The organism is Brevibacterium sp. Mu109, assembly GCF_900169375.1.
Classification (GTDB): domain Bacteria; phylum Actinomycetota; class Actinomycetes; order Actinomycetales; family Brevibacteriaceae; genus Brevibacterium; species Brevibacterium yomogidense_A.
This window is the reverse complement of sequence record NZ_FXZF01000016.1, coordinates 1-57671: the sequence shown is the minus strand read 5'-3', so window position 1 is coordinate 57671 and position 57671 is coordinate 1. Positions and strand designations below refer to the sequence as shown.

Here is a 57671-nt window from a genome sequence, read left to right as displayed (position 1 = left end):
GAGCTTGGCCAAGGTGTCCGTCTGGCTGGCGGTCCCGGTGCCGATCTGGGAACGCAGAGCGTCCGCGGCAGCGGCCGACGGAGCGAGTCCGATCACGGTGCCGCCGCCCTCGCTCCAGGCCTGGGCCAGGGCGCGCATCGCGGTGGTCTTGCCCGATCCGGCCGGGGCGATCGCCAACTGGACCCGGGCCCCACTGGTGGCCATCTGCCGCACCAGGGCGGCCTGTCCGGCGTTGAGGGTGACCCCGTTGGCCGCCGACTCCAACAGCGCCAAGTCGACGCAGGTCTCATCGACCGCGTACCCGTCCCGCCGACCGGCCGCATCAACGAGCCGCTGCTCAGCGGCCAGCACCCGCGCTGACGTGTAGAGGTCGGCCCCGGCCACGGTGTAGACCGACGACCCGTCGGCCCGCCGCAGTTCAGGCGGCTCGACCGGTTCGACCAGCTCATCGTCACCGGCCGGAGCGCGACGGGCCAGACTGATGGAGCGGCCGTCGAGGACCTCGCCAACGAGCAGGTCGACCACGGGGTCGATCTGCTCGGTAGCGATGTCCCCAGGGGCTAGGGCTGCGCGAACCTGGCGTTGGGCTTCGGCGTGGACGTGCCAGATCTGCCACATCGCACGGCGACCTTCCATCGCCGCCGTGATGGTCTCCGCGGTCTCGGCGAACCACGCCGAGTCGGCCGCCTTCTTGGCCGCAGGTTCAGGGTGCAGCGCCTGCCGAATCATCGCTGTGAGCCGCCGCCGGCCCCGGCTCCCGCCACCGAAGACGCCGATGGCTTCGGCGTTCCAGGCCCGGCGTTGTTCGGCCAGCGAGCGTGGTTCGTGCTTGGCCTCGCGGGTCTCCAGCGTGGCCTGCTGCGCCAATTGGATCGTCTCGATCGGTGTCGGTGGGCGGCCGTGGGTGCGCTGGAACTCCGTCGCCAAGACCTGTCGGCGGTCCTCGACCGAGATACGCCGCTTGGAGAAGCGAGTGTTGATCTGTGGGTCGACGCCGAGGATCTCGCGGATCGGGCGCTTGCGGGCATCAGGGTTGGGACGCTCGGCGAACCGCAGACCGAGTTGGTCGCGGGCATGGGCTTCGAGGCGGGTGTTGTAGACCTCCGAGGCGGCGACGACCGCCTTGAACATCAGCCGCCCATCGATCGCCAACCACTTCTTCCCATCCAGGGTCTGGACCTTGTTCGCTACCGCCACATGGGTATGCAGATCCGGGTCACCCGCACGGGAATCCCTGTGGGTGAACGCGGCACCGAGGAGACCCCGGACGTCGACCTGGCGGACCCCGCCGGAGCCTTCGCGGGTGAACAAGGCGCGTCGTTCGATGAACTCCAGCGCATCCTTGACGGCCAGGTTGTGCGCGGTCTCGAGCTTCGCCGCCACGGCTGGGTCGGCCAGCGCCCACAAGACCGAGAAGGACTTCACGGGGGAGAAGGTCAAGTCATACCCCGCTACTGCGGTGGTCTTGGGGCGCGAGTGCTTGGCGATCGTGGCCGCCAGCTCGCGCGCATCGGCCGGGTCACGGCCGTGCTCGGCGCGGAAGAACTCAGCAGCGACCTCGGTTCGAATCTTCGCCCGGACAGCGGCCGGGACCGGCCAGTCACCGGGAAGCCCGTCAGTCTGGTTGACGGCGGCGATCCGTTTGGCGACCTCGATCCGGAACGCACTGACGTCGTTGTCGTAGACCTTGTACGGCGCACCGAGTCGAACAGCATTCTTGTAGTCGGCGTCGGTCGGACGGTCGACACCAGGGCGTCCGATCCGCAGATCGAGCTCCTTGACCCGCTCATTGGCCAGTGGGTGGTGCCCGGCACCGAACAACGCCTGCATGTGGTCCGCGGTCACGACATCACCGGCATCGAGGCCGTCGATCCCGGTCATCCCGGATCCGACCCACATGCCGGGAGTCTCGCCCTTCTCGGTGTAGTAGGACGCCAACCCGGTGTGGCCCTTGTCGGTGGCATCCAGGGCCGCGACTTGGCGGGTCAGGTAGTCATACCCCGACCCTGCAGTCAGCTTGTGGATGCTCATCGTCACACCCAACAAGGGGTAGCCTGGGCGCTCCGGCGATCAAATCCACCCCACCCCGAGCGTCTATCTCATCTATATCAGCGATCCGGGCGTGCAAGAGGTGTGTGGCACTTGCTTGGTCGGATTTTTCGAGGGGGGACGCGGGGCGTCTCGGGTCGCTGGTGGTGGTCGGTTCGGTGGGCTGCGGGTGGGCACGGGGGCGGCTCATGGAAGGGGCGGGTTCGTTCGTGCTGGGTGATCGCTGGGAAACCTCTGGGTGTCCTAGGTGGGGGACAGGTTCACCACCGGCAGACAGTGAGGATGACCGATGAGTCAGCAGACGATCAGGCAGCAGGCGCGGGCAGCGGCACGCGACATGGCCCAACGACGCAGGCGCGAGCGGGCCGAACGTGACCGCAGGCTCGAAGACCTCGCGGTGCTCGTCCTGACCGCCATCGGGGAACGCGATGTCGCGGTCGCGGCGGCAGAGCAGCGCGCCGGGGCGGCGCTGCGAGAGATGATCGAAGTCGAGGGCCTGAACTTGAGCGAGGCCGTGGCATGGTGCGACGAACGGGTCAGCCTGCGCGAGGCCACCCGGCTACGGCGACTGGTCGAGGGCGGTGACCCGGCCAGTAGTGACGCACCGGCAGCGGTCACATCGGGTGATGCGTCAGGGGACGCTGGTGCCGCCCAAGCGCCTCGATGAGGCTGGCCAGGCCGCTCTGGCAGCCGCCCTTGCCGATCCGCTGGTGCTCGCGAGGTATCGGGCCAAGGTCACCACGGTTCCGGGCGATGAGTGCTTGTGGTGGACCGGCGCGGTGGCCGGCCGCTCGACACGAGAGCACACCTCTGGTGGCGGGCACGGGCGATTCTGGTTCGCGCCGGGCCGTGTCGTGATCGCGCACCGGTTCGCGTTCGCGGTCATGCACGGACCCGCTGCTCTCAATGAGGCGCGGCTACTGGGACACCGCTGCGACAACCCGCTGTGTCAGCGGATCGCACCCGGTCACGTGGTGGTGTCCAGCGCTGCTGAGAATCGGCGTGAGTGGGCGATCCGCCGCCAGTTGCCGGACAACCCGTTGGCCGACCCGCGCGGCCCGCGCCGGCGCGCACGGGAACTGCGTGACATGGCCCGCACCGACCCGGAGCTCGTCGCCGTCGAATTGGCGCGGTTGCGTCAGCTCCTCGGTGAGCAACTCACTCTGTGGTGAACCAAGCCTGCGCGCTGGCGACGGCGGGGCAATCGAACATGGTCGGGGTTGCTCGGTCGTGTGCGGTCAGCCGTCGTGTTCGTCGAGCAAGTCGATGTGGTGGGTTCGGTCCGGGTCAGTCACCTCGAACACGACGGCAATCGACTCAGGATTACGGTGAATCGCCAGTGCGCGTCTGGCGGCTGCCGTGGGTGTGTCTGCGTCGATGTCAATAAGCCAGGCGACGGAGTACGTGGTCATGGTCGGATCATCTCCATGGACTGCGCGGCGGCGCTGATGCGCGCGGCGAGTGCGTGTATCTCCTCGGGGGTGCCTTCGATTGCGACTATCTCGTCTTGGGAGAGTGTGAGTACGGGGCGATGGTGCGTCCCTTCGCCGACCCATTCATCACCGGGCGCGAACACCTCCACGCTGGTGTCGGCGGCGTTGAGCCATTCGATGTGGGCGCTCATCGCGGCACCTCGGCGGAAGCGCTGCCGGTCAACCTGCGGAACGCCTCGACGTCGGCCTCCAATGAGTGGAGGCGGCGGCGCTGGTCCTCGGCGTTGCTGGTCTGCTCCTTGACGACCTCAGACAGCCCGTCGAGGAATGCCACGATGCTCGTGACGGTGACAGGGTCGCTTCGTCCGCTGACCGGCGAGTAGTAGGGGATCGGGACCCGGGGGGAGGCTGAGAACGGTGTCCGGTTCATCGCCTGCCTGATCCTGAGTTGGTCTGCTCTGGTGATCACGGTGTGGCCGGTGATGTCGACGTCGTTCTGGTGGCTGCTGGGCATGTGTGCTCCTGTGGGTGGTGGCCGGTGGCGGGCCTGAGTCAAGTCACGGCTGCGCCACCGGGGTCAGTAGTAGTTGATTTCGTCAGGCCGGGGCCGCCGCGCGTGGCGGTTGACCCTGCCGGGCCCATCACTGAGTGGGGTGTCCCCGGGTGCGGGGCGGTCCATGGCGGGCAGCCCCGCACCCGGGGAGGGAGCCGTGTCAGGCGGCAGCGTCGGTGCTCGCGCTGTCGTCCTCGGTGTCGGCTTCGTGGGTATCGTCAAGGCCGATCAAGATTCCTTCGACCTCGCTGGCCTCGTAGCCCCACTCGATGAGGGCTCCGAGCACGCGCGCGTCCCAGTCGTCGGGGTTGCGCCATGTGTGCTTGCTGGTGGAGTCCTCCCATGCGGCGATCACGGCGGCGAGCGTCGTCATGGTCGAGGCCTTCGGTGTGGTGGCCTTCGCGGCGATTCCGGCGACCTCGCCGTGGGAGTCCCAGCGGCTCTTGTCTGCCCCGACACCGAGAAGGTCGCGCAGACGCGGGTGGTTGGCCTCCATTGCCTTGTAGAGGCTGTGTTCCCCTGTCACGACCGCTTCGCAGATCAGTGCCTCGGCACCCTTGGGGGCGGTCTTGCGGGACAGGAACCCGGCCAGCCACTCGCGACGCACGGTCTCCGCACTGGCCCAGGCCTTGTTGTTGGCGATCACACGGCGGCGCTCGGCGCGGCGGGCTTCGACCTGCTCGTCGGTCTCCTCGATGGGTTCGTCGCTGTGGCCGTTGTCGAGGTAGTAGCGAGGTACGACGTATCCGGCCTCTACGACGGCAGCCGGGTCGGTGACGACCCACACTGGCGCGTAGACCTTGACGGGCTCGGCGTAGTCGTCCTCGTCGTCGCTGTCGTCTTCGGACTCGGCATCGGGGTCGCTGCCGTGCTCGTCGTCGCCCTCACTGTCGGTCTGTTCGTCTGAGGGGTAGTGCCATTCCTCGGTGACGATCACGGCAGCGCTCGGCAGGTTCGGCCAGTCCTCGACCGGGACCGGCTCGTCGTCGCTGGTGCGAAGCCGCTCAACGCGCAGCGCCTGACGGGCCTCGGTTGCCTCGTCACCGGAGAGCACTGGCAGGCCTTCGCCGCGCAGCCGCTCGACCTCGGCGTCGAAGAGTGCCTGCTCGGCGGCCTCGTCGCGCAGACGCTGGGCCTCGTGAACCAGAGAGTGACCCCACTGCTTGCGCCGCTCCAGGCGCTCGACGGCCTCGGGGATGTGCTCGAACTCGGCGAAGACTGCCGCGTCCTCCAAGGTGAGGTCGCCGGATTCGAGACGGTTGCGGGTCTGATCGGACTTGGTGACCGCGAGAGCCGCGTTCACGGTCGGGCGCGGCACCGACAGACGCTTGGTGATCTGCGCGGCACTGGCACCGATCAGGGCCAACTGCTCGACGCCTGCGACGATCTCGGCCTCGCGCATCTCGGCGCGGTGGATGTTCTCCACGATCTGGTCACCGATCCGGTCGGCCTCGTCGGGCTGGGGGACAACCCATGCCGGGATGAGTCCGGTCGGGGTGCCGACCTCGACGGCGGTCACGGTGCGGCGCTGACCGCGCAGCAGGACGTACTGGCCGTCGTCGTTGCGGTAGACCGTGACGGGCTCCAAGACCCCTCGCTCCTTGATCGACTTGCGGAACTCCTTGTCGGCCCGCAGGTCGGTGCGCACGTTCGTGCCCAAGACGATCACGCCTGGGTCGAGGTAGACGAATGCCTCGGTGACCTCGCTGGTGGGCGTGTTCTCGGTGGTGGTGATGGTGTTGGTCATCTCGTGTTCTCCTCTGTGATATAGATGAGATTGACGAGATAGATTCTTCCGATTGTCAAAGGGGGCTGCCGAAAATGACCCGGTGCCTGTGGAAAACTTGGGGGGTGTGTCGTGCTGTGGATAACTTCGGGTCGCTGGCGGCTTGGGATCGGCACCACCGCGGTTCGGGCTCGCGGGCGCTTCGGCCCTTCGATGCCCAGCGAGCTCTGGAGTCCGCGTTGGGGGCGCAAGGGGACCGGGCTCAGAACTGGCCCCGCCGGGAGTGCATGCGGATTGGTGTTAGCCGCCCGAGTCGTCCAGCGGAGTCGTCACGAGTGGACCAAACCGGAGTACATGGAGGGAGGCATCACCGATGAGTGCCGACAAGAACAGGCCACCCACAGCCGCCCCGCCCGCTGAGGCCTCGGGTGCGAAGGTTGAACAGCTGGGGGTGTATTGGTCGCGTTCGAACTGGGATCTGGCTCGCTCGGCATATGTGGCCGATCTCGATACTGATCCCGACAGTCCGGCAGTGTTCGCCGGCTGGCTCGTCCGGGTGATTGAACAGCACGTTGCCCGCACGCCCGCAGCGCGAGCAAAGATCGCCGACCAGGTGCCGGAGTCAGGTGGGGTTCGTGGTTCGAGCCGGGGCCACCGCGTGGGTCGGGCGGTAATCGACGCGCTGGAGGGCGCGATCGTCCAGGATCGACTCGATGGCCGTACCGTGTCCCGCTCGGCGTTCGTGATCGAAGCTGTCCACGCCGCTGGCGAGGCTGCCCGGATACGTCTGGGGCGTCCGTTGCCGCCCCCGCCGGCCAAGTTGGGCTACCGGCCTCCCCGGCGTCGGGTCTGAGCAATCTGACCTGCGAACGCCCAGCCAGGTCTATGCTGGCCGGTGGCCCCGACTGGCCAGCCCCCGAGAGCCGGTCGGGGTTTCATTCGGTGCCGGTAGTTCGCGCAGGTTCCTGGGTGTTCGGGTCAGACCTGAATGGGTCCCTGGATTGTTGCTGGCCTGGGGCTGTTTCTGTGCGGTCTGCGTCTGCGTGTGGTGGTCGGTGCGGCGCCCCTGGCAGGGAACGGAGAGTAACCGGCCGCCGGGCGACGCACCTGTGGCCGCGGACTGAAGTGGTCATACAAGCGCCAACTCATGCGACCGCCGCGACGCGGCTCCCATGCTACTGGCCCGGGCGTTCGGGTATCGCTCGTTGCTGACTCGCCGGATCAGGGGGCCGGCCGCGTGCTCAATGCGCGGTTCAGTCGCTCTTGGGTTTCAGGTCGGTGCGGTGGCCGCGTGCGGGGCGCTCGGCTAGCCACTTGGTGATGGTTGTACCCAGAGCGCGCCACGGTCGAGACTCTGCGCCCGCGACGTGGAGATACCGGCGGGCCAGGACTCTGACAAGGCTGCTCGCGGCCTCGCCTGCCACGGCCAGACCACCCAGGAGTCCTCAGGGAGGGGCGACGTCATCGGGGTGCTCAGCGCCGGGCATCGGCCAATGTACGACCCGCCGTGAGTGGGCGGCCTCGGCCGGGCTGATCGCTGCGGCGCGTCGGTCGCCCTTGTCCACTGGAGGTGAGAACCACCATGGCCGTCGACAAGAACACCGCACGCGAGGAGAAACTGCGTGCTCTGCAGGAGCGCCTGACCACGGGTGTCGAACAGCTCGTCACCGGCGAGGATTGGAAGCGAGCCCTCGAGTTCGCTGCGAAGTTCCGGTCTCGCTCATTTTCAAATTCGATTTTGATATACGTTCAACACCTTGAGGCCTACGAGCAGGGCCGTGTGCCGCATCCGACGCCGACTCTCGTCGCCGGTTACCGGCAGTGGCAGGGGCTGGACCGGAACGTGATGAAAGGCCAGAGCGGCTACCAGATCCTCGCGCCAGTGACCGCACGGTTCGCCTCACGTACCCCGGCCGATGCTGACTCGTGGCGACGTCTGAGGCGCGGCGAACGGCCAGACCCAGGTGAAGTGGTCCGGTCCCGGATGGTCGGTGTGACCCCGGCCCACGTGTGGGACGTCTCGCAGACCGATGGGGCGCCGATCCCGCAGGCACCCATGCCACAGCTTCTGCGCGGCCAGGCGCCGCCCGCGCTGCGAGAAGGGCTGGTCGTCGAGATCGAAACGAACGGCTTTGCCGTCGTTGATGTGCCTAGTGCTGATGTCATTGGTGGCGCCAACGGTCGCACCGATTACGCTGCTAATGTTGTCTCAGTCCGTACTGACATGGACGACAGTGCGCAGGTCAAGACGTTAGCCCATGAACTGGGGCATGTGTTGATGCACCATCCGGACAATCCGGATTGGCAACGACATACCGGCATTGGGGAAGTAGAGGCTGAGTCCTTCGCGCTGATGCTGAGCGCTGCGCATGGTATGGATACGAGCGACTACACGTTGCCCTATGTGGCTGGCTGGGCTGACCGGGTGCCGGGCAAGACGGCTACCGAGGTCGTCCAGTCCACTGCTGACCGGGTGTGCAAGGTCGCCTCGCAGGCCCTTGAGCGGCTCGAGACCACCCAAGTCGGCGATGGGCGACTCGCCAGCCCTGATGCTGGTCTGCAGTTGGCCGAGGCGGTCGCTGTCACCGCGCAGGCCGAAAGCCGATTGGGACGGTCCCAGATCCACTCGTCGGCGGTACCGGGAGGAGTAGCGCCCCCGGGCCAGGCCAGAGTTGCGCGCTGACGGCTGAGGTGCGCTCGACCAAGGGGAGTCATCGAGGGAGTTCCGGCGAAGGGGGGCGGGGGTGATGAAGCATCCCGAGGCCGAGGCCGTCGGGGTCGACCGTTGCCGCCGCGACGGCCAAGTTGGGCTACCGGCCTCCCAGGCGCTGTTCGTGAGGAATCTGCTGTCCCCAGGGCGAGGCCGGACGATGCTAGCCAAAGGACCCCGACCGGCAACTCCCGAGAGCTGGTCGGGGTCCTCTGCTGCGTCAGTGGCGTCGTCATGGAACCAGTAAGGCAGCAGGCGGGACACCGCGTCCGGCGCGGCGACCGGAGGAGGATTGATCGAGGCTCGGGAAGCGAACAGTCCCAGCAGGGAGCGGGGCCTCAGGTCGGCCGCGCGGGTGCGGACGATCATGTTCATTTGCCGGTAGAGCGGGCCGAGGTCATGCAGGATCTTGATCCCCGAGCGCAGGAACAAGACCTGTCCCTGCCGGATTCGTTTTGACGGCGGTAGTAGCCACGAGACCAGGACACGCAGGAAGGCCTCGTCGGCATAGATTGTCCACGTGCGTGCCACGGGTGCCGGGTCGTCCCTCAGTCGGAGTTCGGGCCGTGATGTGGCTTTCCCGCACTCGGTGGATCGAGGCGAACCCGCGCGCGGTGAGTGGTTGAGTTGAGCGGGTCCACTCCTGCCGACGGCCGCGCTCGGAATCGCTGATTAGCCAGCAGACCAGCGCGTGGGGGCAATCCTCAGACCTGTGTTAGGTTAGGGTCTCCTACCCTTATCTGAAAGAGGTCACTATGCCTAGCAGGAGTGTGACACGACGGCTGGTGGCAGCATCCGTCAGTGTGCTTTTGTCGCTGTTCTTGGTCGCGTGTGGATCGGAATCTGAAGATGCTCCGCAGGCTGATGATGCAAGTTCTGGGTTCCCGATATCGGTTGAGCATAAGTTTGGTGTGACAGAGATTCCTTCGGCGCCCAAGCGTGTGGTGACGGTGGGGTATAACGACCAAGATGCGGTTCTTGCTCTGGGGGTGAAGCCGGTGGCGAGCGTGTCTTGGTTTGAGGAGAAGGTGGTCTACCCGTGGTCTCAGCAGGCCGCTGACGCTGCTGGTGGTGACGACATTGAGCTCATTACTGCCGAGGAGTTGGAGTCGGGGGGTCCAGAGGCGATCGCAGCGTATAAGCCGGATTTGATTGTCGCTATTTTCTCGTTCTTGACTGAGGATGACTACAAGGAGTATTCAAAGATTGCTCCGACGATCGTGGGGCTGAAGCAGTTCCCCAACGATGGAACGCCGTGGCAGGAACAGACCAAACTTGTTGGTCAAGCTCTGGGTAAGTCTGACGAGGCCGACCGTATCGTGGCAGATGCTGAGGATGCGATCGCCGCGATCGCGGAACGCAATCCGGAGTTCAAGGGTAAGAGCGCGTTTGCTGGTTCCGGGCTGGCGGATGGGCAAGTCGGGCTGTATCCCACGGGTCGGGCGGGCAGTACCTATGAAGGGGGTGCCTACGGGCCGGGCTATCTGTTGCCGGCTTTGGGATTCGAGATTCCGGCAGAGTTCGACAAGCTCAGCGACAAGGTCACCGCACCTTTGCTCAGTTACGAACTCATCAACAAGCTCGATACTGACGTGGGGCTGTGGACCTTCCCTCGCGAGGAGGAAACCGCGGTCGAACTCAACAAGATCCCGACATATAAGGAGTTGAATCTGGTCAAGGAGGGTCGCGATGTCTTCACTGACCAGGCGGTCGGGGTGGCATTGAACTTCTCGACACTGCTGAGTCTGCCCTGGGCAGCCGCACAGTTGGAGCCGCAACTGGTGGCGGCGCTCGATGGGGACCCGTCGACGAGTTCTGATCTACAGTAGGGCTGACCTCGGTGTCGGGACGACGCGAGACCGCACCTCATTCAGCCTTGACGATGTGGACATCTTCGTTCCGCTGGCTACTCGCTGGCCGGTTGGTGTCTTTCCTTGGCACCTCCATTGCCCCGGTAGCGTTGGTGTTCGCGGTCATCGACATCGATTCCTCGGCCACCGCATTGGGGATGGTTCTCGCCGCTCGTACCATCCCGATGACGCTGTTCATCCTGATCGGCGGCGTCATCGCCGACCGGTTCTCCCGTAGCCGAATTTTGGTCATCGCGCACGTCTCCAGTGCGGCGACCCAAGCGGTCGCGGCGTGGCTGCTGGTGTCGGGGAACGCCACGATCGGGAACCTCATGGTGGTCGAGGGGCTGAACGGCATAGCTGTCGCATTTGCTCTGCCTGCCCTGAATTCGGTCGTGCCGATGGTGGTGGATCGTGAGCATCTCCAGCGTGCGAACGCCGTGCTGAGCATGACCCGTCACGGAGCGTTCATCCTCGGGCCGTCGATAGCGGCCGGCATGGTCGTAACGATCGGCGCCGGGTGGGGGCTCGCTCTGGACGCAGGATGCTATGTGCTGGCCGCGGTATGCATGGCAGTCCTTCGACTCAACCGCGCCACCAACAATGACCAGCCACAAGAAACCGGTGTGCTCAGTGAACTGCGTTCAGGGTGGTCCGCGTTCGCTAGCCGTCAATGGGTGTGGGCTGTGGTCGGGGCGTTCACCGTGGTCAACATGGTCGAGGCGTGTGTCATCGTCACCCTCGGCCCAGTCGTTGCCTCCAGGACCTTCGGCGAGGTCGGGTGGGGCATAGCGATGAGCGCCGAGGCAATCGGCTTCCTCGCAGCCTCGGCACTACTAGTGCTGGTCAGTCTGCGTCGTCCGTTGCGGGCTGGGATGATCGCCATGCTCGGCACTGTCCCTGCGATGCTCGTGCTGGGGATCTCACCCGAAGCGTGGATGTTCATTGCCGCGTCAACTCTTGCCGGATTCTCCATGGAAATATTCGGCGTCGGCTGGTTCACTGCACTACACGAGAAGATCCCAGAGCATCTGATGAGCAGGGTCTCGTCCTATGACGCACTCGGCTCGTTCATCGCTGTACCGGTCGGCCAGCTCTTGGCTGGTCCTGCGACGGCGGCATTCGGTGTCGAGCGCACCATCGTCGGTGGCGCCTTGATCAGTTTGGTGGCGATCCTCAGTGCGATCGCGGCTCCTCAGGTCCGATCCCTCACACTCGGACCGTCCGAGGAAGCGGCACCACCATAGGTGTTCCGGCTGCCGGGTCGGCGATCACCATGCTTTCCAGGCCGAAGACGTACTTGACCAGATCGACGGTAACGATGTCTTCGGGTGCGCCCTGGGCGACGATCTGACCATCTTTCATGGCGATCAGGTGGTTGGCGTAGCGGGCGGCTTGGTTGAGATCGTGCAGCACCGCGACGATCGTGTTCCCGCGATGGTGAAGATCGGCGAAGAGATCGAGCAAATCCAGTTGATACGCGACGTCAAGGAATGTCGTCGGTTCGTCGAGCAGGAGCAGCGTGGTCTGCTGAGCAAGGAGCATCGCCACCCAAACACGTTGACGTTGGCCGCCCGACAGTTCGTCGACGTGACGTGTCGCAAGTTCGGCGGTTCCCGTGGCGGCAAGGGCTCCGATGACTGCCTGCTCGTCGTCATCGATCCATTGACGCAAGAAGCCCTGATGAGGGTAGCGACCGCGAGCGACCAAATCGGCCACGGTGATGCCATCAGGGGCGATCGAGGTCTGCGGTAGCAGTCCGAGACGACGGGCGACTTGTTTGGACGGCAGGTTCCAGATGTCCTTACCATCGAGGAGGACTTGGCCCTGTGATGGCTTCAGGAGTCGTGACAGTGCCCTCAGCAGGGTTGACTTTCCGCACGCGTTCGGCCCGACGATCACGGTGAACGACTGGTCCGGGATCTCGACATCGAGGTTTTGGCACACGGTGTTGCCGTCGTAGCCGATGGTCGCATCCAGTACGCGTAGAGGAGCGTCGGCGGTCGCTGATGTATTGGTCATCGTGAGGTCCTTCTTCTTCCTTCGCGGATCAGCAGCCAGATCAGGTAAAGACCACCGATCGTGACGGTGACCACGCCCACTGGCATCACGTGGTCGCCCAGAGCGTGCAGGGCCAGATAGTCGGCGACCACTAGCAGCAGGGCACCCAGGCAGGCGCTTGCGCCGATCGTGACGCTGGCGGTGTTCGTGAGGCGTCGCGCAAGCTGGGGAGCGACCAGTGCGACGAACATGATCGGGCCAGCGGCGGCGGTGGCGGTAGCCGTCAAACCGACCCCGGCGATCATCAGAAGCACCCGAGAACGTTCGACCTTCACGCCCAGAGCCGCAGCGGCATCGTCGCCCAAGTCCAACGCCTTGAGCCTCGCTGCCAGCGGTGCCAGCGCTACGGCGAAAAGCACGATCAACAGAGTTGCGCCGGCCAGTTGTCCGGCCGTGATGCCAGCTAGCGAGCCCGCGCCCCACGCCGCGGCAGATATGGCCACGTGTAGATCAGCGGTCAGGATCAGCCAGGTGTTCAACGAGCCCAGCATCGAGGAGATCGCGATGCCGACGATGATCATCCGAAATCCCTGCACACCACCGCGATAAGCCAGCAGGTACACGGCCGCCGCGACTGCCAAGCCGCCGCCAAAAGCCCCCGTGGCCATCGACACGAAGCCACCGCCGACGGTGATGAGCATCAGCAGCGCCCCGGTGTAGGCACCTGTGGAGAAACCCAGAACATCCGGACTGGCCAGCGGATTTCTGTTCAGGGACTGGAACACTGCGCCGCTGGCACCCAAAGCAGCGCCGAAGACGACCGAGGACCCGACCCGCGGAAGACGCCAGTCCCACACCACCGTGTGAACCAGGCCGTCAGCCCGCCCTAACAGCGCCGTGATCACCTCTGATGGACTCAATGAATAGGCCCCGTTGGCGAGGGCCGCGACAGCCACGACAGCGGTCAACACCACCGATACGGTGCACACTGTCACCGTTCGCAGATCCCAACGCCACGCAACCCGGCCTGCGCGGATCCGCAGCGCCGGGCGGCCGGTGTCCAGTTGCTCAGGAGCCAGGACGTCTGTCACGGCGGTCATAGGCCGCTCACACGTCTACGGTGCACTAACAAAATCAGGACCGGTGCACCCACGAACGCCGTGACGACCCCCACAGGAAGTTCCGCTGGAGCGATCACGATCCGGCCGAGCACATCGGAGGCCAGCAGCAGGCACGGCGCGATCGCCACGGTGTATGCCATGATCCATCGTTGGTCAGGACCGACAAACCAACGTGCCACATGTGGCACCATCAGACCCACGAACCCGATCGGACCCGCCAACGCCGTGGCACCGCCGGCCAGCAGCGTCACGGCCACGACGACCACGATGCGGATCCGGTTGACATTGACGCCCAGCGTCTTGGCCAGGTCATCGCCCAAGGCGATGGCATTGAGCGGATGAGCAACCAGCAGAGCAAGCACCGCGCCCACTGCCAAGAACGGCAGGACCGGAACAATCGTGTCGAAACGCAGTCCCGAGATCGCCCCCGCATTCCAGCTGCGCATGTGTTCGAAGGTGCCAGGATCCATCAGCATCATGGCAGTAGCCGCCCCTGTGAGCACCGCCCCCACCGCCACACCGGCCAACGTCAATTGGATCGGATCGACCGAACGACGTCCGACTGAGCCGATGAGATACACAGCGAAGGTCACCAGCAAGGCACCAAATAGCGCGAACCAGACATACCCGGTCACTGCCCGGACATGGAAGACGCCCATGGCCACGACGACGAAGAACGCCGCACCGGAGTTCACACCCAAGATGCCCGGGTCGGCGAGAGGGTTACGGGTCAATGCTTGGATCAAGGCACCCGCCAGACCAAGCGCGACCCCCACGACCAGGCCTGCCACGGTCCGCGGCACACGAAGGCCGCGCACTAACGCGACCGATTCACCTGACCCAGAACCCGTGATGGCATCCCACACCGTGTGCAATCCGAGCCGGTTCGCGCCCACAGCGATACTTAAGACGATTAGCACCCCCAACACAATGAGAGCAACTAATAGACCGGTTATCTTGGTCGACGTCCCCTGGGCGATGCCGTTGTCGAATGTGCTGTCGCTGGACGAATCCGGTACGACTGAAGAGTCTGCCGGAGGCGCCAACTGGGTCGTGCTAGTCATTCATGATCCCCGCCTCGAGCAGCTTGCGTTGCTGATGTTGGATAAGGCAGTCCTAATTCGCCCACGCGTTAGCCTTATCACGAGTCTTTTCCTACAGGTCCCGTACTAGTTCGATTCATGAACTTGCGCCGGTGTCGGTGTCCGCGTTGGTTAATACATCGCGGACGAATGGCCCGAAGTCTTCGAGTGCGGCGTGGGTCATCAGCCGGTGATGAGGGAATCGGACCTTGTGAACATGAATCTCACCGTCGACGTAGTCGTCCCAGGTGGTGGGGTCCGCAGTGTAGGGTTCCTCATCGTCGCCGGTGGAGTTGATGAACACGATGTCGCCAGCGAACACCGGCGTGTCAGCGGGTACGGAAGAGGCGAGTTGGTCGGAGTGGGCTCTGGCAATCGTGACCAACTTGTCGACCATGAAGCTGTCGGTCGCACGTCCAGAGTCGGCCAGTTGTGTCGCTTCGGGGGCGAACTCGACGACGTTTCGTTCCGCGTCGGTGGTGAGAAGTTCCTGCCCGGGTACCGGTCCGAGATACCACTCTGCGTACTCGCGGTCACGTTCGTCCCCGGCTGCGCGCCAGGTCTCGATGTGGGCGGGCACTGCGTCGACGATGACGACGGCCCCTACGTTGAGTCCTTGACGCTGGAGATGAGATGCGATCGCATGGATCACTGGCCCTCCGTAAGACCAACCGAGCAGGTGAAAGGGGCCCTCCGGGTGCAGGTTTTGGATCTGTGCGGCGTAGCGGTCGATGACCTCGGCGAGGGTTCGATCGGGCTTGTCTCCGGAGAGGACCGGTGACTGGAGACCGTAGATCGTCCGTCCGCCGAGGTGACGGGCAAGTCCGGCGTAGACCCAACTCAGGCCGAACAGGGGGTGCACGCAGAACAGGGGCGGGCGCCCGCCGTCGGCTGTGCCGATGCGCAAGACTGGCGCGAGGGCACGATCTTGGTTCGTTCCCGAAGCCGTTGCGCTACTGAGCGTTTCGGCGAGGGCTTCGGGTGTCTGCGCGGCCATGACATCGGCGAGCCGAAGATGTGTGTCCAACTCCTTGCGCAGCCGCGAGACGAGACGGGTTGCGAGCAGCGAGTGGCCGCCGAGGAGAAAGAAGTTGTCGTCGGCACCGACTGAGGAAAGTCCCAGTACGTCGGCAAAGACTTCGCAGATAGTGCGCTCGAGTGGGGTTTTAGGCTTCCGCCCGGTGGCTGCGGTGATCGGGTCCGGGGCTGGCAAAGCGTCAATGTCAAGTTTGCCGTTGGCATTGAGCGGCAGCCTCGCGACCGGGATCATTGCGGACGGGACCATGTAGTCGGGTAGACGAGTTCGCAGGTCCGTGTTGAGTTCGGCTAGGAGCGTTGCATGCGTTCGGGCGGCAGTCGGATCGTTGCCCACCTCGCCTGTGCTGCGGTGTCCGCTATAGGTGCCAGTAACCGGACCTGGGTCGTCGGGGAATACACACAGATCGATGAGTGAGGGGTCATCTGGTGCCCACGTGATCACCAGGTGACGTCCGGCGCCGGCGAGCGCGGTTCGCAGTCGCGACAGGTCGAGTTCGGGCAGTCCTCCGGCAGTGCCGTGTTCACCTGGGGCCGCTGCCAGGTCGCTGGCGAGCCGTGGATTAGGTATCGCGGTGACACGCGTAGCCTGCTGCTCGGCGGTGAGGAGACCGATCAGGGCGTCGACGTCGTCAATGTCGTGTCCCCACCGTATTGCACCTCTTGCAGCAGGTGCCTGGGTCAGCTCTTCCGTGGCGCAGGTGCGGATGACGACGTCGTAACGGTAACGCGCCAATTCGTTGGGGTCGTCGTAGGTCTTGAGTCGAATGTCCAAGCCGGTGAAGTCGGGTGTGTGGGCCGCTAGTGCGGTGAAGAAGTCGGGGCTGACCAGCAGTTCCTTTTCTAATTCCACGGCGCGTCTGATCGACGGGGCGCGCGTCTGGTGATCGGCAGGTTCGTCTTTGGCGCTCTGGGTCGCTGTATGGAATAGGCGCAGCAAGTCGTGGTTGCGGACGTCGCCGATAACGATCGAGCCTCCAGGCGCCAGCAAGGTGATCGCCCCGTTTAGGACGTCGGTGAGGTAGTCAAGACCGGGAAAGTACTGGATGACTGAGTTGATGATGACGACATCGAAGTGTCCTTTGGGCAGACCTGACAGATCGTCAGCTGGCTGTGCGCGAAGGGTCACCTTGGGTGCGATATCAGGTCGTTCGATTAGGTCTTGAGTCAGACGCTCGATGACGGTGCCCGAAAGGTCGGTTCCCCAGTACTCCTCGCATGCCGGGTCGGCGGCGAGTTCAGAGAGCAGCAGGCCCGTGCCCACCCCGATCTCGGCGATGTGTCGTGGTCCCAGACTGCGGATTCGTTGAAGGATGTCGTCGCGCCAGCGTTGCATCTGGTCGAATGGGATCGGCAAGGTGTCGTAGCTGCTGGTCCAACCGGCATAGTCCGGACCGGTAAGTGCGGTCGGGATTTGTGCATACTCTTCGTCGTAGACGCCTTGCCATTCCTGCACTTGCGTCTGGTGGGTCTCGGCGCGCGCAGCTTCGGGCGCGGACGCTGGGACCACGTAGGCGACCAGTCTCGGGTCCTGGTCACTAGTCACAGTGACTAGTGCGGAAGCTGCAACTTGTGGGTGTGCGTCCAGGATTGCGGTGATTTCCCCAGGCTCAATCCTGTGTCCGCGGATCTTCACCTGGGCGTCCGTGCGGCCGAGGTAGTCAAGGTTGCCGTCGCGGCGTCGTCGGACCACGTCGCCGGTGCGGTACATCCGTTCGCCGATCCCGTCGGGGCACGCAACGAATCGCTGCGCGGTGAGTTCGGGTCGGCGATGATAGCCGCGGGCGAGTCCGACTCCTGCCAGGTAGAGTTCGCCGGCGACCTCGTCGGGCACAGGACGCAGCCATGGGTCGAGTATGAGCGCCCGCGTACCACGGATAGGTCGGCCGATGGTTGGAGTGTCGGCGTCGTGCGTCCCGGCACCAAGTGCGTTGATGGTGTACTCAGTGGGACCGTAGAGGTTGTAGCCGGTGGTCGCCCTATTGGCTCGGAGAGTTTCCCAGACGGTGTGGGGGATGGACTCCCCACCGAGCATGACGAGCGAGGGTATGTGCGTGTCTTCGGAGAGCAGTCCCTCGTCTAGGAGCGCACGCGTATAGGTGGGGGTCACGTTGATGACGTCGATGTCGTTGCGTCGCAGATAGTCCACCAGTTCGGCGGCGTCGCGGCGCAAGTCTTCGTCGCAAATGTGCACCTCATGCCCGGCGGTGAGCCACAAGAGTTCTTCCCAGGACATGTCGAAGGCGAACGACACTGTGTGCGCGATACGCAAGCGTCGCCCTCCTGCTCGCGCGACGGTGGGGCCGAAGATTTCGTCGAGATGGTTGTCCAACATGTTGGTTAGGCCCCGATAGGGCGTGACGACGCCTTTCGGGCGGCCGGTGGAACCTGAGGTGTAGATGATGTAGGCCGGAAACTCAAGCCGTTGCGGGTTGCTGCGTGCGAACTGCCCGAGCTCGGTGTCAGTGATCTCGTCGCTGGGGGTCGTGGCCAGGATTTTGACCGTGTCGACGGAGTCGACGACAAGTAGTGGTTGTTCGACGGTGCTGAAACGCGCCGCGGTGGACGTGCGTGCCACGATTAGGCAGGCGTTAGAGTCGTCAATCATTTCTTTGAGCCGCTCGGTGGGATGGTCCAGCTCTAGCGGTAGATAGGCAGCCCCGGTACGCAGCACTGCGAATAGCCCGACCACCATCTCCAAGCACCGGCCCAGACCGAGCACGACGACCTTCTCCGGACCCGCGCCGTGCGCGATAAGGAGTCGTGCCATGCGGTTGACACGGGCATCGAAGTCCGCGTAGGTGACACGCTGGCTGCCGTCTACCAGCGCGATCTTGTCGCTGTTCTGGACGGCGGTACGGGCCAACTCATCGGGCACGGTGCGGCCCTCGAGGTGTGCGGGGGCACCGGTCGCCACGTCGCGAATGCGCAGCTGCTCGCCGGGCAGCAGCAAGTTCAGTGACGCGATATGTTGCGATGGGTCTTCGACGATTTGTTCTAGTGTGCTGATGAATCGTTTGAGGAATTCCTCCGCGGTGTCGTGGCTGATGATTTTCTCTCGGTACTCCAAGCGCAGCCCTATTTGACGTGACGGTGCGACGACGAGGGTGAGTGGGTATTGTGTGTGATCCTCGGAATGCTCGGCGATCACACCATGGCGTTGGTAGAGTTGCGCGGTGCCATCGAAGTCTTCAAAGTTCTGCAGGACGTAGAGCACGTCGAAGAGTTGGCGGTGTCCGGCGGCACGCTGGATCTCTCCCAGGCTGACGAGCTCGTGCTCCATCATTTGAGCCCGCTGCTGATGCACTCGACGGACGAGGGTGGCGACACTCTCGGTCGGCGCGAGAATGGTGCGGACTGGGACGGTATTCAAGAACAGCCCGACGACCCTGTCGAGCCCATCAACCTCGGCCGGTCGGCCCGCGACGGTCGAGCCGAACACTACGTCGTCGCGGCCGGCATATATCGCTAAAACGATTGACAATGCCCCGTTGAGCACTGCGTTGAGGGTCGTCCCTTCTCGCCCCGCCGTGTCACGCAGTGCCGTGGACAGTTCGGGACTGAGTTGTTCGTTGATGACGGCGGGTCGGCTGAGGCTGTTTTCCGCCTCGGACCGGAACACCATGGTGGGTTCAACCCCATCGAGGGTTGCGCCCCACGCTCGGATCGAACGTTCGTCATCCACGGTGGCAAGCCATCGCAGGTAGTCATTGAACCCTACTGGCAATGTCGCGAGCTGTGACGTGTCGCCGTTGTACTCGTACAGTGCCAGCAGATCCTCGCTGACCTGCTGCACCGACCAGCCGTCCCACAACAGCACCTGTCGGTTGAGCACCAGTCGGTCGTGATTGTCCTCGACGCGTACGAGCGTTAGCCTGCACAGCGGCGGAACGAGTAGGTCGAACGGTCGGTCGCGGTCTGCGGCCATGATTTGGGCGAGCCGATTTGCTCGCTCTGCTGGCGGGAAGCCGCGCAGGTCGATGACATCGACGTGTGCTTCGGGATCGCGGACAACGAACTGAACCGGTCGGTCGAGCCCGATGTCGGTGAATCCGGCGCGTAGCGCGGCATGGCGGTCCAAAAGCGCGGCGAACGCTGTGCGCAGTCTTTCTTGGTCGAGGTGGTGGTTGAAATCCCACGCCATTTGGGCTGTGTAGGTGTCGTCAGCACCGCGGAGTTGGCTTTCAAAGAATAGGCCCTCCTGTAGCGGAGAAAGCGGCCAGATGTCCTGGACGCGGCGCGGAGCCGCGATGTTTTCGACTGCGGCGATCTGATCAGTATTCAGATCGATCAGGTCTAGGTCGGCGGGCACCAGACCGATCTCGCCGGCTAACACGGCATCGCTGATCTCGGTGAGCGCTTCTTGCCAGTGCCGGGCAATCGTGTCGGTGTCGGTGGTGTCCAGGACCGTATTCAGACGGGTGAAGCGGGCTTCGAGAACTGGGCCGTCGTCGGTTTCGCGTCGGAAGGCATCTATTGAGAGGGCGTACGGCACCCCGAGTCCGGGGTCTGGATCGACCTGCAGCGCGGCGTGGTCTGGCGCTGCGCGCCACCGCCCGTGATCGCTCTCCGCCCCGTAGCGGCCCAGGTAGTTGAACAGCACCTGAGGGGTCGGCAAGGTCGAAAGTAGTCGCTCCGTCTGCGGATTGAGGTAGCGCAGAAGTCCGAAATCTCCGCCATCGGCTGGTTGCGACCGTAGTGCTTGTTTCGTTGACTGCAAGGCCAGGACAGGGTCGGTATGCCCCGGTAAGCGCACCGGGGAAATCGAGGTGAACCAGCCCATCGTGCGCGACAGATCCATGCCGGTCTGTTCACGGCCGTGGCGTTCCAGATCGACCAAGAACGGCCCGATACCGTCGCTCCGGGCTCCGTGCTTGCGTTCGTCGCGCCATCGCGCGAGGGCTACCTGTAACGCGGCCAGCAACACATCGGTCACCTCCGCGCGGGCAGCCGCAGGCACGTTGGTCAGGGGAGGCTTCGACTCTTCGAGGCTGAGCGCGACCGTGTGGGTGGATGTCTGAGCGTGGATACCGGCACTAATCCTGGGCACCAGGTCCTCAGCTGATGACAGTTGGTCAATCCACCACTGGGTGTCGGCGACTTGCTGCGGTGCGTGAGCGCGCTGGAGCAGTGTCAGGGCGGCGCTGCGCAATGCTGTGCCAGCTGGCTCGAGGGTAGCCCGCTCACCGGCCCGGTGTCGTTCCCAAACTTGGGCTAGGTCGTCGAGCAGGACATGCCACGACACTCCATCAACCGCGAAATGGTGGGCGACGAGCAGCACGCGACCTGACTGTCCGGGCCCCCGATCGAACCAGACCACCTGGAGGAGACGGCCTTGTGTGGGATCCAATCGGTCGGCTGCAGCGCTTGACTCTTCGGCGAGGGCCTCGTTGAGGTCGGCTGTGCCGGGCTCGACACGTATTCGGCGCACATCTGCCGCGCCGTAGGCCGCGAACGAGGGTCGAATGTCGGCGGTCCAGACGTCGGCTACTCCTGTGTCGTTGATGTGGCGGTGTAGCTGCAGACGCAAGGCGTCGTGGTGTTCGATGAGACGATCGATGGTCGAGCGTAGACCGTGTTCGGTGAGTTCGGGTGGTGCCACTAGCAACGCCGACTGGTTGAATCGACCGATTGGTCCGCCCCACTCGTGGAGCCGGTGCATAATCGGCAGGAGGGGTACGGGGCCGTCGGCGGGCTCGGCAGCGCCGGTCGCCTGCCCCGGGTCCGGCGTCAGCTTGTTCAGAGCAGCGGCGGCCGCCAGCCGGCGAGGGGTCCGTTCAGTGAAGACGTCCCGCGCGTTGACTATCATTCCCGCGCGCCGCAGCCGGGTGGCCAATTGGATAGCGATGATGCTGTCGCCACCAAGACTGAAGAAGTCGTCGTCGGGGTCGACGGTAGTCGACAAGAGCTCTGCCACTTGCCCGACGACGAGGTCGACTGTGTGGCTGCCGCGCATTAGTGTCTCGCTGCCGGGGACGGTGGAAGGCACGCTCGTGCGTGGCGGTCCAAGCGTGGTCATCGTGGCAGATGTCTGTTCGGTGCTGTCTGACGCGTGTTCGACGAGGAGTGCCACTACGTCGTCGAGTAGTCGTTGTGCTGTTTCGCGGTCGAATAGTGAGGAAGCATAGACCAGGCGGATTGTGGCACCGGCATTGTCTGGGTCCGGGCGTAAGTGCCATTCAAGGTCGAACCGTGCATGGTTGCTCAGCAGAGGCAGGACCTCTGCTGTCAGTCCGGGGAAGGTCGGCAGTTCCAGACCTCGCGTCGGCGCGTCGACGGCGACGACCGTCTGGAACAGGGGGTGGCGGTTCAGGTGCCGCTCCGGTGCAAGCATGTCGACGACCCGGTCGAAAGGGGCATCTTGGTGGTCGACGGCGTCAAGGAAGCGTGACTTGAGCCGCTGGATTGCCTCTTCGAGGGTGGTGATGCCGCCTAAGTCTGTGCGCAGCACGATTGTGTTCGCGAAGAACCCGACGAGATCGTCGAACTCGGGATGGCCCCGATCGGAAATCGGGATTCCGAGCGCAATGTCGTCCCCGGCGCCGCTGCGGCGGAGGGCGAAAGCGACGGCGGTGGCGAACGGCACGAACAGACTGATGTTTCCCTGGGCCGCGACCGCTTTCAGCCGCTGGTGCTGGGATTGGGTGAGTCGTACGGTGAGTTCGTCTGCGGCCGAGGAGCCCGTGGTCGATCGCGGCCGGTCATAGGGCAGGTCGAGCTCATCGGGTAGGTCCGTGAGTTGGGCTGACCAGTAATGTAGTTGCCGCGCCATGCGTGATCGCCGCTCGGCGCGATCCCCGAGTCTCTTTCGTTCCCATCGTGCGTACTGCGCATAGGTGACCGGCAAGGGTGTTGCTTGGTGGTCGATCCCGTCCTTGCGGGTCCTGTAGGCGGCCGACAGATCCGCAACCAGGCGGGGGACCGACCATTCATCCACGGCGATATGGTGAGCGGCCAGCACCAAGACGTGCTCGTCGATGCCAGTCTGGAGCACGAGGACACGCAGCGGGATATCGTTGGCGAGATCGAAGCCGGCCCGGACGAACTCTTGTGTTTCAACTTCGACCGTGTCTGATCGTGCTTGTCGCCACGACAGTGGGTGGACCTCGTCGAGGTCAACGACGTGAGCTTCTGGCTCGCCTTGGCTGTCTAGGATCACCGTCCGTAGAACATCGTGTCGGGCGAGCAGGTCGTCTATCGCCTCACGCAGAGCTCGTTCGTCAAGTGGTCCGCGCAATTTCCACGCGAAGCTGACGACGTAGGCGGAGTCCTCTGGCGAGGTCATCGCATGTGCCCACATGCGGCGTTGGGCGAAGGAGAGGGGTGCCGGCAGGGTCGCGTCCATCGTGCTGGGAACCAGCACCGGATCGACGTCTCCGGTCAGTACTCGCGCTAGATTGGCGACCGTTCCCGCGCGCATTAGCTCGGCCACAGACACGTCGACGCGGAGGTCGGCGCGCACACGATTACAGATTTGCACCGCCAGTAATGAATGACCTCCGAGAGCGAAGAAGTCGTCGTCCACGCCGATTTCGGGTGGCGTGACCGCCAGGACGTCGGCGAACGCGTCGCGGAGCATATGTTCGGTGGCGCTCTCCGGGCCCCGTCCCGGTGCGAAACCTCCGATCTCAGAGGGATCGGGCAACGCAAGTCGATCCAGCTTGCCGTTCGCGGTCAGCGGCACTCGGTTGATCCGGACGAGTTGCGCTGGCACCAGATGAACGGGTATGCGCTGGGTGAGCTCTGCACGGATATCCTGCAGTAGCTCCGCGTCAGCGGTGGCCTCGGCTGGCGTGGACTCGTCGAGCACGACGTATCCGACCAGCCTTCGGTCGTCGCTGTTAGTCCTATTCCGCACAGCGACTACTGCATCGCGCACGCGAGGCAGTAGTCGCAGCGCGCTCTCGATCTCGCCCAGCTCGATTCGGAATCCCCGGATCTTCACCTGGTCATCTGCCCGGCCGCAGTGTGCCAGCACCCCTGGGCGGACCCACCGTCCAAGATCGCCGGACCGGTACAGTCGTGAACCGGGCGGTCCAAACGGGGCGGCAACGAACCGAGTGGCCGTCAGGGCGGATCGATTGAGGTACCCGCGCGCGAGCTGGCCGCCGCGTACATAGATTTCACCGACTTGCCCATCGGGCACCGGATTCAGATCGTCGTCGAGTAGCAGGATCTCAAGACCGGGGATCGCGTCGCCGACGATGCTATCGGTCGAATCGGCCGTGTCCGCGTCGAGCTCCAGATAGCTGACGTGCACCGTCGTCTCAGTGATGCCGTACATGTTGATCAGGCGGGGTGCGTCCGACGCATGACGTTCGTACCAGAGCTTGAGCCTCGGCAGGTCCAACGCCTCCCCACCGAAGATCACATAACGCAGCGTCAATTGCCTGTCGGGGTTGGCCTCCTTATCGGCCTCAATGAGCTGATAAAAGGCTGTCGGTGTCTGGTTGAGAACGGTCACCTTCTGTTCGACCAACAGGGAATGGAAATCTCGGGGCGAGCGACGCGTGTCGTCGTCGACGACCACCAGGCGTCCGCCATACAGGAGTGGACCCCACAGCTCCCAGACTGAGAAGTCAAAAGCGAAGGAATGGAATAGCGTCCAGACATCCGTCTCGTCGAATTCAAACCAGCGCTGGGTGTTGGCGAACAGCTGCACGATATTCGTGTGAGGGACCACGACACCTTTCGGCCGACCTGTCGAGCCCGAGGTATAGATGACATAGGCTGGATGCCGTGGATCTAGTCTGCCGATTCGCTCGTCTTCTGCCACCGGGTCCGGTCGGTGCAGTCCCAGCTCCTCGGTCACGACCGGCGCGTCCAGCAGGATGAGATCCGCATCCGTATCACCCAGCGACCCCGATGATTGACTGTCCGTAACAATCATCGTCGGCCGTGAATCTTCGATCATCAGCGCCAGTCGATCCGACGGGTAGGCCGGGTCGAGGGGGACGTACGCGGCTCCCGACTCAGCTACCGCGAGCAAGGTTGCGACCAACTCCACCGAGCGTGGCAAAGCGACGCCTACGAAAGTCTCGGGACGAGCACCCCGCGCGATCAAGAGTCGAGCAAGCTTATGGACCCGTCGCGCGAGCTCGCCGTATGTCACCTGCTCTTGCTCCCACACCACCGCGATCGCCTCAGGTCGGATGACGGCTTGCCGGGTGAACATCTCAAATGCGAACATGTGGCCCCGCCCATCAGGCGCATCTCGTCGACGACCGCCAGGGGATGGGGACGTAGTCGCAGGCACGTCAGCCATGGGATATCTCAGCCTCCTCAGTGGACTGGGCTCTCGTCGGAACGCCGTCAGTCCGGGAAATTGGTCGCCAATTCGGTTCGGCGGTTGTCACTGGTGCGCGGACAGTCGAAGCAACCTGCGCCGTCCGGTTCAATTCGATAGGATTCACAGCACGCCACGCGGCGTCGCGAAATATGGGATCGACCCTTCAGATCGGTCAACTCGTACAACTTGGACTGGTCGGTGAAGTGGTCGGCCCGGCCTGGCAGAAGCAGACGCGAGGAGTCGATGCACGAAACCCCTGGTGCTAGCGGCTCGGCAATCCAGGGACCGCTGTCCAGGGAGTCGAAGAACACGCCTGTCAAGGCTCGACGTGGGAGCCGGACGCCTGGGTCATACGATGCGAGGAATCGATCCGCGTGATTACGGACTTGTGCTCGGGCAATTGCGGCGAGCGCAACCTCATCGCCAACGACGTGTGCTTCCTTGTCATCTGCTGCGGGATCGTCTGGCAAACACCAGAAACGGTTGTCACACAGTGCGGTGCCACTGATCCAATGCTCGACGGGATTACGGCGAAACGCGACGACCTCGGGCGCGACGTTTGGTACGCGCCGCGCGATATGGAACATGGCACCGACGAGGAAGCCGGGGGCGTACGCATACCAGTCCAATACGCAGGCGGCAGCAGTCACACCGACGCGTGATGCCGGCGTCGAGTAGATGCGGGCCAACTCCTCGGATACGGCGTCTTGCCATCTGCGCACGTACCTCTGATCTTTGATGACCGACGTGCACAGGTCCCATGTCCCTTGCGTTGACGGTATTCCCAGACGGACTGCGTTCATCGTCGGTTCAATGGTGTCCAAAAGGGCGACGGTCTCTTGCAGTCGTGAGCCGAGCACGTTAGGCGGGCGCGGGTCCTTCACCATGATCTTGCAACGATCGCGCGACGACCCAGGCAGGGCCGTAGATCGAAGGTCCAATGACTGGATCTGATGCCCAAGTAACGATCCGCCCTCTCAGAGCAGCCCCGCAATTGGCGTGACGACTGTCGAGCGTGCGGTACCAGAAGGCATCGCACGTTCGTGGTACGGCACTGACCGATCACTACGCGTCCCCTCCACTCTCCACTGACTGCAAATTAGGCTAGGCTAAGCTACGTAGTCCGTCAACGCTGGCGCATCCGGCTGGAACCTCTCCGGAATCCTCGCCGATCGGGCGACTGCTGGACGGACCAGCCTGAGGGTAGCCTACCCTAATAAGTTTGTGTTAGCGTCTGCTGTGGGCGTACTCGCCTCGGGGCCTACTTGGCCGACTCGAGGTGAGAATTCGTCCCTGCAGGTGTGCCACCGAGGGAAAGGCAATTGCGCCCATGAACACAGCTGAAGCGCCAGCAGCGCCCGAGGGTGACCCTCGGGTGGCACCACGAGCTTCGGAATCTGGGGAGACTGTTGACATCCTCGGAATAGGCCTGGGGCCATCCAATCTCAGCCTTGCAATCGCGATCGAAGAATCGAACGACCAAGGACGAGACGCTCAGCGAATCAGCTCACAGTTCATCGAAACGCAACCGCGATTCGGGTGGCATGACGGAATGCTACTTCCTGGGACGACGATGCAAGTCAGCTTCCTAAAGGATCTGGTGACGCTGCGCACGCCGTCAAGTAGTTACACGTTCCTTAACTACCTCGGAGAACGCGGTCGACTGTCGGACTTCATTAACCTGAAGACCTTTTTTCCCACGCGAGTCGAGTTTCACGACTATCTGTCCTGGGCGGCAGCGAGGGTGTCGGTACCCATCGAATACGGATCGACTGCACGACGAATCGAGTGGCGCAATGGGTCCTTCGAAGTGGAGGTCGAAAGCTATCAATCGGCGGCTGCTTCTCCAACCAGACGCACGATCTATGCACGTAATGTCGTGCTCGGTCTCGGGATAGAACCAGTCCTCCCCAAAAACGTGACTCCATCGAATCGGGTGTTCCACAATCACCGGTTGCTGGGCGTCCTCAAGAATGTGCCCCCGCAGACGCACGGCAAGTTCGTCGTCGTGGGATCCGGTCAGAGTGCCGCCGAGATCGCTGCCTATCTGCACGAGAGGTCGCCAAGCGCGGAGGTTCACATCTCGCATCGGCGCTTTGGCTACTCACCTTCGGACGACACGCCGTATGTGAATCGAATCTTTGACCCCGACTCGGTTGACCATTTTTTCCAGGCGCCCGCCGACGTGAAGAGGCAGCTACTGGAATACCACTGGCTGACCAACTACTCGGCTGTCGATGCCGATCTCATAGGCGAACTCTACGGCCGCGAGTACCAGGAACGCGTCCAGGGACACCAGCGGATCTTCGTGCATCGTGTAACTGAACTTCACGCCCTGGAGGAAGATGCTGGTGGCGTCACCGTCGTTCTGCGCAACCTCGCGGACGAATCGTACGTGCGTATCGAGGCGGACGCAGTAGTGCTTGCGACCGGGTTTCGCCCGCGCAGCGTGCGTGATGTTCTAGGAGGGTCTGTCTCGGCTCAGTTTTCGGGTGACAATCCCAAAGTTGAGCGCAACTATCGACTCTGCGTTGAGGAGAATGTGGCTGGGGCGATCTATCTCAACGGGGGAGTCGAGCATAGCCATGGCTTGTCGTCGTCGCTTCTGTCAAATGTAGCTGTACGTGCTGCCGACATCTTAGATTCAATCAAAGCGGGATTGCATGCTCGACGATTTTAGTTCCCAAGGTTGTTTTTGTACGCCCACAAGAGAGAATGGCGAGGTGTCAGCATGGCCCAAAACCCCTTCGATAACGACCACAAAACCTTTTTCGCGCTCGTCAATCATGAGCTGGAATATTCGCTTTGGCCGACATTCAAATCGGTCCCGGAAGGCTGGACCATCGCTCACGGAAATCCGGACGGACTGTCTCGTTCAGAGGTCCTGGATTGGATCGAAAGGACCTGGTCCGATCTCCGCCCGGCTTCTCTGCGCATGAAGCAGACCAGCGCTGAACAATCGTCAAGGACCGTGCCCTAAGGTGGCCGCTCGTTCGGAAGCGCGCATGTATGTTCGCCCGTCACGTCACGTCCGCACCAGCAAGTTTTCGTTGGATGCTTTAGGCACGCCGTCAGATGACACACCGCGATCGAGACGGCCGCTAGGCCTCAACTGTCAAGTGACGTCAACGGATTCCAACGATCAGCGGCGGTGACTGGCTCATCGTCGCTGGCGATGTCGGCGAACGATTCGATGAGATCGTCGATACCCTCAGCGTGCTCCGTGAACGGTTCGAGGTCGTGATCTGGGTGTCGGGAAACCATGAATTGTGGACCCTCCCCGGTGATCCGGCGACCAGTCGCTGCGCAGCACGCTACCTGCAGTTCGTCGAAGCACTACGTCGCGTCGACGCGCTGACGCCCGAGGATCCCTACCCCACCTGGGAGAGCGCGGACGGCCCGGTGGTCGTTGCGCCACTGTTCTTTCTGTACGACTACACCTTCCGGCCACCGGGCACAGCATCCAAGCAGGAGGCCTTGGCGGTGGCTGAGGCCGCTGGGGTCCTGTGCGCTGACGAGATTCTGCTCCATCCTGACCCGTATCCGTCGCGAGAGGACTGGTGCGCAGCGCGCCTGGACTACACCCGCGCACGTCTCGACCAGATCCCCGCCGATGCCCGCACGGTGCTGGTGAATCACTGGCCCCTGGTGCGCGAGCCGACGAGCGTGCTGGCCTATCCGGAGTTCGCATTGTGCGAACAGACCCGAGACTGGCCGACCCGTTACCGCGCGGCCGCCGTGGTCTATGGACACCTGCACATGCCTCGGACCATCGAGGTCGACGGAGTGCCACACCACGAAGTGTCGGTGGGATACCCCCATGAGTGGGGCAGGCTGGGTGCTCCTGCCCGCCGACTGGTTCCCATCCTGGGCGCCCGGACCGAACGGATCGGCTCATGACGGCTCGAGTCGGTCTGGGTCGTCTGTTGCCACCCAGCGTGGAGCTGGAGGAGAGCGAGATCGACGCCCCCGAGACCGTGCTGCTCGGCGGCGAGCGCGCCGCCATCGCCTCTGCCGTGCCCAAGCGCCGTGCCGAGTTCGCCACCGTCCGCGACTGCGCCCGCCGGGCACTGGCTCGTCTTGGCCAGCCACCGGTGCCCATCGTCCCAGGGCCAGATCGAGAACCACAATGGCCCGACGGGATCGTAGGAAGCCTGACCCACTGCGATGGCTACCGCGCCGCCGCAGTCGCCTCATCGTCCGACATCGTCACGCTCGGCATCGATGCTGAAGTCAACGAGCCACTGCCCGATGGAGTGGCACCCCTGGTGATGGTCGACGACGAACCCCGCATGGTCGACGCCCTGGCGGCCAACTATTACGACGTCTGCTGGGACAGACTGTTGTTCAGCGCCAAGGAAAGCATCTACAAGGCATGGTGGCCGCTGGCGCGCAGGTGGCTCGACTTCACCGAATGCGAACTGACCATCGACCCGACAGGCTCCTTCAGCGGGCACATCCTGATCGAAGGACCGGTCCACAACGGCAGCCGCCTCCAGAGGTTCGACGGACGCTGGGATCTGGTCGAACGCCACCTGATTACCGTGACGTGCCTGGAAAGAAGCAAGGACGAACGATGATTACGCTCGACCATCGCCTACCGTTCGGGGGCGAGGCGATATGACCTCCGAACGGTCCGAGCTCATCGCCTTCCTTCGCCACAATTGGGGGCGTTGAACGAGCGCATGGGCATCGAACTGGTCGAACTCACCCCAGACCGTGTGGTCGCGACGATGCATGTCGAAGGCAACACCCAGCCCTACGGTCTGCTCCATGGCGGCGCGTCCGTTGTCTTGGCCGAAACCATCGGCTCGGTCGCGGCGTCGATCAATGCCGGACCGGGCCGGTTCGCCGTCGGCACAGACATCAATGCCACACATCACCGATCAGTCACCCAAGGAACGGTCACCGGCGTGGCCACTCCACTGCATCGGGGCCTCACGATGGGAAGCTACGAGGTCGCCATCGTCGACAACGGCGACCGCTGCATTTGCACCGCGCGCATCGCTTGCGCCCTGATCGAGCGAGATCCAGGACCCACCCGGCAAGCATGACCCTCTGGCGCTGAACGCCGCAAGGTCGACCTGTGAGGCAGATGCCCTCTGCGGCAAGGGCCCCGACCCATCGATCAGCAGGTGTGGGCCTCCGGAACGTTGCAGCTAGGCCAGAGCACGAAACGCCACGCTCCGCGTGGCCTGGCCTTGTTGTGGTTGAGGGCTTTTCGGTACCGGTCGGGCCGGCTCGACTGAGTCACCAGGCGACGCCGGTGCCCAACAATGACTGTCGATCTAACCCGTCGTTCGATACTATCGACCAAGAAAGGAAGGTGAATGACAGTGGCTCGGGTGATCACTCGGTCGGTCTCACTGATCGTTGAGCAGTTCGAACTTGACGGGGACGTGATCGTCACGGTCGAGCGGATGGCCGCTGTCATGGCCCAGGTGGGGGTGGCGGGTGACCCGCGTCAGAGGGCTTATGAGCTCCAACGTGACGGCTGGCTCGGGAAGCTACGTACTCGAGGCGCGTGGGAGTTCCTTCCGGGTGCACGCGGTGGAGCATATGGTTCGGGCGACCGGTTCATCGAGTTCCGCGCCCAACATGCTGTCGATCCGGGGTGGGGTGGGGTACTCGCGATGGAGTCGGCCGCCTCCGTGCTCGGTCTGGCTCAGCGCATCCCCGAACAGGAGGTCGTCGCACTTGGCGCCGGCACATTGTTCCCCAAGGCGCTCGCGGGGCAGTGGCGATACGTTCGTGTTGACATGCCGGCTGAGGCGATCGCAGACGTCAACGGGCTGCGGTCCTGGAGTTTTGACGGGCTTCTAGTTGGCATCGCCACCCGGCCATCGGCCTATCGTGATGCCGCGGGCTTGGCTCAATGGATCGAGACCTCCGCAGAGGGGTTCGATGAGGTCATCATCAAACGGCTGCTGAGCGGGGCGCCGGACACCGTTCGTCAACGCGCCGCCTACGTGCTGCTCCTGATGGGCAGGGAAGACAGCGCACGATGGGTGCTCGAGGATGTCCCGCCGCAGGTGTCGGCATGGTTCGGACCTCGACAGCCCGGTGGCCGTTACGACCCGTTGACCAAGGTCAACGACACGCTCTTGGCTCCCTACCTCGGCGCCGGAGGTGGGGCATGACACGTGTCACCGAAGGTCATCTGGTCCGCCACTACCAAGGAGCCAAGGGCGGCAGGGATGCCGCCTTGCTCGACATCGCACAGGACCACGCGCTCCACTTGCTGCACGAGTCCGGCCTCTTCGAGCAGGGGCTGATCTTTAAAGGCGGTACAGCGTTGCGGAAGTTCCGAGCCGGCAACGCCGGGCGGTTCTCAACCGATTTCGACTTCGCCGCACCCGGCGAGGAACTTGCGCTGTCGGTCCTGCAAGTCCTCGACGGAGTCCAGATCGACGGGTTCTCCTTCGCGATTGCGAATCTCGGCGACGACGGTCGCCGAGGCGACCTGCGGATCGAGACCCCGTTCGGCAGTCCACAACTGGGAGCGAAGGTTGAACTCGCCCGGCACGCACTGAGCCTGGATCCCGACTTGCTTGAACCGGTCAGCCTTCCCATACACGAGCGGTACGGCTTCAGGTTGCCACCGACCCCGGTGGTCACGGTCGAAGAGGCCGTGGCCGAGAAGCTGGCCAGATACCGCCGGGTCTCACTGGCACGTGATCTGTACGACCTACAGTGGTATGCCACGGCAGGCGCCATGGACGAGCCGCTGACACGGCGGCTGTGGGTCCTCAAGGTCTACCGCGACATCGTGGTCGACGGCCGAGGCACCAAACCCATCGACCCCGACGACATCCTCGCCGAGAAGACACCCAACGACTTCCGGCCCGAAGACATCGGCTACCTGACCAAACCGGTCAAGACCGCAGAGTGGATCGCCACGGTGCGTAGCCGCTACCGCTTCTTGGCTGAGCTGACAGCCGACGAACTCCGTTGGGCCGCATGCAACGAGCGTGACCGCCACGAGGTCGACACGACGCTCGCCAATATCGGGACCTAATCCGCGCGGGCGGCAGGCAGCATTGATCGCCTACGCCTGGAGTCTTCCCTTGGTCAGCAGAAGGTCGCCGTTCGGTGACCGGGCGAAGGGAGCAGGGCATGGCTCAGGTAAAGGTGACGTCGCCGGATGAGTTGCTGGCAGCGTTGCCGCATGTCTTGGGGTTCACTCCGACTGAGTCGGTCGTGACGGTTCCCCTGGGGTCGGAATTGCCGGTGGCGCGTATCGACATCCCGAAGAACGCTGAGGATCGCCGTGAGGTCGCCAGGTCCCTGCAGAACGGCTACGTCCATCATGTGGGCCGCGAGCGAGGCATGCTCGCACTGGTGTGTGTGACCGAGGATCGTCGTGCCGCGCGGGCGACGAGCGAGGCCCTCGCCGATGCGTTCGATCGTATCGGTGTTGACACGCCCCTACGGCTGTGGGCGACCTCTGATCGTTGGACTGACCTCAGCTCCGGTAAGACCGGGCCACGAAGTGTCGAGTCGGTGAATCGGATGGCCGCTGAGGCGGCCTTTCATGGCCGACTGCCGCCCGCGGCCTCCCGTGCCGCCCTGGCGGAGGCGTTGATCGGGGACCCCATGCCGGTGGCAGCGGCACTCGGCGGTGCTCGCACCCTCGCACAGCAGATCCCGGCTGGCGAGCAGCATGCGTGGGCGGCCGGTCGTCTCGCGCAGTTCCACGAAGACGGACGCAGCCTCAGCGACCCGGAGGCCGCCAGGATGCTGGTCGCGTTGGAATCGAAACCCACGCGTGACGTTCTCTGGGTCGACATGTCCCGCGGCAACTCTGCACAACATGTCGAGCTGTGGTCCGACCTGACTCGCCGGGCCCCCGACGAGGTACGTGCCCCTGCAGCGAGCATGCTCGCGTTCGCCCACTGGCTGCATGGTGAGGGAGCCCAAGCATGGGTAGCGCTGGATCGGATCCCGCCCGATACGGAGCCCTACACGATGGCGGCACTGACAGCGACCATGTTGGAACGGGGAGCCCATCCCGACGTCTGGGAGGACGCCAAGGCCACGCTCGTCGACAGCGAAGCGTTCGTCCCCGGCCGTCCAGGACAAGGACCCGGCCGTGCGATGCCGACAAGCCAGCCTGCGCCGGATCGCCGAGCGCCGGGAATCTGAGGAGAAGAAGAATGGACGAACAGACGACGAACGAATCCGTTGGGACCTGGCTCAGCTCTCTTGAGCGGCGAGTACGACACATGCTCGGCTCCGCACACATCAATCGACCCTCGGTCACGGTGATCGACTGGGTCCACGACGCGGCCCGGAACCCCGTGCTGGCTCGACTTGGGATTGATTCGGATGACTGAGCAGAACCAACGCCCCCGCGCCGAAGTCCTCGCCGACGCGATCGGTGTGCTCACCGAAGCCGCCCGCCTGCGCCACCCCGTGTTGCAGCAGGTCGCGCCAGGCGCTGGGCAGCCCGATCCCAACCGGCTCGACCAGTCTGACTGGGCCGAGTTTGTCAGCCAAGCACTCGCCGGTGCAGCGGCCAATTTCGGTAGTGTTGATGCGATTCTTGCCGGCCGCCCAGGGTCATGGGAGGCCGACAGCATCCGGAACCTGCTCCTGGCCACGGTCGGTCATGATGAGGCCTATCTGCATGAGCATCGAACCGAGCCACTGCGAGTGACGGTGCCGGTCGATCAGATCCTGGCCGAACAAGGCCTGGATGAGCTCTATGAGGCGTTGCATACTTCTTTGGACGCTCGTGAGGTCAAGGCACTCGGCGAAGTCGTCGATGACGCGCCCTACCTGTGGCATTACGACCGCACCGACGCCGGGGGGTTCGTGAGCAGCGATCCCGAAGCCCCGCCGTTCTCCATGGAGTCCTGGCGCTCAGACCGTCAGGCCGACGGTTACCCGCCCGAACGGATCGCGCAGATCGAGCGCACGGTGTTCGACTCGCCCCTGACCCGCAGTGTCTACGTCGCCAAGTCACCGAAGGCGCGCGCCAAGGCGCAGCGGCTCGATGGACAGGCACACGCGATCCAGGATGGGTTCCGCCGCCGCCACGAAGCACTCGATGCCCTGCGCGGCGAGGAGCGGACGACCTTCGGGCAGGCGATCGTCGCCGCGGTCCGTGATCGCGCCGCCAGCGTGTATCCCGGTGTGCCTATTGAGGTTGAGGCCACCGACGATCCTGTTGAGGATCCGAGCACCACCGCCGACGGTTTCAGCTCCCCAGAGCAGCGGCTGCTGCAGCACGCGCGCGAGCACACCAGGTGGCCGGGCTCAGTACCGGCTCCGACGGGCTATTCGCTCGGCTGAGTGGTGGTGCCATCCTGGGCTGTTTCACCGTAGGCCGCTGGCACCGCGCCCCGAGACCGCGTGTGGCGACGCTTGTCAACCCCTATCCCCGTAGTTGTGGATAACATTCGAGTCTCGTCAAGAATTGTGGATAACTCGGGATTCTCCTGTCCGGTGTGGCGACACTGGTGGGGATGGATGACGCTGCTGACATCCCAGCTGATGTGGGCCAGCTGCTGCTGTGGTCCATCCGATGGCGCCGAGGCGGCGCCGGGTGGGCACCAGGCGGTGAAGGAGACCGGTGATGAAGGTCCCGATGAGCGTATTGAAGGCAACGGTGGGTGTTCCGGCGATCGTGGCGAGCACCCTGCTATGGATCATCGGGCTTGCGTTGGCCCCGCCACTGTGCGGGCTGCTCGGATTCACTGCCGGCGTGGTCGCTCTGGTGCTGCTCGCGACCGGGGCAGCGGAGACGGCTGCTGCTCGAGTGCTGCTCGGGGCACGAACAGCGACCGCGGCCGAACAGACTGTGTTCGCCCCGGTACTGGCACACGCAGCCGCACCGGAGGCCAGCATGGCGCAGCGTCGTCTGCTGGTGCGGCAGAACGTGGGCGCCCGGACACCACCGGTCCAACTGCTGGGCCGCGAGAGCGTGGTGGTGACGCCGTGGCTGATCGAGGCGACCTACCGCGGCTGGCTTGGGCTGGATGAGGCAGCTGCGCTGATGGTTCATGCCGAAGGACGTCACCAGGCCGAGGCACGCCGGTGTGAGTTGGCGATGCTGGCCTGGATGCTGCCGTGGCGAGCCCTGGGCGGGATTGCCCGAGGAATCGGACGAGTGACGGGCTGGGTCCCGTTCATCGGATTCGCATGGGCACTACGGGGCGTGATGGGCGTGGTGGCGTTGGTCCAACAGGTCGACGAAGGACGCCCGGCGCTGGGGGTTCTGGCGGCATCGATCGTGGCACTGACCTACCTGGTACCGGCCGCCAACCACGCCATCGCGCGTCGGGTCGAAGCCGAGGCTGACGATCTGGTCGTGCGCCGCGGACTGGGCCCATCCATGTCCGCGATGCTGCGCCGCTACAGACTGCCCGTCAGCCTCGAACGGCTGCACCATCTGGACGGATCTCGCCATGGCGCCCACGTGCCGGTCGCCGGGTGAGCCAGCAGCATGCTCATCGCCTCACGCCGTGGCTTGAAGAAGCCGGACCGGCCGCCGACGCTCGTGTGCTCTGGGCGAGGCGTCGACGTGCGGCGCCCGTCGGGCTCTCGGCTATCGGCATGTCGAGGCCGGGGGAGCGCTCACCTGTGTGCGATGGGTCGTCAGGGATGATCCCGCAAGCGTGGGCGACCTCGGTCATGTGCTGGGCCAGTTCGGCCACATCGGCTCCCAGTACCTCCTCCAGCATCTGCGTGATGCTCTCGGGTGTGCCGTCATAGTGGGCTGTCAGGGTCCGGGCCAGTGTATCGAGGGCCGCCTGTCCACTCTCGGTGAACTCCACGACCCCAGCCACAGCGCGCGCATGCTCGCGGCGCGGGTCGCGGGCTGGAGGTGATGGTGATGGGTTCACGACCTGTCTCGCTTCCTCAGGTGACGTCAAGGTCGGCCAGGATGCCGTCCACCAAGGGCCTACTCGCGGTATCTGGCGATCACCGGGCAGCAGGGGAGCGGCAGCCACCCTGAGCGTTGTCGACGTGACCTGGCCTATTGCACCGGCCGAAGTGGAGCTCAGTGCTTTTAAGGTGAAGTGCGTTCCCAGGCCGCCGTTAGCTGTGGCCGAAGAACGCGGCAAGGACGCGACGCATGAGCGGACCGGAGCACAGGAACAGCAAACGCGACATGCCTGGTCGGTGGTGATGCAACGAGATCAGGACTGTCCGATCTCGGAGGAGATTCCATCCGGTAGCCTTCACTTGTTCTTCGCGACGGATCTGAGGAAGCCGGTGTGAACCCGGCACGGTACCGCCACTGTGAGCGAGTCGTCGACGGCGACTCGTGAGTCAGACACTCACTTCGCCGCGCCCTTCGTGAACGGGGCGAGTACCCCGAGAAAGGGGTGCACCCCATGCGTGCTACCCATCTGTTCCTGACCAGCGCCCGACGTACCTTCCGGGCGAAACGATCGGTTGCCGTTCTAGTCGGGGTGGTCGCCCTCACCTTTTCCATGGTTGGTTGCGGATCTGGTTCGTCGAACGATGCGGCCGCCGGCTCAGTCACGGTGGAGAACTGTGGTCGTGATGTCAGCGTGGCCGCTCCGCCAGAGCGCGTGTATGCCGTCTATCAGCCGTCGGCCGAAATGATGAGCGCGCTGGGTCTGGGGGACCGGATCGTTGGGTCCTCGTTCTTCGATGGAGAATTCCTGCCCGAGTACGCGGACGCCTTCGAGGGTGCGCCCTACAGCGAGAACAACCCAACTCGTGAGGCACTGTTGGCGACCAATCCGGACTTTGTGTTCGGTGGTTATGGAACGGTATTTGCCGCCGATACGCCGAACGGGGTCGGGACCCGCGCAAGCTTGAAGAAGGTCGGTATCGAATCCTATGTGCTGACCCCGTTCTGCCCGACCAAAGACGGCAAGACCGATCAGGAGGTCGACCCGGCCGATGTGACAGTCGATGCCATCTACAACGACCTACTCGCGATCGGCGAACTATTCGGCGTCGAGGACAAAGCCGAGGCGCTTGTCGCAGAGTACAAGTCCCGAATCGGCAAGGTCGAAGATGCGGTCGCGGATGCTGACCGGCCAACAGTCGCCTATGTCCGCCCCCAAGAAGACGGCACATTCCAGATCTGTGGCGGTATCGACTTCGGCACACAGATCATCGAGCACGCCGGCGGGGTCAACGCGTTCGCAGACGTCACCACGACTCGCAACATCTACGTCGACGCCGAAGAGCTCATCAAGCGTGACCCGGACGTCATCTTGACCAATTCGGGCTTCGGGATCGACTACACGCTCGACGATGCCCAGTCCGATGTGGACAAGATCATGAAGAACCCGGCCTTCGCCGGCTTGACCGCGGTGAAGAACCACACGGTGTATCCGTCGCTGTTCGCCGATCGCAGCGCAGGTGTGCGCACCGCTCACGCGATCGAGCAGCTCGCCCAGCTGATCCACCCTGACCTTGTCGGCTGACAGTGAGTCTCGCTCCGCCCGTCCCGCACACAGCACTGCCCGGTGACGGGTCACCTGAGTCGTCACCGCTGGAACGTCGTGGCATGTTGCGGGGCGGGTGGAGCCGCACGTTCGGTCTCGGTGTCGCTGTCGTGGTCCTGGTCGCGGCAACGTGGGCGTCGATTGTCTTGGGCATCAACGACATCACTGTTGGCGATGTTCTCGATGCTGTCCGGGGCACTCCTGCGACCGACGCTGAACGGATCGTCTACCACCTACGGATCCCTCGCACGGCCACCGGCCTACTCGTGGGAGCCGGCCTGGGTGTCGCCGGTGCCACCATGCAGGGCTTGACCCGCAACCCGCTGGCGGATCCGGGGCTGCTCGGCATCAACGCCGGCGCTGCTCTTGCGGTGGTGGTCGCCATGGCTGGCCTGGGTATCACGACGGCGTCGGGATACGTCTGGTTCGCCTTCGCCGGGGCAGCATGTGCGGCCCTTTTCGTCTACGCACTCGGGTCTTTGGGGTTGGGAGGAGCGACGCCGGTCAAACTGATCCTCGCTGGTGCCGCCACCACAGCGTTCCTCGGCGCGATCACGACGATGATTACCCTGCGGGATGCCTCCTTGATGGACGACTATCGCTTCTGGGCGGTGGGGTCCCTGACCCGGGCCAACGGTGCGATGCTGCTGACCGTTGCGCCGTTCATCGTCGCTGGGCTCCTGCTTGCCATGGCGTCCAGTCGCAGCCTCAACGCGCTTGCTTTGGGCGACGATCTTGCGCGCAGTCTCGGCACCCGGGTGCGGGTCTCCAGAGCCATAGGCGCCATCGCCGTGGTGCTGCTCGCCGGTGGTTCGACCACGATCGCCGGACCAGTCGCCTTCATTGGTCTGGTGATACCCCATATCGCGCGGATGATCAGTGGACCTGACTACCGGTGGGTCATGGCATGGACGCTCGTCATGGCGCCAACTGTGCTGCTGATCGCCGACGTGGTCGGTCGGTTGGTCGCGCAGCCTCAGCAACTGCAGGTCGGGATCGTCGTTGCTGCCGTCGGCGCACCGTTCTTCCTGTACCTGGTGCGCCATCGCAAGCTGGTGGGCGTATGAGTCGCAACCAGGCCCGGGCCAGCGACGTCATCGTCTTCGCGCCCCATCAGTTGCCGATGTCCCTGCGGCTGAGCCGACGATCGATAGTCCTGACCGTCGGGACCGCGGCGGCCGCCCTCGCCGTCACGGTCGTGTCGATCACCATCGGGCAATACCCGCTCGATCTCTCGGATGTCATCCGGGTCCTGGGTGGCGGCGGAACGTTGATCGAGCAGGACGTGATCTTCGGCGACCGGCTCCCGCGGGCCTTGACCGGCCTCGGTGTCGGCGCGGCGTTCGCCCTGTCAGGGGCGATCCTGCAGCGCCTCGCCGCCAACCCCCTGGTCAGCCCCGATGTGATCGGCATCAACTCAGGGGCCGCCGCAGGAGCGCTGACCGTCATGCTCGTCCTCGGGGGCAGCGGCGCCGAGCTGACAATCGGAGCTCTCCTCGGTGCCATGGCCACGGTCGTCGCGATCGTCGTGATCGCCTACCGCCGCGGATTGCTCGGATTCCGGCTGGTGCTGGTCGGGATCGGCGTAGCGGCCATGCTGACTTCGGCGATCTCCTACCTGCTGACCCGCTCCGACGTCCACCAGGTCCAGGCGGCAGCCGGGTGGTTGACGGGCAGCCTGGCCAACCGCAGCAGCATGCACGCCACCATCATCGGAGCCACGCTCGCGCTCGCGGTCATGGCCCTCGTTGTCCTCGGACGGGACCTGCGGGTCCAGGAGCTTGGCGACGACCTGGCGCGCACGCTGACCGGCAGTCGCCAGGCCCGCCGTATCCCGCTCCTGCTCGTCGCCGTGGGGTTGGCCGCGATGGCCACCGCAGCAGCTGGACCGATCGGTTTCGTCGCGCTCGTCGCACCCCAAATCACCCGCAGGATCCTGGCTGAGCGCCAAATCGGTCTCGCGCCCTCCGCGGCCGTCGGAGCGTTGCTCGTCGTCGCCGCGGACCTGGCCTCCCGGCTGATCTTCGCACCCGAAGAGATGCCGGTCGGGGTATTAACCGCCGTCCTGGGCGCGCCGGTCCTGCTCGTCCTCCTCGCACGCGCCCACCGGATTGGAGCCGCCGGATGACCCAGACACCCACCACCGGTACCTGCCATGTCGCCCTGGGGACCAACGCCTTGCGGCTCGGCTACGGGACGTCGGTCGTCATCGATGAGGTCAGCATCGAACTTCCGGCCGGGCAGATCACCGCCATCGTCGGACCCAACGGCTGCGGCAAGTCGACACTGCTGCGTGGCCTCGCCCGACTCATGGACCCCCTCTCCGGCCACGTCCACCTCGACGGCGCTGACCTCGCACGACTGTCCGCACGCACCATCGCCACCCGGCTGGGACTGCTGCCTCAACAACCGACCGCACCCGACGGCATCACGGTCGCCGACCTCGTCGGACGAGGCCGCCACCCCCATCAACGTTGGTTCCGTCAATGGAGCCCCGATGACGAGCGGGCTGTGACCGCAGCACTCGCAGCGACGTCAATGATCGATCTTGCCCAGACGCCAGTCGACCAACTCTCAGGTGGCCAACGACAACGCGCATGGATCGCTCTGGCGCTGGCACAAGATCCCGATGTCATGCTGCTCGATGAGCCGACAACCTTCCTCGACCTTGCCCACCAGCTAGAAGTCCTCAACCTCCTTGCTGCGCTGAACCGCAGTCTCAGTCGCACCATCGTGATGGTGCTCCACGATCTCAACATGGCCAGCCGCTACGCCGACCACCTCATCGCCCTACGAGATGGGCACGTCGTCGCCCAAGGCCCACCGGCAGAGGTCGTGACCACACGGCTCATGCGCGAGGTGTTCGACGTGGACGCCACGATCATCACTGACCCGGTGGCCGGGACACCCCTGGTCGTGCCGCACGCTCCACCCGACAGGAGCAACCATGCCTGACTGCCAGATCCAACGCGTGCTAGTCGGCATGGGCGCCGACGCACCCACACGAGAAGGAGACCTTCAGGTCCTCGCCCAAGAACTCGGCGCACGCATCGCCTACCTGCAGCTGGCCCGGCCCACGCTTCACGACGTGCTCGGCGAGCTCGCTGCCGATCACCACGGCGCACACGTCCGTCTCATCGCAGCGCCAATCTCCGGAGCACCATCGCCTGCACGATCATGGCTCAAACGCGTCGCCGGAGACTGGGTCCGCCAGCACCCCGACACCTTGACCATCGAGGTCGCCGGCCGCCCGGTCACCGGACACGAAGCTGGCCTGTCCTCCCCGGCATGGGCCGACGTACCGCCCTACAGCAGACACGCCCTGATCTGCCGCGGACCACGCTGCACAGCCCTGGGCGCTGCCCAGACAGCCGAGGCCATCGAGTCCCAACTACGAGCCGAAGGCTTGACGAACCAAGAGGTTCTCGTCACCCAGACCGGATGCCTCTACCCGTGCAACCACGGCCCCGTGATAGCCGAAACCACTGAGGACCGTTGGTGGGGACCCGTCACCCCCGAAAGCGCCCAAAAACTGGTCCGGGACTGGGCACAGAATCCTCGCTCCCACGATAGGCGCGCAGTCACACCTCCCTAGGTCCGGTGCCTACCTAATCGCATCGAGCCGATCGCCGGACGAGACAGTGCTGACCGAGCGCGACGGTCAGGTCGATCGGAAACGACACGGGCAGTGAGAGGCGGTGTAGGCACCTGCAGGCCGACCAAGGACGTGCGGGGCTTATTCACCGCTGGCGCGATCAGTGCCGCCGCGATGCCAGTCGTTGCCGCATGCCAAGGGAGAGCCCACCCACCCGCTTGCCGGCCACAGCCTCGAGGCCCGTCTGGTCCACCACCAGGCCGACCCGACGCTTGGCGGGACCGTTGCTCACAGCAAGTGCCAGGAGATGGTGATGCGCCGTGCGGCGGTCATGCACGGCGCTGGCATCCAGTAGCGGCACCGGAAGATCACGGTAAAGACGGCCGCTGATTCTCACTGAGCCTGGAGTAGGCGTAGCCAGCCCGGTGATTATCTTCAACGACGGCGACTTCCCGGCACCGTTCGGCCCCAGAAAGCCGGCTACTTGTCCCGGTTCGACGGTGAACGACACGTCGTCGACCACCGTCTGGGGCGCATGCCGTTTGGTCAGGCCTCGGATATCGATTGCAGTCATGATGCAGACTGTGGCCAGCGCGGCAGGGAAGACTCTGACCAGTTCTGAGAGAACCCTGCGAAATCCGGGTTGCACCCGTACAGGGCCAGTTTCCACCCGCCGCGAGGGTCGCAGGCTCTCAGGGATCTCTCCGGAGTCCGGGGCCAGACCCACAGGGAAGCCGGCCCGACTGTGGGGGGCGTTCATTGGATCGCGCCATGTCACGACACGCAGACGCCCCTGGGCGACGGCCCGGTCCGTCGGGTATCCGGGCACCGAGCACAGCGCGGTTTGGGAGATTCCTTTGGTTGCCGGCGCGGTGATGAGACGATGGGGGTATGAGCGTTCCTGCCGTCACCGCACCCGGAGGTCTCGCGGCTCACCGCGAGGCCATACGTGTGGTGCTTGCCAAGTATGAGGTGGCGGCGGCTGGCGTGTTCGGCTCAGTTGCACGTGGCCAGGCGAGCGACGCCTCAGACCTCGACTTGATTGTGCAGTTCGCACCTGGCGCCAAGCCTGACCTGATTCGTCTGGGCGAAGAGCTGTCGCTGGTGACCGGGGTGAGCGTTGACGTCGTCGATGCCGACGTCGTACAAGAACGCGCACGTCGCACGGGTGTGGGGCTAACCATTCTGGCCGAAACCGTGCCGCTGTGAATCTCGCCGAGGCCGAAGGAATCCTTGCGCTGGAGGTGGAGATCAGCACCGCGCTGAAACTCGCCACCAGCCAAGATGAGTTCCGTGACGACTGGCGGCTACAACTGGCCGCCGAGCGCATCATTGAACGCATCTTTCAAGCGGCAACGGCGTTGGCCGACAGGCACCAGATCGGCTACTTCGGTGACGACGGACTGCAGTATCTGCGGGGGATGCGTAACCGGCTCGCACATAACTATCTGGATATCGATGTCGACATTTTGTGGAACACGCTAGCCGAGGACATCCCCTTGGTAAACGAGCGGATGGGCGACGACATCACCGCCGCACTTGAGGTGATCGAGGAGCACCGACGTCACCAACGCGACGACGCCAAGCTGTGGACCGCCGAACACCTCAGTCGTGTCAACGACCCCGACACGTGAGACTGCGCGGCTCAGCGCTTCGGCCGCCGGGCCAGCGGCCAACTCGCCTACATATAGGCGTAAGAGATGACGTGGGCGACTCGCCTCGGACTGGTCCCTACCGACGCAAAGCAGGCGCAGGCGTGGCGGCCCTACGCACGGGTCGTGGCCGCTCACCGCGACCGGCCACCGGATCACTGAAGACAGCCCCATCGGCACGACGCCCGGCCACACGGCACAGAAAGGCGAGGCTGCCCGCGCCGCGCTAGCCCGAATACGCGAGCTCACGCGGCAAGCGCCCCGGTTAGGTCGTGCGGCGACCGCCCCGCACAAGGAGGGCCAGGATGAATGGACGCCCCTTCGCGCGGACGCGAGGCACAACCGGGCTCGGATCCTGGCTGCGGCTCGGGAGGCGTTCGCAAGCGGAGGCGTGGACGTGCCACTCGATACGATCGCGGAACGAGCCGGTGTCGGCCCCGGCACGCTGCACCGTCACTTTGCGTCCAAGGCGGCCCTGGTGACCACAGTCATCGCCGATCGCCTCGACCGTCTGACCGACAGGGCGGGTGGACCTGATGCTCTCGATCACGATCGCCACGTTGCGCAGCCGCACCGGAGGTTTCATCGACGCATTCGTCGAATTGTTCTACGCGGCCGCGCTGGTCGTCGCTTGCGGTCTGCTTCTGGAGACCTACCTAAATAAAACCGCCGGAAACACCGTTACTGAAACAGACCCACTTCCGGCCACAGGGATTCGGACTACAGACGCCACGAGCGATCCTCGCGGTCAACGTCACCATCGGCGACACCGACGCCGACGGACACCATCTGGTGAACTCGGCCAAGGGCTTCTACGCCCGACTCGGACGCACCGGAGCTTCAGCGACCGTGCCGTCCGCCGCCGACGGCGCCGCGGAGCTGAACGAGGCACAGAGGCAGGAGCCGACCACGATCGTGGACGGCCAATGGCCCCGATTCGTTGCCGGCGGTCCCGAACAGGTGCGTGCCACGCTCGAGCAGATGCTCGACGAAAGTGGCGCCGACGAGCTGATGGTCCAGGACATGATCGCCGACCCCGCCGACCGCCGCCACTCCCACAAGCTGCTCGCTGGAGCCTTCGGCCTCACGCCGCGCCACACTTGATCCGGCTGGGTGATCGAGGGTTTGACGTCAGCGGCTGCCGGATCGCGCATCAAGGACTCTACGCTTGAGCATGCTCGCCGCTGGAGGCGTACGGGCGGTTCCGTGGTGTGAATGATGCCCAGTATGGCCGAGAGCAGGGAGGGTCGTGAGGCCGTTGCCGTCCCCGGCGGGCACATGAGTAGGCCACCCCGAACTCTGCCCGCCGAGTCCGCTTGAGCTCAAGCCTGAAACTACTAGGCTGCATGGCTCGTCATCTGTTGGCCGGACCACGGTCCGCATGGTGGCGTACGGCTTGACGCACATGTGGCAGATTTCGCCTCCGTGGGCTGGGCCTGCGGGCGATGCGTCTCGCATAGCGATATGGCCTCAAGGGCGACGAATACCGAAGTAGTCTCGTTGAAGAGTCAACTGGACACCTAATTGGTGTTCTCGCAGGCAAAGAGACTAGGTACATACAAGTGAATGCTGAGCATGCTCTCGATATCGCACTGCTGGTCTTGCGTGTAGGGATCGGTTTGACACTGTTCGCCCACGGCGCCCAGAAGTTGTTCGGTTGGTTTGGTGGCGCAGGACTCGCGGCCACCGGACAGGGTTTCGACGGCATGGGGTTCCGTCCAGGTAGGGCCAATGCCTTGTGCGCCGGGCTCGGTGAAGCCGGCGGCGGTTTATTGCTTGCCTTGGGCCTGTTCACTCCGATTGGCGGTGCTGCGGCCGCTGCGACGATGCTGGTCGCGGTTTCGACGCATGTTCCCGCTGGGTTTTTCAACGGCAAGGGTGGCCTGGAGTTCCCCATGACATTAGGCATCGTTGCTGTCGCGTTGGTGATCAGCGGGCCTGGACAGTACTCGCTCGATAACACAATGGACTATCCGCTCGGTGACCCGTGGGTCGGAATCGTCGCCCTGATCGTCGGTGCCGTCCTCGCTCTGGGGCTGATCGTGCGGCGCCGCGCATTCACCAAGACAACCGACTCCTGACGTTAGCTCGCACCTCCCTGCGGCACCGATCGACCCGATCAGATTCTGTCTGACGAACTGGTCCTGAGGGCGTCGAGACAGCGCGCCTCCACCTTCCCGTGCAGCCAGCCCCCTGCTGAAGCAGGGGGCGATCGTTAACTCGGTAAAGACGCGCTGAGGCGTACGATCAGTCGTCCGAGCGAATGGGCGTAGTTCGTGTGTCCACCGGTGGCAGTCAGGTGCAGTCGTGGGGGTTCAGCCACTTGAGTGCGGGTGGCTGGGCGTAGGCGGGACGACTGCAACCCCGCTGCCGCTGCCGTGATCGTTCTGGATACCACTGTCGTCTCCGAGGTGATGCGGCCGCAGCCGGAGGTCGGCGTGCTGTCCTGGCTGAACAGCCAAGGGGCCGAGACTCTCTTCCTCTCGAGTGTGACGCTAGCTGAACTGCTCTTTGGCCTCGGGGCACTACCCGAAGGAGCACGTAAAGACCGGCTCGCACTGGCGCTCGACCGACTGCTTGCCCTGTTCCCAGGATGAATCATCGCGTTCGATCAGGACGCGGCACGCCGATTCGCCGAGATGGCAGTGGCAGCCCGAGCCGCCGGACGCCCGCTGTCGACCACAGACGGCTACATCGCCGCGACGGCAGCCGCATGCGGGTTCGCAGTCGCCACCAGGAACATCACCGACTTCCAAGACACCGGTGTTGACCTCATCAACCCATGGCAGAAGTGTTGAGCCACATCAAGGACTCATCAGATCCTGGTCTTGATCTACCGCGATCACGAGTTGGAAAGGTATGAAGGCCACAGGAATGGGGGCGACCCACCAATGAGCCGCCCAACCACCGATCAGCAACGCGACCGTGACCCCACCGACCAGCATGATCCAACGGATCTGTTCGCGCTGCCGATTCGTTCCGCCGCGGGAGCGCAGCACCAGACACGTGACGGCCCGCACCAAGCAGGCGCCGATGACAAGAAACGAATGATTCCGATCGCAGTCGGCGTGGGGCTTGATCCCTGCACGATCTTGCCACCCACCTGGGCCCGAGCCCCAGTGCCTGAAGACCATTCCGGCCGTGGTCGACAGGAATCACCCGGGCCCCGTAGGTTGATGCCGAACGCGAATTAGCGACGTCGACACCCGATCGGGTAAGACCAGACTGGAGGCACAGGCACTCCCGGACCTGGGCGACCTACGGTCCTGGTCACGATCGTCGAACTGGTGTCGGTATCCGGATCACGGGCCGATGTGGCTTGGCCGATGGCCCCCGGCCTGGAGCACACCCGTGCGATGGCACGGGAGCTGTACGCCTGCAGTAGCTCAGCATCACCGGCGGGCACCTCGTCCTGGACACCGGAGGGAGTCGATGGGTGGCGTATCAGGAGCGACGCCGCCTGTATCGGCTAGCACCGATCAGGGTCGCACCGGCGAGGAGCAACAACAAGCCGCTGAAGAACGTGCCCGTGTCATTGAAGCCCGTATCGGGCAGGATCGCGCCATCTGTGTCCGTGGAACCTGGGCGGGTGCTGCCGGAGGTTACCCGAAGGCTCAGTTTTGTGCTGACCATTGTGTCATTGGCGTCAGTGAGTGTGATCGTGAACTGGCGCATTTCTACAGCGGTGGGGGTGCCGCTGATGATTCCGGTGGTTTGGTCCAGGCTCAACCCTGTGGGCAGTGAACCGTCACTGATGGTCCACGTATAGCCCGGGTGGCCTCCGTTGGCCGTCATGGTGGTCGTGTACTTGGTTCCGACGTGGCCGTCGGGGAGGCTGGTGGTTGTGATTGTAGGTAGGTCTGTGACCCAGCCGGCGTACAGTTCCAAGTCACCGCTGATGCTGTTGGTGAAGTCCCATGCGGTGGCACCGTCAGCGGTGGTGTACCAACCAGTAAACGCGTAGCCGACACGGACCGGATCGTCGGGCTTGGACACCGGCGAACCGGAATCGACAGGTACAGGCCCGACGGGAGTGCCGCCCTGGCTGTGGAAGGTCACGGTGTAGGAGGCGAAGGCCCACTGGGCATACAGTCTTTGACCCGCAGCAGCAGTCGTGTCGCTGGTGTTGATTGCGGCGCCGCCGGAAGCGGCGTCGAACCAGCCCGCGAGGGTGTGCCCAGATCGTGTCGGCCACGAGGTGATCGTGCGCTGCAACGCCCCAACGGCATGTCCGATGGTGTCACTGTAGGCGATCGCCTCAGATGAATCGCCGGTATTGGCATCAAAGTGCACCTGGGTCGTGGTGCCGGCCCAAGGCGCGCCGGACGAACTTCCTGCACCGCCGTCGCCACCTGCACCGCCGTCGCCACCAGCGACATCGCCGTGGCCACCGGTACCACCGTCACCGCCGGGACCGCCACCCATGTTGGACACCGACAGGCTCGCATCTGCCGCGAACACGACAGTGCCGTGGTTGGTGATCGCGGTTCCTGTGGCTCCGCCCGTTCCACCTGAGCCTCCGTCGCCGCCACTAGCACTGGTGTCGGTGCCGCCATTACCCCCATTGCCGCCCGCGCCACCATCAGCGCCTGTCACCTTGAGGTGAAGAGAACTGTTGGTCAAAGCGAGGGTGCCATGGTTGAGGATACCGATTCCACCGGCTCCTCCTTGGCCTCCCCTACCGCCGGTACCACCACTGCCCGATCCGCTGGGACCTGTAAGGCTGCCATTGCCGCCACTACCCCCATCGCCTCCGATACCGCCGAGCGAGCTCACCTCGAGCGTTCCGCCGGTAATGGTCAAAATCCCGTTGTTAGTCAGGCCAGTTCCACCTGCAACGCCGGTGACGCCGCTCGCTCCGTCGGGACCGGGGGTCCCATCAGCACTCCCGTTGCCGCCGCTACCGGCCTGACTCCCGTCGCCGCCGTCGGCGTTGAGGATCAAACGGTGACCGGCAAGATCCACGCTGAAGGCGATCCCCGAACTCAAGTTGAGGCCAGAGACGGTGATGTCGGCCCCCAAGGTGACACTGCCACCGTCAGTTGCGGTCGAGAACACCTGAAGTAGTTCAGATCCCGTCGTCACCGGGGCACCCGCAGCTGTGGCAGGCGAAGCAGGCAACAGGGCTGTCGCCGATGCCAGCATTACCGTGGCAGCAAACGCCACGACATGCCGGGGGGCCCATACACAACGACGCCACAAGACAGGCGTATGGCGGGCGTCGGAGGGAGTAGGCATCGCGGCGACCTTTACAAATTGCACTGGCTAAGAGACACAGAACGAGCCCCACGTTACCCAATGACAGCGGTCCACCAGTTTCCACGGAGTCATAGATGATGATATGAGGTCCACTACGCAACTGGCCCGCCACCATCGTCAATGAGCGCTACAGGGTCTACCGGACACGCCTGCCTCAGAGAGTTCAGATAGTGGCAGTCCTGCACATTGGTACCCGCGGGCAGATGAGTCGGGTGCTGCCGTATTTGCACCGCTCAGCACTGATCAAGCGGCCGAGGCCGGGCGCGAGTTCAAGGACTCCGGCATCGGTGAGATCGGCATGCCTGAGCAGGGTCTGGGTCAGTTCGCGGCCACCGGGACGCAGCACTCGTTTGCCGAGGCGCGAGCAGTAGTGCCCTTGCACCGACTCGTCGTCACGACCCGCGAGCGGGCAACGGCCCGCCGGCGCTCACTGGGGCGCCCCCGCTCGACTGGTGTCCAACATGAGGGCTTGGCGGCGTTGGTGGACGGTCAGGTAGCGCAGGCCCTGGTCGCTGGCGGTGAACTGGCGGCGAGAGCGGCGCGGCATCCACACCAGGGCACCGGGGGTGAGGTCGATCGTGCCGAGCTCGGTGGTCAGCTGGCCGCTGCCGGCCAGCACGTGGATGAGGACGTCGAGGTCGGGGCCGGTGTGGGCGTCGATCGCCCCGCCGGGCGGGAGCGCGATGATGTTGGAGTCCAGATCCCGTTCGCGGGCCTCGAGCTTCCAGGCCGCTCCGGTCACATCGGCGGCGGTCGTGCCGGCGGTTATCGTCGTGGTGTCGACCAGGATACGCGGCAGTGGGGTGCTGGCCAGTTTGGTGATCTTGATCCGCCAGTCGCGCATCTCGCGGTTGAGGTACTCCCAGTCGTAACTGCCGGCATGGTCGGCTTCGAACTCCTCGCGCAGATGCTGCGGATCGTGGTCGTTGACCAACACGAACGCGCCACCTGTTGGCAGGGCGTTGTAGGTGGCGAAGATCGTGGGGTGCTTGTCCGGTTTACGCATCCCACGCACATCCAACTCCTCCACGGCCTGGTCTTTTGTGGTCTCTGATGACATCGCGTGACTCTCCTGCCCTTTAGTTTCTACAAGGTTGACTCGTGTAAACTCTAGAACATGACCTACGTGATCGCGCAGCCGTGTGTGGATGTGATGGATCGTGCGTGTGTGGACGAGTGCCCGGTCGACTGCATCTACGAGGGCGGCCGCTCGCTGTATATCCAGCCCGATGAGTGCGTCGATTGCGGTGCATGTGAGCCGGTGTGTCCGGTGGAGGCAATCTTCTACGAAGACGATCTGCCGGGGGAGTGGACGCCGTACTTGGCCGACAATGCGGCGTTCTTCGCCATGGCGCTGCCCGGCCGCGACAGCGAATTGGGCTCACCTGGGGGCGCGGCCAAGCTCGGGCCCCTGGCGGCGGACACACCTTTGGTGGCGGGTCTGCCGTCCCAAGGTGACCAGGAAGGAATCGGATGACCAAACCACCACGAGCTCAGCAGTCGGCGGGACGCCGCAGCCAGGTGCTGCAACTCCTACGGAAGACGAACGAGCCGCTGGGTATCGCCGAGATCGCTGACCAGCTCGGCATTCACGCCAATACTGTTCGTTTTCACCTCGACACACTGGTCGACAACCGCCAGGTCGAACGCATGATGGGCGAGTCCGGGACACCTGGGCGTCCGCCGCAGCTGTTCCGGACGGTGCCGGGCATGGATCCGATGGGGCCTAGGCATTACCGGGTCCTCGCTGAGGCGCTCGTCGCCCTGCTGGCCAGCGACCCAGAGCCGAGTCGCAGGGCCGCTGAGGCCGGACGCCTCTGGGGGCGCCTGCAAGCATCGACTGTCACCGGTGTGGCTTCCAGAGTCGACGAGGCCGAGTCTGTCGAGGCTGGCGTGTCGGTGGACTGGCTGATCGGGATGCTCGAAGAGCTGGATTTCGCACCCGAGCAGAGCGTCACCGGCGACCGGTCTCAGATCGGGCTGCGAAACTGCCCGTTCCTCGACCTCGCAGTCGACCGCTCCGAGGTCGTGTGTCCGGTCCATCTGGGCCTGATGCAGGGCGCGATGGAATCGTGGAAGTCACCGGTCTCGGTCGAGAGGTTGGTCCCGTTTGCCGAACCAGACCTGTGCATGGTCCACCTGGGCGGAGTGGGAGCATCGTGATGGACGTCGTCTCGTTGACCACCCTCGCCGATGAGCAACTTGCCGCGGCCCGCGCCTCGTCGGCTGGTCGCAGCGCCCACACGATCCACGGCGGCCAACAACGTGCGTTGCGCCAGACCGTGCTGGCGCTGGCGGGTGGCCGGTCGCTCGGCGAGCACGAAAGCCCCGGCGAGGCCACACTGCAAGTACTGGTAGGGCGGGTTCGCCTCAGCGCGGGCGAGGACTGGGCAGAGGCCGCGGTGGGGGACTCTCTGGCCATCCCACCGGTCCGCCATGACCTGGCCGCGATCGAGGACTCCGTCGTGTTGTTGAGCGTCATCAGCACCGCACACGCATGACCCCGGCGGACAGCTCTGCACTGCCAGACCCGGTGTTGGATCCCGTGTCGGACGGGCGGCTAGTGCCAGGTGAAAACGGTGGTTCTCGGCCGGGGCCTGCCACTGCTCTCACGGCGGTCGGGATCTGCTGTGTCGTGATCGGTGGCCTGGTCGCCGCGGTCACCGAACCGCTCGACCTCGCGCACGGCAGCTGGATCGCGGCCTACTTGGTGCTCGTCGGGGGTGTGGCTCAGTGCGCCATGGGCTACGCCCGAACCCGTCGCCCGTGTCTCACCGGCTGGTGGGGCTGGGGGCAGGTCGGGGCATGGAATCTGGGCAATGTCCTGGTCATCGCTGGGACTCTGGCCAGCGAACCGCCAGTAGTCGATGTCGGCTCTGCGCTCCTGGTCGCCGCTTTGGTGATCGCCCTACAAGCCACACGACCCGCGACAGGAAGGACGGCCACAGGCTCAGTGACGTGGATCGAGTGGGTCCATCGCATTCTGTTGCTGATACTGGCGGTCAGTATCCTGGTCGGGATCCTGCTGTCGTACCTGCGACACTCCTGACCGGCACCCCAAGCCGGCTATTGCGCGGCCTCGCAAACCCAACCGTCCGGCATGCTGCCTGTCTGCAGGAAGTCGGCAAGCTCGGCGGCGGCCTCCTCGGCGAGGTCGGTTTCGGCGTGCGGGTAGACGATCGGCTCTTCCTTGCTGTTGTGCTGCTCGAGCTGGCCCAAGAGCTCGCGGCATGTCGAGGCCAGCACGTCATCGACGTCGCCAGGGTCGTTGTCGTCCATCAACTCGGTGAGTGCGTCCATCAACTGCCACAAGGTGCCGTGTTCGCGCACCATCACCAGGACCGGCATGACCAGCCCCGCCTGCCGAATCGGCGGGAACAAGAACTCCTCCTCCAGGTAGATGTGTCGTCGCAGCGCCTCGAACGCAGTCAGGATTGGCTCTAGGTTGACGACGCCGCGGTCGAGATCGGCGACGAACGCCTCGATGCCAGCATCGATATCGCGATGCTCGCGGGTCAGTGCAGCCGACAGACTCACCATCGAAGTCACTCCTCTTCACAAGTGTCGGTAGGGATCCACCATTGATCGGCGGTCGCCGCGGGGTCTCAGGTGGCAAGGAAAGCACCCAGGACCACCAAGCCAAGGCTGAGCAGGCCGAGCGCGGCACGCAGGATTCCCGCTGCCCTGGCACCGCGGCGCACTTGTTCACTCAGTTCGGTGTCGGTGGGTGATGCGAGCAGCCTGCGGCGCAAGCGGCTCATCCTCCGTGCCTGAGCCACCGCACCAGCAAAACTCACCAGCAGCAACGCTGCGACGACGACCGTCACGACGAGCAGCCCGTCCCAGTCCTGATCGCGAGCTAACACCCCGCCGGTGACCAGCGCGACGATCAGTGCCGGGAAACCGACCCAAAGATAGGAGCCGCCCAGCGAGCGGAAAAACGCGACCCGTGCGCCCGCGTCGAGCGTGGCAGTAGTCGTGCGGGCGACCACGACAATCGCGACATAGCCGCCAACCCAGACGCTGGTAGCCACGATGAACACCGCCAGCACGATCGCTTCAACGGTCTCAGACACCAGCACGCCCCTTCTCAAAGCAGGCGCAGAGCACCGGTCGTTCCCCTTCCGCACCCGTATTGGGCGTCGAACTGTTCATGGCGTCCTCTTCTGTCCACCAGTCACCGAGTGCCACGAGTTTATACAAGCTCAACTTGTGAAAACAATCGGGTCTTGATCTGCGACACCGCATCCGGGCCCTTGTCATACAGTGGAATCCCTGAGCGTGATGGAGACGAAAGCCGTAAGAGATGCAGCCGAGATCGACGAGGATCACAGTGGCCGCTATGGCCTCGGCAGCCGGGTCAGAGCGGACCGATCGAGATTCGAGTCGTATAACGTTTATTCAACGGAAACTACAGCGTAAACCGTCTTGCGAGGTCAGATCGCATCAAAATTGGCGAAGCCCAGGTGCTCGGTTGCCACGCGTTTGCGCAGGTCAGGCCACAAATCGTCAAAACTCATCAAACGGCTGCAAGAACGGCTGACATCAGGCTGTAGGCCCAGAGGTCCTTGAGATCAGCGGGGGTAGATATCCGCTCATCATCGAGGACCTCGACGTCTATCCCCAGCTACCCCGCATCTCCGGCGCGCCCACACTCAACTCTGAAGAGCCGTATTACACGGAGGAGGGAACACCAAGTTCACGGTATCTGCCTGCAGTTTTCGGACGCCTCGATGGCGAGAATTGCTTGGAGTGGGAGGACGCCGTTGCCGAGAGCACTGTTCATCTGGTTCGAGGTAAGACCGTGCGTTGGGTTCGTGACCCAGCCGGGCTCGAGCCCCATCAGCCATTCGATGAACGCGGGTGCCGGTCGTGGCCCGGTCTCATCGTTCAGGAGGGCTGGGGAGGGTGCTTCTCGTCCGGTGATGTGCTCCCATCGGGCGATGGCGTGGGCGTATCGCCCCCCAGCGTCGAAGATGTTCTCGATCTGGACGAACAGGGTCTCCGGCTCGTTCCGTTTGTTCGCTGAGCCATCCGGTCCGTGCAGTGCGAAGTCGATGATCTGATGCGACAGGGCGATCGTGCCCCGGCGTGCCCGCACCTGATCCAGCGTCTCTCCGCCCCGCGAGGAGTCCGTCGCCAGCGGCGTCCGGAACAGCGTCCTGGCGGTGGGCGAGGATGAAGACGCGGAACCGGTGGTGGGGAGCGCCGACGCGGGACGCCGGTAGGCCGACCCATCGCGCATGGAACCGCAGGTCGGCCAGATCGCCGAGAACGGCTCCGAGTGCCCGAAGAGGTCGAGCTGACTCGTCTCCCAGACCCCATCGGTCGGGTTCCAGGTTGCGAAGGGTTGCGGTTGCGCCATCCGTGGCGGTTGCGATTGCGGCGGTTGCGGGGTCGGGGTTGCGTTCATCGGGGGTTGCTCCTTGCATCTCGGGACGGACAGCGCGGGTCGAGAGCAGCCCGCGCACGTTCTCGATCACGACGAGCCGGGGTTGCAACGCCTCGATCGCTGCGGCCATGAACGACCACAGACCTGAGCGGGTGCCCGGTGCGAGACCGGCCTGTTTGCCGACCGTCGAGATGTCCTGGCACGGAAACCCGCCGCACAGCACGTCCACCGGCGGGACCTCGTCCCAGTCGATGGTGTTGATGTCGCCGAGGTTCGGCGCGGCCGGCCAGTGGTGGGAGAAGACGCGGGCGACGTTCTCGTTGAGCTCGGAGAACCAGACCGTCTCGCCGCCGGTGGCGTGCTCGACGGCGAGGTCGAGCCCGCCGTATCCCGAGAACAGCGAGCCGATCCGCGGGCGGCGAATCGAGGAGGAGGCAGTGTCGTGCATGAGGGCTCCGGCAGGTCAGTGGAACCCGGCACCAGACCCCGACCGAGGCCCGACACCAGGTCGAACACCTGCCAGGTGCACGACCCCACGACCGGCCGGCCCACCAGCCGCAGGCCGACCCGCAGCAGCCCACGCCGCGTCGTCATCCAGAACCCGAGACCGCCCCGCGCCGACCCTCCGCGCCAGCCCGATCTCCACCGCCCTCTGAGCGATCACACCTCTTGCAGATCGAGGTGCACACTTAGAGCGCACTCTAAGTTAGGATCATCACCATGGTAGATGACAGCGCCGAGAGCCAGGACCTGGAGACGATAGGGCTGACGGTCGCGGAGATGGCCGAGGTCACCGGCGTCACCGGGCATACGCTGCGCTACTACGAACGCGTCGGCCTCATCCGCCCGATCGCCCGCACCACCGGGAACCAACGCCGCTACCAGCACAGCGATGTCGAATGGGTACGGTTCCTGGTCCGGCTACGAGAGACCGGGATGCCGATCGCCCGGATGCGTGAGTACGCCGCTCTCCGCGCCCAAGGCGACTCGACACATGAAGAACAGCTGGCCCTGCTGGTCGAGCATCAACATGACGTGCGGCGGCAGATCAAGCGGCTTCGCGACCACGAACGAGCCCTGGCCGTCTGGGCCGAGAACAAGGGGCTGACGAACGCTGGCACTGCGCCGACCGACGTCTCGTAGGACCGCGACGCGCCCTCGACACTGCACCCGAGCGTCGAGGAGCTGCGCCTGATGAGGGTTGCAGCGAGCTGATCCGCAACCGCCGCGAGAGAGCACGCCGTCAGGCTCGCCAGCGCCAGATGCAACCCCTCTAAGGTGACGCACCATGACGACCGGTTGCGCTAGCGCCCGCAGGGGCTCCTGAGCTCAGGACGAACGCTGTTCCTTCGTGATCCGCAACCTCCGATACCTGCTCGGAGTCATACCGGTTGCTTGCCGGAATGCCTCCGAGGCACGGTTACGGGAGCGCCACCCAACCTGGCGGCCGGCCTGCTCGATCGTCAGATCGGTCTCCCGCAGCAGGCGAGCCATCTCCTCGACCCGCAGCATCGTCAGATACGCCAGCGGCGTCTTCCCATAGGCATCGACGAACACCCGGCCGAGCTGCTTCGTGGATAGATGCACCAACCCCGCCAGCTCGCTCAGTGTCCACGGCTCGGCGATCGCACCGCTCAACGCCTCACGCACCTCGGCCGCTTCAGCCCGCGTCGGCGCGAAGCGACGTGTCCGTGGATGCACCGGTCTGCTCCGCACTCGCTGCGATGGCGAGATGCGGTGATCGGTGACGTGGATGTGAGGGGCGATACGGTCCATGACAGCGAACCACAACGCCTGCATCCGATGAAAACGAACTCCTTCATCGCGGAGGCTGAGGATGACCAGCTCATCCAGCCACGGCATGAGCAAACCGGCGTGATGCTCGCCCAAGCGGATGATCTGCGCCGGCTCGGTGAAGGTCTCCTTGACGAACACCGGTGCGTCGAGTCGGTCGTGCAGGATGCCGGCGTGCTGCCAAAAGGCCTGGTCGATGACATAGTCGGTGTCCGCGTAGATCGTGGTGACCGTGATGTGCCCCTCGGGCTCGGACCCGCACAGAACGTTCGGCCCGAGCACGATCACATCCCCAGGCCGGACGGGCTTCTGCCCGAATTCACTGAACAGGATCGCGGTGCCGTCTCTGACGACGATGACCTTCACGCAGTCATACGCCACCGGCCCAATTGGCCGGTGCACGGTCCGGGTCCTCGCGAGCAGCACTTGATAGTTCGACAACGGGTGCTTATCCGTCACCTCTCATCACCATCATCTTTGAATGCCGTCGAGCGGGATGGTGAGTCGCAAAGATTCCTAGGCGTCTCCTGCTGGAGCTCGAGTGAGGTTCGCGAACGCGGCTGCCGCGGCGGTAAACGTGCCAGAGGAAAACTTCCTTGCTGGGGACGAGTATCGCCTCGGCCACGGCCGCTACTTACGCATCGCGTCTGAGGCTCTGCCGGTTTGCGACGAAACCCGCGGTGACCACGCATGCGGCGGAGACGGCGACCGCCGAGAGCAGCGGTGCCGCAAGATCTGCAAGACCGAGCCCAGGTGTGGCCAAGAGCGTCGTCGGTGCCCAAGCGGTGAGAGCATCAATGTTGCTCAGTAGCGGCAGCATGAGCATCAACACGGTCGCGGCGGCGATCGCGGCGGCGGTGCGCCGGGTGAGCGCCATGATGAGGTAGCCGATGCTCATTGCCATGACGAGGTAGAGCGCAGAGGCGATGCCGACGGTGACGATCAGTCCGGTCTCGATCGGCCCGAGGAACATGGTTGTGAGTCCGGCGGCGAGTAGCAGAGCCACGGTGTAGCTGGCGATGACGGCGACCCAGTCGATGGCGAGGCGGGGCACTGTGAGCCGGGCGAGGTGTCTCACGCGGGTGCGGTAGAAGATCGAGGAGCCTGGCCGGGCATCCCAGCTCAGCGAGGTGATCGCGACGGCGACGGCGAGGATGAGTCCGAGCTGCATGGCGCTCTGGTTGAACAGTGCAATCCCGTCTTCCGGCCTCGCGTCGGCGGCTTCGATGGTGAGTTGCTCGGTGCCCGCGGCGGCTGCCAGGATCTCGGGCATGTAGAGCGCGAGGCCGGGGCCGGAGAGCCCGAAGAACGCGAACACGGCGAGTAGCCCGATGAACTGGCCGGAGCGGGTGAGGCGGCGCGTCTCGACGCGGGCCGAGGCGAGGATGAGGCTCATCGGTGTTCCTGATTCTGGACGATGCGGGCGAAGGAGGCGTCGAGGTCGCGGTCGCGCAGGGTGACCTCGATGATGGGTGAGCGGAAGATGTGCAGGGCGGTCATGAGCCCGGTCGCGGCGGCCTCGAAGCTGCGGAAGCGGGCGGTACACAGCGTGTCCGTCTCGAACTCGAAGCAGGCCTCGGGGACAGCGACGGCGAGGTCTGCGGCGCTGATCTGTGCGGGTGCGCCGAGGCGGATCGTCCAGACGGGTTCGAGGCCGTCGGTGAGGATCGACGCCGTGGTGCCCTGCGTGACGACGCGCCCCTGGTCGATGACGACGATGTGATCGGCGAGTTGTTCGACCTCGCTGAGCAGGTGGCTGGAGAGCAGGATGCAGCGGTGGCGTTTCTGCTCGGTGATGATGTCGCGCACGTCGGCGCGGCCGATGGGGTCGAGCGCACTGTTGGGCTCGTCGAGGATCAGGATCTCCGGGTCGGTGACCAGTGCCGCGGCGATGCCGAGGCGTTGCAGCATGCCGCGAGAGAAGTCCGCGACACGACGATTCATCACCGGGCCGAGACCGCACGCCTCGAGTGCCCCGCGTGCGAAGCCGTCGCCGCCGGTGTCGCCGGTGCCGCGGGCGATTCGCGCCCGGCCCGTGCTCTCGCGTGAGACGGCGAGGGAGGTCTCCACGACTTCGAGGGCGGTGAGCCAGGACTCGAACTGGGGTACGTCGGGGCAGTACGCCACTCGCGCTTTCGGCGAGGTGAAGTCGACGGTGCCCGACTCGGCTTGGGCGAGGCCCGCGATGATGCTGAAGAGCACGGTCTTTCCCGCCCCGTTGGGGCCGATGACGGCGGTGACGGCTCGTTCGTCGGCGGTGAAGCCGATGCCCCGGACGCCCCCGCCGCCGGGATAGACGCGGGTGAGGTTCTTGACGGTCAGGGCAGTGGTCATCGCAGGTCCTCATCTCGGAGCTTCTGGCCTCGGGTGCGGCCGATGATGAGGTAGACGACCGCGCCGAGCGGGATCGCGAGCAGCACGATCAGCGCCCACGCCCACTTGGGGAGGTGCCGGACAGGCTTCCGTGCGATGTCGACGAGCGACCATCCGATGAGGAGGAGGGCGAGGACGAGCACGGGGATGAGCGGGATGAGCATCGCCGCATCGAAGTTCACGAGATTCACAAAAAGGGGTATCCATCTTGGTGCCGATAGGTGGATCGGTGCGGGCTGGTGGTCAGGGAGTTCGGCGCCAGGGCCTGGGAGAGGTTGCCTGGTCGAGGCTACTGGGCCTCGAGCGAGGTCCTCTTCGCC

53 protein-coding genes, 1 pseudogene and 1 riboswitch (1 of these 55 running past the window's edge) are annotated in these 57671 nt (G+C 64.5%); of the genes and pseudogenes, 33 read left to right on the top strand and 21 right to left on the bottom strand.

The genetic code is table 11. From position 1 onward, the window contains the following. Positions 1-2031, bottom strand: partial view of a MobF family relaxase gene (mobF, locus tag BSP109_RS10915; protein ID WP_101600659.1) — the 5' end (the start) only. Its footprint begins 3879 nt before the window's first position; 2031 of the gene's 5910 nt are visible here — the first part of the coding sequence; its start codon is at positions 2029-2031; its stop codon lies off the left edge, out of view. 307 nt (positions 2032-2338) lie between these two features. On the opposite strand from mobF, the gene BSP109_RS10910 reads away from it, so the two are divergent. Together BSP109_RS10910 and BSP109_RS10905 are read left to right on the top strand one after the other, a co-directional pair. Beyond that, complete coding sequence (locus BSP109_RS10910) at positions 2339-2716, top strand: hypothetical protein (RefSeq protein ID WP_101600597.1); 378 nt, start codon at positions 2339-2341, stop codon at positions 2714-2716. Then, on the top strand, positions 2676-3221 hold the full coding sequence (locus BSP109_RS10905; RefSeq protein WP_219618531.1) for a hypothetical protein: 546 nt from the start codon (positions 2676-2678) through the stop codon (positions 3219-3221). Before BSP109_RS10910 ends, BSP109_RS10905 begins: the two co-directional genes overlap by 41 nt. 66 nt (positions 3222-3287) lie before the next feature. Here the strand turns inward: BSP109_RS10905 and BSP109_RS17305 are convergent, their stop codons facing one another. The 4 genes from BSP109_RS17305 to BSP109_RS10890 form a co-directional block, all read right to left on the bottom strand. After that, positions 3288-3461, bottom strand: coding sequence for a hypothetical protein (locus BSP109_RS17305; protein ID WP_180959706.1), 174 nt, complete (start codon positions 3459-3461; stop codon positions 3288-3290). Continuing rightward, positions 3458-3673, bottom strand: coding sequence for a hypothetical protein (locus BSP109_RS10900; protein WP_101600594.1), 216 nt, complete (start codon positions 3671-3673; stop codon positions 3458-3460). The genes BSP109_RS17305 and BSP109_RS10900 overlap by 4 nt, the downstream gene beginning before the upstream one ends. Next, positions 3670-3996, bottom strand: a complete 327-nt coding sequence (locus BSP109_RS10895; protein ID WP_101600592.1) for a hypothetical protein — start codon at positions 3994-3996, stop codon at positions 3670-3672. The genes BSP109_RS10900 and BSP109_RS10895 overlap by 4 nt, the downstream gene beginning before the upstream one ends. Positions 3997-4195: 199 nt before the next feature. Beyond that, a complete protein-coding gene (locus BSP109_RS10890; protein ID WP_101600590.1) occupies positions 4196-5782 on the bottom strand; it encodes a ParB/RepB/Spo0J family partition protein in 1587 nt (528 codons plus the stop codon). A 352-nt stretch (positions 5783-6134) separates the two neighbouring features. On the opposite strand from BSP109_RS10890, the gene BSP109_RS10885 reads away from it, so the two are divergent. The 4 genes from BSP109_RS10885 (at position 6135) to BSP109_RS10870 (ending at position 11568) form a co-directional block, all read left to right on the top strand. After that, a complete protein-coding gene (locus tag BSP109_RS10885) occupies positions 6135-6614 on the top strand; it encodes a hypothetical protein (RefSeq protein WP_219618530.1) in 480 nt (159 codons plus the stop codon). 729 nt (positions 6615-7343) lie between these two features. Beyond that, positions 7344-8444, top strand: coding sequence for an ArdC-like ssDNA-binding domain-containing protein (locus BSP109_RS10880; RefSeq protein ID WP_101600588.1), 1101 nt, complete (start codon positions 7344-7346; stop codon positions 8442-8444). Positions 8445-9256: 812 nt separating this feature from the next. After that, on the top strand, positions 9257-10300 hold the full coding sequence (locus BSP109_RS10875) for an ABC transporter substrate-binding protein (RefSeq protein ID WP_180959705.1): 1044 nt from the start codon (positions 9257-9259) through the stop codon (positions 10298-10300). 53 nt (positions 10301-10353) lie between these two features. Continuing rightward, positions 10354-11568: an MFS transporter gene (locus tag BSP109_RS10870; protein ID WP_101600585.1), complete on the top strand. Its 1215-nt coding sequence runs from the start codon at positions 10354-10356 to the stop codon at positions 11566-11568. On the opposite strand, the gene BSP109_RS10865 is transcribed toward BSP109_RS10870, so the two are convergent. The 5 genes from BSP109_RS10865 to BSP109_RS16955 all read right to left on the bottom strand — a co-directional run bounded on the left by BSP109_RS10865 (position 11531) and on the right by BSP109_RS16955 (position 25736). After that, positions 11531-12343, bottom strand: a complete 813-nt coding sequence (locus tag BSP109_RS10865; protein ID WP_101600583.1) for an ABC transporter ATP-binding protein — start codon at positions 12341-12343, stop codon at positions 11531-11533. The two genes, BSP109_RS10870 and BSP109_RS10865, sit on opposite strands and share 38 nt — an antisense overlap. Beyond that, the gene (locus tag BSP109_RS10860) at positions 12340-13422 is read right to left on the bottom strand and encodes an iron chelate uptake ABC transporter family permease subunit (protein WP_101600582.1); all 1083 of its coding nucleotides are present in this window, start codon (positions 13420-13422) and stop codon (positions 12340-12342) included. Before BSP109_RS10860 ends, BSP109_RS10865 begins: the two co-directional genes overlap by 4 nt. After that, complete coding sequence (locus tag BSP109_RS10855; RefSeq protein ID WP_101600580.1) at positions 13419-14507, bottom strand: iron ABC transporter permease; 1089 nt, start codon at positions 14505-14507, stop codon at positions 13419-13421. The genes BSP109_RS10860 and BSP109_RS10855 overlap by 4 nt, the downstream gene beginning before the upstream one ends. A gap of 115 nt (positions 14508-14622) precedes the next feature. After that, on the bottom strand, positions 14623-24750 hold the full coding sequence (locus BSP109_RS10850; RefSeq protein WP_180959704.1) for a non-ribosomal peptide synthetase: 10128 nt from the start codon (positions 24748-24750) through the stop codon (positions 14623-14625). A 122-nt stretch (positions 24751-24872) separates the two neighbouring features. Then, positions 24873-25736 (bottom strand): hypothetical protein, encoded by an 864-nt coding sequence (locus BSP109_RS16955; RefSeq protein ID WP_146001131.1) that lies wholly within the window; start codon positions 25734-25736, stop codon positions 24873-24875. 488 nt (positions 25737-26224) lie between these two features. Here BSP109_RS16955 and BSP109_RS10840 point away from each other — a divergent pair, with 488 nt between their 5' ends. The 15 genes from BSP109_RS10840 (at position 26225) to BSP109_RS10765 (ending at position 40241) form a co-directional block, all read left to right on the top strand. Beyond that, positions 26225-27529, top strand: a complete 1305-nt coding sequence (locus BSP109_RS10840) for a SidA/IucD/PvdA family monooxygenase (RefSeq protein ID WP_308297912.1) — start codon at positions 26225-26227, stop codon at positions 27527-27529. Positions 27530-27580: 51 nt separating this feature from the next. Further along, positions 27581-27829 (top strand): MbtH family protein, encoded by a 249-nt coding sequence (locus tag BSP109_RS10835; RefSeq protein ID WP_101600573.1) that lies wholly within the window; start codon positions 27581-27583, stop codon positions 27827-27829. A gap of 152 nt (positions 27830-27981) precedes the next feature. Then, positions 27982-28749: a metallophosphoesterase gene (locus BSP109_RS10830; RefSeq protein WP_146001130.1), complete on the top strand. Its 768-nt coding sequence runs from the start codon at positions 27982-27984 to the stop codon at positions 28747-28749. Next, the gene (locus BSP109_RS10825; protein WP_101600570.1) at positions 28746-29429 is read left to right on the top strand and encodes a 4'-phosphopantetheinyl transferase; all 684 of its coding nucleotides are present in this window, start codon (positions 28746-28748) and stop codon (positions 29427-29429) included. Before BSP109_RS10830 ends, BSP109_RS10825 begins: the two co-directional genes overlap by 4 nt. Positions 29430-29534: 105 nt before the next feature. Continuing rightward, positions 29535-29903, top strand: a complete 369-nt coding sequence (locus BSP109_RS10820) for a hotdog fold thioesterase (RefSeq protein WP_101600568.1) — start codon at positions 29535-29537, stop codon at positions 29901-29903. Positions 29904-30194: 291 nt separating this feature from the next. After that, positions 30195-30989, top strand: a complete 795-nt coding sequence (locus BSP109_RS10815) for a type IV toxin-antitoxin system AbiEi family antitoxin (protein ID WP_180959703.1) — start codon at positions 30195-30197, stop codon at positions 30987-30989. After that, complete coding sequence (locus BSP109_RS10810; protein ID WP_101600565.1) at positions 30986-31867, top strand: nucleotidyl transferase AbiEii/AbiGii toxin family protein; 882 nt, start codon at positions 30986-30988, stop codon at positions 31865-31867. The genes BSP109_RS10815 and BSP109_RS10810 overlap by 4 nt, the downstream gene beginning before the upstream one ends. Before the next feature lie 98 nt (positions 31868-31965). After that, positions 31966-32994 (top strand): DUF4192 domain-containing protein, encoded by a 1029-nt coding sequence (locus BSP109_RS10805; protein ID WP_101600563.1) that lies wholly within the window; start codon positions 31966-31968, stop codon positions 32992-32994. Between the two features lie 11 nt (positions 32995-33005). After that, positions 33006-33185, top strand: coding sequence for a hypothetical protein (locus tag BSP109_RS10800; protein WP_101600561.1), 180 nt, complete (start codon positions 33006-33008; stop codon positions 33183-33185). After that, positions 33178-34146, top strand: coding sequence for a hypothetical protein (locus tag BSP109_RS16950; RefSeq protein WP_146001129.1), 969 nt, complete (start codon positions 33178-33180; stop codon positions 34144-34146). Before BSP109_RS10800 ends, BSP109_RS16950 begins: the two co-directional genes overlap by 8 nt. 283 nt (positions 34147-34429) lie before the next feature. Then, positions 34430-35290: a hypothetical protein gene (locus BSP109_RS10790; RefSeq protein ID WP_101600558.1), complete on the top strand. Its 861-nt coding sequence runs from the start codon at positions 34430-34432 to the stop codon at positions 35288-35290. Positions 35291-36062: 772 nt separating this feature from the next. Beyond that, positions 36063-36139: riboswitch (cobalamin riboswitch) on the top strand. 55 nt (positions 36140-36194) lie between these two features. Further along, positions 36195-37265, top strand: coding sequence for an ABC transporter substrate-binding protein (locus BSP109_RS10780; RefSeq protein WP_219618529.1), 1071 nt, complete (start codon positions 36195-36197; stop codon positions 37263-37265). A gap of 83 nt (positions 37266-37348) precedes the next feature. After that, positions 37349-38353: an iron ABC transporter permease gene (locus BSP109_RS10775; RefSeq protein WP_101600554.1), complete on the top strand. Its 1005-nt coding sequence runs from the start codon at positions 37349-37351 to the stop codon at positions 38351-38353. After that, entirely contained in the window at positions 38350-39414 is a 1065-nt protein-coding gene (locus BSP109_RS10770; RefSeq protein WP_219618528.1) for an iron chelate uptake ABC transporter family permease subunit, read from the top strand. The genes BSP109_RS10775 and BSP109_RS10770 overlap by 4 nt, the downstream gene beginning before the upstream one ends. Next, positions 39411-40241 (top strand): ABC transporter ATP-binding protein, encoded by an 831-nt coding sequence (locus BSP109_RS10765; RefSeq protein ID WP_101600552.1) that lies wholly within the window; start codon positions 39411-39413, stop codon positions 40239-40241. The genes BSP109_RS10770 and BSP109_RS10765 overlap by 4 nt, the downstream gene beginning before the upstream one ends. Before the next feature lie 800 nt (positions 40242-41041). Here the strand turns inward: BSP109_RS10765 and BSP109_RS10760 are convergent. After that, a complete protein-coding gene (locus tag BSP109_RS10760; protein WP_257944660.1) occupies positions 41042-41455 on the bottom strand; it encodes an ATP-binding cassette domain-containing protein in 414 nt (137 codons plus the stop codon). Between the two features lie 317 nt (positions 41456-41772). Here BSP109_RS10760 and BSP109_RS10755 point away from each other — a divergent pair, with 317 nt between their 5' ends. From BSP109_RS10755 to BSP109_RS17755, 7 genes are all read left to right on the top strand, one after another. After that, positions 41773-42090 carry a nucleotidyltransferase family protein gene (locus tag BSP109_RS10755; RefSeq protein ID WP_101600550.1) on the top strand — a complete coding sequence of 106 codons (318 nt, stop codon included), beginning with the start codon at positions 41773-41775 and terminating at the stop codon, positions 42088-42090. After that, the gene (locus BSP109_RS10750) at positions 42087-42515 is read left to right on the top strand and encodes a DUF86 domain-containing protein (RefSeq protein ID WP_101600549.1); all 429 of its coding nucleotides are present in this window, start codon (positions 42087-42089) and stop codon (positions 42513-42515) included. Before BSP109_RS10755 ends, BSP109_RS10750 begins: the two co-directional genes overlap by 4 nt. A 409-nt stretch (positions 42516-42924) precedes the next feature. After that, positions 42925-43197, top strand: a complete 273-nt coding sequence (locus BSP109_RS18000; protein ID WP_374700157.1) for a TetR/AcrR family transcriptional regulator — start codon at positions 42925-42927, stop codon at positions 43195-43197. Between the two features lie 128 nt (positions 43198-43325). Further along, entirely contained in the window at positions 43326-43637 is a 312-nt protein-coding gene (locus BSP109_RS10740) for a hypothetical protein (protein WP_180959702.1), read from the top strand. 458 nt (positions 43638-44095) lie between these two features. Next, the gene (locus BSP109_RS10735; RefSeq protein WP_180959701.1) at positions 44096-44614 is read left to right on the top strand and encodes a DoxX family protein; all 519 of its coding nucleotides are present in this window, start codon (positions 44096-44098) and stop codon (positions 44612-44614) included. A gap of 297 nt (positions 44615-44911) precedes the next feature. Beyond that, a complete protein-coding gene (locus tag BSP109_RS17760) occupies positions 44912-45130 on the top strand; it encodes a PIN domain-containing protein (RefSeq protein WP_257944659.1) in 219 nt (72 codons plus the stop codon). Positions 45131-45172: 42 nt separating this feature from the next. Then, complete coding sequence (locus BSP109_RS17755; protein ID WP_257944658.1) at positions 45173-45331, top strand: hypothetical protein; 159 nt, start codon at positions 45173-45175, stop codon at positions 45329-45331. A 646-nt stretch (positions 45332-45977) separates the two neighbouring features. Here BSP109_RS17755 and BSP109_RS16945 read toward each other — a convergent pair. Then, complete coding sequence (locus BSP109_RS16945; protein ID WP_146001128.1) at positions 45978-47591, bottom strand: InlB B-repeat-containing protein; 1614 nt, start codon at positions 47589-47591, stop codon at positions 45978-45980. 628 nt (positions 47592-48219) lie between these two features. After that, positions 48220-48852 (bottom strand): DUF2249 domain-containing protein, encoded by a 633-nt coding sequence (locus BSP109_RS10710; protein ID WP_101600541.1) that lies wholly within the window; start codon positions 48850-48852, stop codon positions 48220-48222. Positions 48853-48909: 57 nt separating this feature from the next. On the opposite strand from BSP109_RS10710, the gene fdxA reads away from it, so the two are divergent. The 4 genes from fdxA to BSP109_RS10690 all read left to right on the top strand — a co-directional run bounded on the left by fdxA (position 48910) and on the right by BSP109_RS10690 (position 50841). Further along, complete coding sequence (gene fdxA, locus BSP109_RS10705) at positions 48910-49269, top strand: ferredoxin (RefSeq protein WP_101600539.1); 360 nt, start codon at positions 48910-48912, stop codon at positions 49267-49269. Next, positions 49266-49955: a metalloregulator ArsR/SmtB family transcription factor gene (locus tag BSP109_RS10700; protein ID WP_101600538.1), complete on the top strand. Its 690-nt coding sequence runs from the start codon at positions 49266-49268 to the stop codon at positions 49953-49955. Before fdxA ends, BSP109_RS10700 begins: the two co-directional genes overlap by 4 nt. Then, positions 49955-50293, top strand: a complete 339-nt coding sequence (locus BSP109_RS10695; RefSeq protein ID WP_101600651.1) for a LuxR family transcriptional regulator — start codon at positions 49955-49957, stop codon at positions 50291-50293. The genes BSP109_RS10700 and BSP109_RS10695 overlap by 1 nt, the downstream gene beginning before the upstream one ends. A 134-nt stretch (positions 50294-50427) precedes the next feature. Beyond that, positions 50428-50841 carry a hypothetical protein gene (locus tag BSP109_RS10690; protein WP_101600536.1) on the top strand — a complete coding sequence of 138 codons (414 nt, stop codon included), beginning with the start codon at positions 50428-50430 and terminating at the stop codon, positions 50839-50841. A gap of 17 nt (positions 50842-50858) precedes the next feature. Here the strand turns inward: BSP109_RS10690 and BSP109_RS10685 are convergent, their stop codons facing one another. The 4 genes and pseudogenes from BSP109_RS10685 to BSP109_RS17745 all read right to left on the bottom strand — a co-directional run. Beyond that, complete coding sequence (locus BSP109_RS10685; protein ID WP_101600534.1) at positions 50859-51332, bottom strand: hemerythrin domain-containing protein; 474 nt, start codon at positions 51330-51332, stop codon at positions 50859-50861. A gap of 65 nt (positions 51333-51397) precedes the next feature. Next, positions 51398-51868, bottom strand: coding sequence for a hypothetical protein (locus tag BSP109_RS10680; RefSeq protein WP_101600649.1), 471 nt, complete (start codon positions 51866-51868; stop codon positions 51398-51400). A 623-nt stretch (positions 51869-52491) separates the two neighbouring features. Next, positions 52492-53157: a hypothetical protein gene (locus BSP109_RS17750; RefSeq protein ID WP_257944663.1), complete on the bottom strand. Its 666-nt coding sequence runs from the start codon at positions 53155-53157 to the stop codon at positions 52492-52494. Between the two features lie 142 nt (positions 53158-53299). Next, a pseudogene (locus tag BSP109_RS17745) lies at positions 53300-53632 on the bottom strand (DNA cytosine methyltransferase); the annotation flags it as partial. 272 nt (positions 53633-53904) lie between these two features. Here BSP109_RS17745 and BSP109_RS10670 point away from each other — a divergent pair. Next, a complete protein-coding gene (locus BSP109_RS10670) occupies positions 53905-54327 on the top strand; it encodes a MerR family transcriptional regulator (RefSeq protein WP_101600533.1) in 423 nt (140 codons plus the stop codon). Positions 54328-54513: 186 nt separating this feature from the next. Here BSP109_RS10670 and BSP109_RS10665 read toward each other — a convergent pair whose 3' ends face one another. From BSP109_RS10665 to BSP109_RS10650, 4 genes are all read right to left on the bottom strand, one after another. Beyond that, positions 54514-55437 (bottom strand): helix-turn-helix domain-containing protein, encoded by a 924-nt coding sequence (locus BSP109_RS10665; RefSeq protein ID WP_257944657.1) that lies wholly within the window; start codon positions 55435-55437, stop codon positions 54514-54516. 175 nt (positions 55438-55612) lie between these two features. Beyond that, positions 55613-56374, bottom strand: coding sequence for an ABC transporter (locus BSP109_RS10660; protein WP_101600531.1), 762 nt, complete (start codon positions 56372-56374; stop codon positions 55613-55615). Then, positions 56371-57312: an ABC transporter ATP-binding protein gene (locus BSP109_RS10655; protein WP_101600529.1), complete on the bottom strand. Its 942-nt coding sequence runs from the start codon at positions 57310-57312 to the stop codon at positions 56371-56373. The genes BSP109_RS10660 and BSP109_RS10655 overlap by 4 nt, the downstream gene beginning before the upstream one ends. Continuing rightward, entirely contained in the window at positions 57309-57542 is a 234-nt protein-coding gene (locus tag BSP109_RS10650; protein WP_219618527.1) for a PLD nuclease N-terminal domain-containing protein, read from the bottom strand. The genes BSP109_RS10655 and BSP109_RS10650 overlap by 4 nt, the downstream gene beginning before the upstream one ends. Between the last annotated feature and the right edge of the window lie 129 nt (positions 57543-57671).

Excerpts from the sequence above, each read along its gene's own strand:
- BSP109_RS10790 (WP_101600558.1), top strand. The coding sequence starts at position 34,430 with ATGAAGGTCCCGATGAGCGTATTGAAGGCAACGGTGGGTGTTCCGGCG.
- BSP109_RS10890 (WP_101600590.1), bottom strand. The coding sequence starts at position 5,782 with ATGACCAACACCATCACCACCACCGAGAACACGCCCACCAGCGAGGTC.
- BSP109_RS16950 (WP_146001129.1), top strand. The coding sequence starts at position 33,178 with ATGACTGAGCAGAACCAACGCCCCCGCGCCGAAGTCCTCGCCGACGCG.
- BSP109_RS10880 (WP_101600588.1), top strand. The coding sequence starts at position 7,344 with ATGGCCGTCGACAAGAACACCGCACGCGAGGAGAAACTGCGTGCTCTG.
- BSP109_RS10825 (WP_101600570.1), top strand. The coding sequence starts at position 28,746 with ATGACGGCTCGAGTCGGTCTGGGTCGTCTGTTGCCACCCAGCGTGGAG.
- BSP109_RS10910 (WP_101600597.1), top strand. The coding sequence starts at position 2,339 with ATGAGTCAGCAGACGATCAGGCAGCAGGCGCGGGCAGCGGCACGCGAC.
- BSP109_RS10765 (WP_101600552.1), top strand. The coding sequence starts at position 39,411 with ATGACCCAGACACCCACCACCGGTACCTGCCATGTCGCCCTGGGGACC.
- BSP109_RS17750 (WP_257944663.1), bottom strand. The coding sequence starts at position 53,157 with ATGGCGCAACCGCAACCCTTCGCAACCTGGAACCCGACCGATGGGGTC.
- BSP109_RS10775 (WP_101600554.1), top strand. The coding sequence starts at position 37,349 with ATGTTGCGGGGCGGGTGGAGCCGCACGTTCGGTCTCGGTGTCGCTGTC.
- BSP109_RS10855 (WP_101600580.1), bottom strand. The coding sequence starts at position 14,507 with ATGACTAGCACGACCCAGTTGGCGCCTCCGGCAGACTCTTCAGTCGTA.
- BSP109_RS10760 (WP_257944660.1), bottom strand. The coding sequence starts at position 41,455 with ATGACTGCAATCGATATCCGAGGCCTGACCAAACGGCATGCGCCCCAG.
- BSP109_RS16955 (WP_146001131.1), bottom strand. The coding sequence starts at position 25,736 with ATGGTGAAGGACCCGCGCCCGCCTAACGTGCTCGGCTCACGACTGCAA.
- BSP109_RS10850 (WP_180959704.1), bottom strand. The coding sequence starts at position 24,750 with ATGTTCGCATTTGAGATGTTCACCCGGCAAGCCGTCATCCGACCTGAG.
- BSP109_RS10885 (WP_219618530.1), top strand. The coding sequence starts at position 6,135 with ATGAGTGCCGACAAGAACAGGCCACCCACAGCCGCCCCGCCCGCTGAG.
- BSP109_RS17755 (WP_257944658.1), top strand. The coding sequence starts at position 45,173 with ATGGCAGTGGCAGCCCGAGCCGCCGGACGCCCGCTGTCGACCACAGAC.
- BSP109_RS10695 (WP_101600651.1), top strand. The coding sequence starts at position 49,955 with ATGGACGTCGTCTCGTTGACCACCCTCGCCGATGAGCAACTTGCCGCG.
- BSP109_RS10660 (WP_101600531.1), bottom strand. The coding sequence starts at position 56,374 with ATGAGCCTCATCCTCGCCTCGGCCCGCGTCGAGACGCGCCGCCTCACC.
- BSP109_RS10780 (WP_219618529.1), top strand. The coding sequence starts at position 36,195 with ATGCGTGCTACCCATCTGTTCCTGACCAGCGCCCGACGTACCTTCCGG.
- BSP109_RS10700 (WP_101600538.1), top strand. The coding sequence starts at position 49,266 with ATGACCAAACCACCACGAGCTCAGCAGTCGGCGGGACGCCGCAGCCAG.
- BSP109_RS10710 (WP_101600541.1), bottom strand. The coding sequence starts at position 48,852 with ATGTCATCAGAGACCACAAAAGACCAGGCCGTGGAGGAGTTGGATGTG.
- BSP109_RS10905 (WP_219618531.1), top strand. The coding sequence starts at position 2,676 with ATGCGTCAGGGGACGCTGGTGCCGCCCAAGCGCCTCGATGAGGCTGGC.
- BSP109_RS10820 (WP_101600568.1), top strand. The coding sequence starts at position 29,535 with ATGGGCATCGAACTGGTCGAACTCACCCCAGACCGTGTGGTCGCGACG.
- BSP109_RS17305 (WP_180959706.1), bottom strand. The coding sequence starts at position 3,461 with ATGACCACGTACTCCGTCGCCTGGCTTATTGACATCGACGCAGACACA.
- BSP109_RS10755 (WP_101600550.1), top strand. The coding sequence starts at position 41,773 with ATGAGCGTTCCTGCCGTCACCGCACCCGGAGGTCTCGCGGCTCACCGC.
- BSP109_RS10805 (WP_101600563.1), top strand. The coding sequence starts at position 31,966 with ATGGCTCAGGTAAAGGTGACGTCGCCGGATGAGTTGCTGGCAGCGTTG.
- BSP109_RS10810 (WP_101600565.1), top strand. The coding sequence starts at position 30,986 with ATGACACGTGTCACCGAAGGTCATCTGGTCCGCCACTACCAAGGAGCC.
- BSP109_RS10860 (WP_101600582.1), bottom strand. The coding sequence starts at position 13,422 with ATGACCGCCGTGACAGACGTCCTGGCTCCTGAGCAACTGGACACCGGC.
- BSP109_RS10670 (WP_101600533.1), top strand. The coding sequence starts at position 53,905 with ATGGTAGATGACAGCGCCGAGAGCCAGGACCTGGAGACGATAGGGCTG.
- BSP109_RS10835 (WP_101600573.1), top strand. The coding sequence starts at position 27,581 with ATGGCCCAAAACCCCTTCGATAACGACCACAAAACCTTTTTCGCGCTC.
- BSP109_RS10900 (WP_101600594.1), bottom strand. The coding sequence starts at position 3,673 with ATGAGCGCCCACATCGAATGGCTCAACGCCGCCGACACCAGCGTGGAG.
- BSP109_RS10895 (WP_101600592.1), bottom strand. The coding sequence starts at position 3,996 with ATGCCCAGCAGCCACCAGAACGACGTCGACATCACCGGCCACACCGTG.
- BSP109_RS10800 (WP_101600561.1), top strand. The coding sequence starts at position 33,006 with ATGGACGAACAGACGACGAACGAATCCGTTGGGACCTGGCTCAGCTCT.
- BSP109_RS10865 (WP_101600583.1), bottom strand. The coding sequence starts at position 12,343 with ATGACCAATACATCAGCGACCGCCGACGCTCCTCTACGCGTACTGGAT.
- fdxA (WP_101600539.1), top strand. The coding sequence starts at position 48,910 with ATGACCTACGTGATCGCGCAGCCGTGTGTGGATGTGATGGATCGTGCG.
- BSP109_RS10655 (WP_101600529.1), bottom strand. The coding sequence starts at position 57,312 with ATGACCACTGCCCTGACCGTCAAGAACCTCACCCGCGTCTATCCCGGC.
- BSP109_RS10770 (WP_219618528.1), top strand. The coding sequence starts at position 38,350 with ATGAGTCGCAACCAGGCCCGGGCCAGCGACGTCATCGTCTTCGCGCCC.
- BSP109_RS10685 (WP_101600534.1), bottom strand. The coding sequence starts at position 51,332 with ATGGTGAGTCTGTCGGCTGCACTGACCCGCGAGCATCGCGATATCGAT.
- BSP109_RS10870 (WP_101600585.1), top strand. The coding sequence starts at position 10,354 with ATGTGGACATCTTCGTTCCGCTGGCTACTCGCTGGCCGGTTGGTGTCT.